Here is a 57,490-nt window from a genome sequence, read left to right on the forward strand (position 1 = left end):
CAAAATATGAAGGATAGGAGAAAAAATGCGTCAAATATGGGACATCCTCGCCACCATCTTTAAAATCAGTTGGAAGGCACTTAACTTTATTCGGGAATTCGTTTTCAACGCGATTTTCCTTGTGCTGTTCTTCATTGTGATTGGGTCTTTTGCCCTTTATCACTCAGAATCTGAGCCTGAAAAAAATTACTATGGTGCGTTGTATGTAGACTTACAAGGCGTGGTGGTTGACCAAGTCTCTGCACCTGACCCGTTCGGGCGTATGAGCCGCGAATTATTAGGCACCTCTAATAATCGGATGCAAGAAAACTCTTTATTCGATATTGTCGATACCATTCGCACTGCCGCCGATGACGACCGTATTACAGGTATGGTATTACGCCTTGATAACTTAGTCGGGGCAGATCAACCTTCCCTTGCTTATATTGGTAAAGCCATTGCACAATTTAAGCACAAAGGTAAGCAAGTTTACGCTGTAGGTAACCATTTTTCTCAACCACAATATTACCTTGCAAGCTTTGCAGACGATATCTATCTTACACCACAAGGCTCCGTTGGCTTATATGGTTTCGCTACAAACAGCATTTACTACAAGTCCTTGTTAGAAAAACTGAAAATTAGCAGCCATATTTTCCGTGTCGGAACGTATAAATCTGCGGTTGAACCCATGATGCGTGATGATATGTCCCCTGACGCGCGCCTTGCGAATCAGCAATGGTTAAATGCTTTATGGAACAATTATTTGGATGCTTTAGCGACTAACCGTAAAATGACCACTACGCAAATTTTCCCTGGAGCTGATACAGTCCTTAGCCAATTACGTGCAGTTAAAGGTGATAGCGCTCAGTATGCATTAAAACAAAAATTGGTTGATAAAGTGTATACCAATGAGCAAGTCGAAGAGCTCCTCAGCAAGCACTTTGGTTGGAATAAAGACGATAAGCAATTCAATAATATTAGTATCTATGATTACTCAGCTAAGATTGCCGATACCACCGCAAACCAAGGCGGCAACATTGCCGTCATCGTAGTGCAAGGCGCAATCATGGATGGCCCACAGACGCCTGGAATTGCTGGGGGGGATACCATAGCAGCACAAATCCGCGATGCCCGCCTTGATGACAATATCAAAGCCATTGTTCTACGTGTGAATAGCCCAGGGGGAAGCGTTAGTGCATCTGACCTTATTCGCAGCGAATTAGCGTCCGCCCATGCTGCAGGTAAACCTGTTGTTGTTTCTATGGGCGGTATGGCGGCATCAGGCGGTTACTGGGTTTCCACACCTGCGGATTATATTATTGCAAGCCCAAATACGCTAACGGGCTCAATTGGTATCTTTGGTGTAATTAATACCTTTGAAAAATCACTGGATTCTATTGGCGTATACACTGATGGGGTTTCCACTTCACCACTTGCCGATATCTCCATAACAAAAGGGATCAACCCACAATTTGCAGATATGATGCAAATCACCATTGAAAATGGTTATGACACCTTTATTAATCTTGTAGCAAAAGCGCGAAACAAAACCCCTGAGCAAATAGACAAAATTGCCCAAGGCCGTGTTTGGATTGGTCAAGATGCATTGAAAAATGGCCTTGTCGACCAACTGGGTGATTTTGATGACGCCGTGGATAAAGCCGCAGAATTGGCTAAACTGTCAGAAGTACAATTGGATTGGATGAAACCAGAATTGTCCTTTATGGACCAGCTGCTACTTGAATTAACCAGTAATGTTCAAGCAGCCATGCCTGATGTTCTGCACGTGTTTTTACCACCCGCTGTTGCAACAGATATCCGCCAACAAGCTCAATTTTTCTTAAAAATGAATGACCCACAAAACCGTTATGCATTTTGCTTAAATTGCGCTGAAATTAACTAATCGCCATCCCCTCTAGCTTACTGGAGGGGATTTCTCTCACTAGATACTCAGTTCACCTCATTTCAATCTACAAATTAGCAATTTAACGATAGTAATACACCAGTAATTACGTCAAAATTCGGATAATTATTTTCACTTCTCCATGCGCTAATAAATTAGGTAATCAAATGCAGAAGAAATCTATTTATGTCGTTTATACTGGCGGCACCATCGGCATGCGTCACTCACCACAAGGTTACATACCTGTCTCAGGTCATTTACAAGCGCAATTGGCTCAGATGCCTGAATTTCACCGTCCAGAAATGCCTGAATTCACAATTCGCGAACATCAGCCATTAATCGACTCATCCGATATCACCCCTGAAGATTGGCAAATCATTGCAGATGATATTTGCCAACACTATGAAAAATATGATGGATTTGTCATTTTACACGGCACGGATACCATGGCATTTACAGCATCCGCCCTTTCTTTTATGTTTGAAAACTTAAAGAAGCCCGTTATCGTGACAGGGTCTCAAATTCCATTGGAAGCATTACGTTCTGATGGTCAAACTAACTTATTGAATGCCTTGTATTTAGCAGCAAATTATCCCATTAATGAAGTAGGATTATTTTTCAACAATAAATTGTACCGTGGTAACCGTACAGTCAAAGCGCATGCAGATGGTTTCGATGCCTTTAGTTCCCCGAACTGCTCACCGTTGATGGAAGCAGGTATTCATATTCGTACTTTTAATGCTTGCCCCGCCCCCATTGGCGTCGGGGAATTCAAGACACACCGCATCACACCTCAACCGATTGGCGTTGTCACGCTCTACCCTGGTTTATCTATTGATATTGTTCGTAATATTCTTCAACAACCCGTCAAAGCATTAATCTTGCGCTCTTATGGGGTCGGGAATGCACCTCAGCAGCCTGAATTACTGCGCATTCTACGGGAAGCGACTAACCGTGGGATTATTGTGGTCAATCTAACACAGTGCATTTCAGGGCGTGTGAATATGGAAGGCTATGCCACAGGACATGCCCTCGCAGAATCAGGGGTAATTAGTGGTTATGACATGACTTTTGAAGCGGCATTGAGTAAATTACATTATTTACTGAGCCAAGATTACACACCTGCGCTGATCCGCGAATTAATGCAAAATAATTTACGCGGTGAATTGAGTTACGCTGATGAATAACTGAGGAAATGATGAAAACGGCCTTATTGTTAGTCGATTTACAAAATGATTTTTGCACAGGCGGCACTCTCGCTGTGAATGAAAGTGAACACGTTATAGACATAGCAAATAAAGCAATCACGATTTGCCAACAAAAAGGGATTGCCACCCTTGCAAGTCAAGATTGGCACCCTGTTAATCATTTAAGTTTTGCCGCAAACTCAGGCACACAAATTGGCGATATCGGTGAACTTAATGGGCTGGCGCAAGTATGGTGGCCTGTACATTGTGTCCAAGGCGAATATGGCTCAGAGTTCCACCCACAATTAAACACTCAAGCCATTCAAGAAACATTTACGAAAGGCGAAAACCCGCAAGTTGATAGCTATAGCGCTTTCTTTGATAACGATAAGGTAAGTCAAACTCGATTACACACATGGCTACAAGCTCAGAGGATCACCCATTTAATTATTATGGGGATTGCGACCGATTATTGCGTTAAATTTACAGTGCTCGATGCCTTGAATTTGGGCTACAGCGTTGATGTATTAGTTGACGGCTGTCGTGGGGTAAACTTAACCGCTAATGACAGCCAGATTGCATTAACCGAAATGGAACAGCAAGGCGCCAAACTTATCACACTAGACGATATTGCCTAACCCCTCATTTTCCTCAGCAATATTTTCCCTTGTACTGTATTCTTTGAGAAAATATTGCTGCTCAACCTTAATCGTTATTTTGCGGTTTGAGTGTTGCGAACATCTCCCCTTGGAACATCGCTTTCAGCTCTTGCTTGCTTTTCATGGTGATCTCACCATTGGTACCAACAGTCATATGTTCAGCATCATGGTTATGGCGTGATTGCCACAGCATCACCATCTGTAAGCTATGTTCTTTTTGCTCCGCCGTTAAAGGAACTCCATCTGGCCATTTCCCCAACTCAACGGCAGTAACGAGACGCTCATAAATCTCTGGGGTCATTACTGCAAGCAATTGTTCAATATGTTTTGGGTCGACTTCTACACTCATGGCACCGCTCCTTCGAAAAATTATACTGACGTTTAGTTAAATTGCTTTTTTATTTTTAGCTGAATCGTTATTGCTGAAGGTTGTTGATAATAACTTATAAACTTCAGCAGCCTTCAGCAGCCTAACCACGCGTCTTTTCACCCGATGACTCATCCAAAAAGCTTAAGGATGCTGAATTAATACAGTAACGTTGCCCTGTTGGCATAGGTCCATCAGGGAACACATGCCCTAAGTGGGCATTACAATTTTGGCAACGGACTTCAATACGATGCATACCATGAGAAAAATCTTCGATGTATTTGATGACATGATCATTCACTGGCTCATAGAAACTTGGCCACCCACAACCTGCATCAAATTTAGTCTCAGACATAAATAAAGGTGTACCACAACACAGGCATTCGTACACACCCTCTTTACGGTTATGCAATAATTGACCACTAAATGGCGGCTCAGTGCCCGCTTGCTGTGTAACATAACGCTGTATCTCATTTAAATCTGAAATATCAACGTGTTGTTTATCTTTCTGTGACATAACTTATCCACGTATTTAAGCAATTTGTTCTGTTGATGACTATCACACCGTAATTTTCAGCAACAAAAAATTAACAACAATTTTTATAAAACTATTCTAAACTAAGAAGCATCTTACTTTCCGTTTTGATTTGTGAAGCGTATCACATATATCACTGATAGATGGTTTCATTATGCCGTACAATCCCGATAATACGTGCGGCTGTGTTTGCCGCTGAAGTGGCTGACAAATAAGCAGTTAGTGGTATCAGAATTGATTTTTTTCAATAATTGACACGATTCCGCTTGACGGCTGGCAAGGTTTTGGTAACTTTAACTACAACTTAATTCACGAATAAATAGCTGGTGGAAATACTATGACTATCAAAGTAGGTATTAATGGTTTTGGTCGTATTGGCCGTATCGTTTTCCGTGCTGCACAAGAGCGTTCTGATATCGAAATCGTTGCTATCAACGACCTGCTCGATGCAGAATACATGGCTTACATGCTGAAATACGATTCAACTCACGGTCGTTTCAACGGTACTGTTGAAGTTAAAGATGGTCACCTGGTTGTAAACGGTAAAAAAATCCGTGTTACTGCAGAAAAAGATCCTGCAAACCTGAAATGGAACGAAGTTGGTGTTGATGTTGTTGCTGAAGCAACAGGTATCTTCCTGACTGATGAAACTGCGCGTAAACACATCCAAGCAGGTGCGAAAAAAGTTGTTCTGACTGGCCCTTCTAAAGATGACACTCCAATGTTCGTTATGGGCGTTAACCACAAAGCTTACGCAGGTCAAGAAATCGTTTCTAACGCATCTTGTACAACTAACTGCTTAGCGCCGCTGGCTAAAGTTATCAACGACAAATTCGGTATCGTTGAAGGTCTGATGACGACTGTTCACGCAACAACTGCAACGCAAAAAACAGTTGATGGCCCTTCTCACAAAGACTGGCGTGGTGGTCGTGGTGCTTCTCAAAACATCATCCCATCTTCAACTGGTGCTGCTAAAGCTGTAGGTAAAGTTATTCCTGAGCTGAACGGTAAACTGACTGGTATGTCTTTCCGTGTACCAACACCAAACGTTTCAGTTGTTGACTTAACTGCACGTTTAGAAAAACCAGCAACTTACGCGCAAATCTGTGAAGCTATCAAAGAAGCTGCAGCAGGCGAACTGAAAGGTGTTCTGGGCTACACTGAAGATGACGTTGTATCAACAGACTTCAACGGTGAAAAACTGACTTCTGTGTTTGATGCTAAAGCTGGTATCGCACTGAACGATAACTTTGTTAAATTAGTTTCTTGGTATGACAACGAAACAGGTTACTCAAACAAAGTATTAGACCTGATTGCTCACATCTCTAAATAAGTGTTGTTAAGTAATTAGCCTGACTGAGCCGCCAATTGGCGGCTCTTTTGTATCATATCGAATACTGCATTAATATTTTATCTCACTTCATTTATCTTTAATCCATTATTCGATACTGTATAAACCAACTTTCAATCAGATTTAAGATAAGTGCCATACATCGCACAAATCTGCCACACGCAAAACGTATAATGCGTATTAATGCTGTTTCTACTAACACAGGCCGATACCATGCACGAAAAAATTTTTGCTCTACCCGTTATTAAACAACTCTCTGCCTATATCACTCAACGCCAATTAGGTGACCTACCACTGATTGTGGTTTCTCACCCAAAAGTTCGTGGTGCAGTCAGTTTACAAGGCGCACATCTCATTGATTGGCAACCTGCGGGGCAAAAGCCGTGTCTTTGGCTAAGTTCTGAAAGTGCGTTTAAAAACGGCGTAGCAATCCGTGGAGGCATTCCTATCTGTTGGCCATGGTTTGGCCCTGTAGCGAGTCCGAGTCACGGCTTTGCGCGTATCTTGCCTTGGCAATTTACTGCCCATAATGAACATGATGATGGGGTAATTTTAACCTTTACGCTCACTGACACTGATTATACCCGTAAGCTATGGCCCCACGAGTTCACATTGATTTTACGAATGAAACTGGGTGAAACCTGTGAGCTTGAGCTCGAAAGCTATGGTGATTTTGAAACGACAGCAGCATTACACACTTACTTCAACATCAGTGATATTCACAAAGCGACTGTTTACGGCCTTGGCGGTCACTATTTTGATAAGGTCGCTGATAAAGAAGTGTATGCATCTGAACCATTAAAATTCAATAAACACACTGACCGCATCTATTCAGAACCTGAAGAGTACAGCTTACTGCGCGATGACGGCTGGAACCGCACGATTGAATTGCATCATTACCATAATAGTGATGTGGTGTGTTGGAATCCATGGGCTGAATTATCATGTAGTATGCAAGACATGCCAAATAATGGTTATAAACAGATGGTTTGTGTTGAAACGGCCTGTATTAATGTGCCCATGAAAAGCGATGCTCAGCACCCTGCTCGCCTGTCTTTAGTGATGGTAAGCCGCGATAATAAACCACAAAATTAATATTAAGACAAAATAAACCCCCAGTAGAGTCATCTTACTGAGGGTTTATGATTCTTTAACGACACATTAGAATGTATAGGTCACACCCGTCCACATAATGGCAGAAACAGATTTATTCACCATTGGGCTATCTTTTACTTCACTCGGTAGGCGGTCAACACGCCCCATCGCAAACACAGTCCAATTTTCGTCGAAACGGTAGTTACCTGTGACTTCCATATACGGCGTCCAGCTTGAACCTGGGTTATAACGTTTTAAACCGCTATGATTCGATTCTTTTGAAGAAACGCCATATTCATAACGATTTTGATTTTTGCTATCCCATTTAATACCTAAGCCTGGCGTGATAGACCATTTGTCGCCTTCAAAGCCATATAGGTAAGCAAACTCACCACGAATACCATTACTAATACCAAGGATATCCCCTGAAATATTCGTACGCAGTGTGCCCCAATCCGCTTTATGGCGGTAGGTAAAACCGGTCATAACCGTATCACGGCGACGATTTAGCTCACGCATTGCTTTGTCATCATTGTCTTTAGGTTTAAAAAATTGAGGATAATAGTACGCATCTAAAGACAGTTGATCTTGCGTGTCATTCCACAGATAGTAACCTGCAGCTAACGTATGAAAGTAAAAATTTTCACTGTCATAATTCACAATTGGTACTGGCGTAATATAATCACGAGACTTAATGCCTTTATATGGCGTAGATTGCGCCAGTACAGAGCCACCAACAGACCATGTTCCAGCTAAAGCTGCGCTAGATAACACGCTTAACGCCACAGCAAGTGTGGTTAACTTAATTGTTTTAGACATAGATTAAACCTAAAAATAATGAGAAATGGATCAAACTTATATGTTATATCAATATGCAAAGATCCCCAATCTTCATAATCTAAATCACATTTAAAGCTAAATATGTGAGTTAGCGATCGTATTGGTTAACAATTATTCTACGCTTTTTTCGTAACGAACAGGAACTCTTTTTGCAAGTGCACACATTAATTCATAGCCTATCGTGCCTGCCGCTTGTGCCACATCGTCCACAGGCAAATTTTGCCCCCACAATTCCACTGTGGTGCCTAATTTCACATCACTACAATGGGTGATATCAATGCTCAACATATCCATAGAAACTGCGCCTAATAGCGCACAACGTGTCCCATTGCACCAAACAGGTGTTCCATTGGGGGCATGACGTGGATAGCCATCAGCGTAACCACACGCAACCGTAGCGATACGCATCGGCTTAGATGCAGTGAATCGGCTCCCATAACCGATAGATTCCCCTGCAGCAATATCATGCATTGCTATCACCTCTGATTGTAACGTCATCGCAGCTTTTAGCGGATACTGTTGGATATCAGCTGACTTTCCACTTGGTGACGCACCATACAACAAGATCCCCGTCCGTACCCAATCATACTGAGTATCTTTGTGCCAAAGAGTTGCACCTGAATTGGCAATACAGGTTTGTAAAGACAAATAACTAAACTGTTTAATTTTCTCAAATGGCTCAATTACCCCAGTATGTGTATCTGAATTAGCAAAATGACTCATTAACGTGATGGAGCCGACATTCTCCATCTTCGCTAACTGTTCAATGACATTTTGATATCCTGATACAGGAAAACCTAAACGATTCATGCCACTATTGAGTTTGACATAAACTGAAATTGGCGTAGACAGTTGCGCATTTTCAATAGCATAAAGTTGCCATTCACTATGTACGCTAGTCGTTAAGTGATACTGGTCGATTACCCCTAAATCTTGTGGCTGAAAAAAACCTTCAAGCAACAAAATTGGCCCTTTCCAACCTTCTTCACGCAATAGAATAGCTTCTTGGAGGTCTAACACTGCAAAGCCGTCAGTGGCTTTCAGTGCGGGCCAAATGTGTTTGATACCATGACCATAACCATCCGCCTTCATGACTGACCAAATTTTTGCCTGCCCTGAATGCTGACGCACAACCGATAAATTATGTTGTAAATTGTCTAAATGAATAATGGCACTAATTGGGCGTGGCATCTTAAGTCCTTAAATACGTGTCTATTTTTATGTCAATACATCAGTTATATGGTACCAGCGAATTAACGTGCGGGGTTTAAATGCCCACCAGCCACTAATTTCGTATTAAATCCATCTAAATACCGTGATACTGACAAATCATCAGAAGCAATATCGGGTGTATTTCCTGAAATTAAATCTGACAGCAATTTCCCTGCTCCACATGCCATCGTCCAGCCCAGTGTGCCGTGGCCCGTATTCAAGTATAAATTGCTATACGCTGTTGGCCCTACAATTGGCGTACCATCTGGCGTCATTGGTCTGAGCCCTGTCCAAAATTGTGCTTGTGCGATATCGCCACCACCTTGGTACAAGTCTTGTACCACCATTTTCAGTGTTTCACAGCGTTTTTTCAGGATATTTAAATTAAAACCGACCACTTCTGCCATACCACCAACACGTATGCGTTCATCAAAACGAGTGACTGCAATTTTATAGGTTTCATCTAAAATGGTGGAAGTTGGCGCTCTTTGGGCGTCAATAATTGGCATCGTCAACGAGTAACCTTTAAGCGGATAGACTGGGATTTTAACCAGATTTTGGAGTATTGAGGTAGAATAAGACCCCATCGCAACCACATATCTATCGGCTTGCAGGATCTGACCATCAATACGCACACCACTCACACGTTGACCTTCTGTTATAATTTGCTCCACTTGCACGCCAAATTGGAATTTTACCCCTGCATCCTTCGCCATTTTAGCGAGCTTCTTGGTGAATTGCTGACAATCCCCTGTTTCATCATTTGGTAAACGCAATCCCCCCGTTAATTTGTGCTTCACAAATTCGAGTGCTGGCTCTGCTGTGATCAATTCATCAGAGGTTAATAGCTCATAAGGCACTCCCTCTTGTTGCAGCACGGCAATATCATTCGCGGCATTATCAAATTGCTTAGCCGTACGAAACAGTTGCAGTGTACCTCCTTGGCGTTCCTCATAGTGAATACCAATGTCATTTCTAAGCTCACGCATACAATCACGGCTATATTCAGCAATACGCACCATGCGGCTTTTGTTCATTGTGTAATGCTGAATATCACAGTTTTTGAGCATTTGCCACATCCAACGTAGTTGAAATAACGACCCATCTGGACGAATAGCCAGTGGTGCATGCTTTTCAAACATCCATTTTACCGCTTTCAATGGAATACCTGGAGCCCCCCATGGTGTAGCATATCCAGGTGAAACTTGCCCTGCATTACCTGCACTAGTTTCTTCAGCAACATCATGTTGCCTATCCACAACAATAACTTCATGGCCTTCTTGCGCCAAATACCATGCTGTTGTCACACCAATAACACCTGCACCTAACACTAGAATTTTCATAAGATCCTCAGCCGCAAAATGATGACTTACTCATTAGAATAATATTCTAGTATTCATTTGCCAATGTAGTGAATTAACACTTTTAACAATTCAGATAAAAAATTCAATTATTGTCACAATATATTTACAAAATAGATTTTTATTCTAACGCATAAAAAAGAGGCGATTCAATTAAATTTTAAATATCAACATCTTACTTAAAACAAGAAACAATTTTATAGCTGAAAGCAATATTTTTCAGTAGAATCTATCAAATAACCAGAACTTACTATTGCTTGCGCTCACTCCTAACAAACGCCAACCTTGAAACTTAATATATTTTAAATGGCAATTTTTGCAGCTTATTATATTAATTAACGCTTTGTAACAACTGTTATATCGCGCATTCTCTGTAAGAACGATAAAACCAGAGATTTAGGAATGACTCACAAAATAAAAAAGCCAGCATCCATCGTTGAATGCTGGCTTGAATCATAAAAATTTGATGATGCTTAACGGATATGAGCTAAGTCAGATGGCATATTACCTTGCATAGAATGCCAAATCAGGCCACTTTCCTTACCGTAATTACGCACACATTCCATGATACGGTCATAGGCTTGCTCACGACACAGATGGCTTAATTGCTGATAGAAACTCAACGCTAAGCGTCTCGCTTCAGGGTTAGAAAAATAATACCGACCAACACGGGTATATAACCCTCTTAACCCATTAATAATTAGCCCATAAATTGGGTTACCTGAAGCAAAAGCGAGACCACGGAAAATGTTATAATCCAAATCGCTAAAGGCATCTGAATTGTCTTCCACTTTTTCTCTGCCAGCTAATACCTCTAAGGACTTTTCAGGGTTGTTACGAAAAGCCGTACGAATAAAAATTGCAGCAATATTTGTCCGCACTGCCAGCAAATTATCAATCAGTTGTGGAACTCTATCGTGATCTAATCGAGCTAATGTTTCTAAAATATTTAAGCCAGAAGTCTCCCAATAGTTATTCACCTTAGTTGGCTTACCATGTTGGATGGTTAACCAACCATCACGAGCCAAGCGTTGTAACACCTCACGTAGAGTGGTGCGTGTCACACCAATTAACTCAGACAGTTCGCGCTCAGCGGGCAAGATTGAACCTGGTGGAAAACGGTTGTTCCATATACTTTCAATAATGTACTCTTCCGCAAAACCTGCCGGGCTTTGAGCTTTAATAACCATATTTTTATTATTCCAAACCTTTTAAACGGATATTGAGGAAATCATACCAGATTGTCGTCTTCTGATATAGTTAGACTCAAAATAAAGAGTGAAGCAAATCATAGAATTTCCATATAATTCATACATTATCAATTAGCAAATAGACTTAAAATCCTTAAAAGATAAGAGTAGTATGTTGTGGAACGAGACAAAACATCCAATAAGAGGATAACAAACCATAATGGATTTTAGTTTAAAAAGCGCATTTTTGAAAAACTTTCTGGGGAACTCACCTGATTGGTACAAACTTGCCATTATTATATTCCTGGTCATCAACCCAATTGTTTTCTATTTCGCCAGCCCATTCATCGCAGGATGGCTATTGGTCATTGAATTTATATTTACATTAGCAATGGCATTAAAATGCTATCCCTTACAACCTGGAGGCCTACTCGCTATCGAGGCTGTACTGATTGGCATGACCAGCCCTGCGCAGATTTCTCATGAAATCAGCAATAATCTTGAAGTCATTTTACTGTTGATCTTCATGGTGGCTGGTATCTACTTTATGAAGCAGCTGTTGTTATTTGTTTTCACCAAATTACTGATAAACGTCCGTTCTAAACGAATTCTGTCATTAGCTTTTTGCTTAGCAAGTGCGTTTTTATCTGCTTTTTTAGATGCGTTAACCGTTATTGCTGTCGTGATCAGCGTTTCAATTGGTTTCTATTCTATTTATCACCAATATGCATCTAATCAGCATAGTGATATTGACCTGCAAAATGATGGTTTTATTAATAGCAGTGAGCAAAAACAAACCTTAGAGCAATTTCGCGCTTTTTTACGTAGCTTAATGATGCATGCAGGGATTGGTACGGCGCTGGGTGGCGTGATGACCATGGTTGGTGAACCTCAAAACTTAATCATCGCAAAGCATGTTAACTGGGATTTCATTACCTTTTATATTCGTATGGCACCTGTCACTATCCCTGTTTTCCTCTGTGGGCTAATTGTTTGTTTTCTTGTAGAAAAGTTCAAACTATTTGGTTACGGTGCAGAACTTCCAGACAGTGTTCGCCAAATTTTAACCGATCATGATAAAAAAATGACGGCGAAACGGACGAAAAAGGAACAAGCCCAACTGTGGGTACAGGGGCTAATTGGGATATGGCTAATTGTTGCTTTGGCCTTCCATTTGGCAGAAGTTGGGTTAATCGGTTTATCCGTGATTGTGTTAGCGACTGCATTTTGTGGTATCACTGAAGAACACGCTCTAGGCAAAGCTTTCGAAGAAGCCCTTCCATTCACGGCACTATTAACCGTGTTTTTCAGTATTGTCGCCGTTATTATTGATCAACAACTCTTCACGCCATTCATTCAGTTTGTCTTACAGTCGTCCGAATCGTCCCAGTTATCGCTATTTTATCTGTTTAACGGCTTATTATCCGCAGTATCAGATAACGTCTTTGTGGGCACTGTGTATATCACTGAAGCAATGAAGGCTGCAAAAGAAGGACTCGTTTCACCTGAGCAATACCAGTTTTTAGCCGTGGCTATCAATACAGGGACAAACCTCCCCTCTGTAGCAACACCAAACGGGCAAGCGGCATTCTTGTTCTTACTAACTTCCGCACTCTCACCATTAATTCGTTTATCATATGGTCGAATGGTTTGGATGGCACTTCCTTATACTGTTGTCATGACCATTGTTGGCTTATTAGGTGTTGAATACTGGCTCGTACCGATAACGCATTGGATGGCGTCCATCGGTTTGATTACATTTGGATAGGGATTATACTCAACCTCAATCAGGCGCTTTTATCAGCGCATGATTGTAATGTTAGGTAAAACCTAACTCGAAATGGCATTTATTTTGCTTTAGGCGCTTTTTTTATCAGAAAGATAGGGGCAAAATGTGCGCATCACTCAATTAGGATATCTCAAGTATGTTCCGATTTTTTAACTACTGCTCACAAGGACGAGGCGCATGGCTATTGATGGCCTTTACAGCCTTTATGTTAGAGTGTGCGGCATTATATTTTCAACATGTTATGAAGCTTCAACCCTGCGTAATGTGTATTTATGAACGCGTTGCATTACTGGGCGTTATGTTTGCAGGTTTAATTGGTGCTATCGCACCGAGAAATATTGTCATTCGTTGGGTAGCCATCGCTGTGTGGATTTACGCCGCATGGCGCGGTTTAGACCTTGCATGGGAACATACCATGCTGCAACTTTACCCTTCGCCATTTGCTTCTTGTGATTTCTTTGTCAACTTCCCTGATTGGTTGCCACTGCAAGAGTGGGTTCCTGCGATGTTTGAAGCAACGGGTGACTGCGCGGTTAGACAGTGGGCATTTTTAGGCCTTGATATGCCGCAGTGGTTAATTGGTATTTTTGCCGCTTATATTTTAGTGGCTATTATTGTGTTAATTAGCCAATTTTTCCCCGCTAAAAAATCGGTTTAACCACAATAAATGAATTGAAAACGTAAAAAGCCCCTGATTAAAGGGGCTTTTCTTTTGTGAAGCCTAAAATAAATATTAAATACACGCACCACTTTGGATAACATTGGCAGCACAACGTTTGCCATTTGCAAATTGGCAAACCGCCGTTTCATCACCATTTAGTTCAAGTGTTAAGGCAGGTAATCCTCCTGCAGAAACGCAGGCTTCCTGGATCCCCGGCCCTAAATTAACCACTTGCTTTGCATACTGAGTTGCAGAGTTATCAACGGTTTTATTCACTTCTGAGCTTCCACAAGCCGATAACATCACTGACATTACAACTGCCACAACAACTGTCATCACAGGTTTTAATAACTGGCCGACCTTACGCCCCATGCTGTTTATCTCCCATCAAGCCGTTGTAACCCCTTGCCTTACACTAGTGTGTGCTACTTTTTGAAAATAAATTGATGACTAAAACACCAATAATAATTAATAGCATACCAATAATTGCAGGTAAATCGAGTTTTTGGTGATAAATAAAAATTGCAGCAACAGAAACTAACACAATCCCTAGCCCAGACCAGATAGCATAGGCAATCCCCAATGGCATCACTTTCACTACCTGCGATAAGCCCCAGAAAGATACCCCATAGCCAATAATCACAATTAAAGACGGCCAGAAACGGCTAAAACCCTCAGAAGCTTTTAATGTGGTCGTTGCAATCACTTCTGCAAGAATCGACATCAAGAGAAAACTTAGACCTTTCATTGATAAACCTTATTGTTGTATTAAAAAAAATAAATTATAGCGATAAACCAGAAAAAGCCCTGTATCCAATAAAGGTAATACAGAGCTTATTTAACTGTCTATTGTTGAGTGTGTTAATGTTGTTCAGCAGGTGCCAGCTTATCCGTTAATGTTTGGCTATAACGTTTAAACAAATAGAGGCACCAAATAAGCGACATGACACCAATTATAGCCCCCACATAACCAATTTGAGTCATCCCCATATGTACAATCACTTGATTACCCAGTAACGCCCCACCACCGATACCGATGTTAAAAATTCCAGAGAAGATAGCCATCGCTAAGTCTGTTGCATCTGGTGCTAAATCAATCACTTTAACCTGCATACCTAAGCTAATACACATCATCGCAATTCCCCAGAACACGGACAATATAATGAGTGACCAGACATTGCCTCCCATAGGCAACAGCAACAACAGACATAGCGTCATTAAGGCTATTGCTGAAGGTAAGAATATTAATGAAAGTTTTGTGCTATAACGGCTAAAGATGACGCTACCAATAATACCCGCAGCACCAAAAATCAGCAGCAAGACAGTGGCAAAATTTTGGCTCTGATGGGCTACATCGCGAACAAATGGCTCAATATAACTGTAAGCAGCGAAGTGTGCAGTCACCACTAATACCGTGAGCGCGAACATTCCGACTAATGCAGGTCGCTTGAATAAAACTGGAAGGCTTTTCAAAGAACCTGAATGTTCACTTGGCAAGCGTGGTAAGAAACGAATAAGTGCAATCATCGTAAATAATGCCACGACCCCGATACACAAAAATGTCACTCGCCAGCCTAAAAACTGCCCGATAACACGACCGATTGGTAAGCCTAAAACCGTCGCTAACGCAGTGCCTGTCGCTAATAAGCCTAATGCCTGCGCTTTTTTGCCCGCAGGAGCTACACGAATAGCTAAAGATGCCGTAATCGACCAAAACACTGCATGAGACAAAGCAACGCCAATGCGCCCCGCGATCAAAACATCAAAGTTCCACGCAAAACCTGAAACAAGATGACTGATAATAAAAATAACAAACAAGAATCCCAGTAGCTTACGCCGTTCTATTTTACTGGTTAATAACATTAACGGTAATGACATGAGTGCCACTACCCACGCATAAATGGTGATCATCAGCCCTGTATGCGCCACCGTCATGCCAAAACTCGCTGCAATGTCACTTAATAATGCAACAGGGACAAACTCCGTTGTATTAAAAACAAATGCAGCAACCGCCAGCGCTAAAACACGGATCCAAGCGGTTCTTCTTGATACTTGTGTCATTATTTATCTTGCCTTCGGTTTTCCATAAGCTAATTACACAAATCGGTTACCGACTTATGATGATGGCACATGGGAAATATATGTTTAGAACTAAACTGAACGATTAAACGGTGTTTTATTGCTCAAAATCACCGTATTTTTGTGAATTGTATCACAACTATTTAGCTATTTTAAAGCTTGCTATCAGTATTGGTAATCAATTTAAAATACATATTCCTGCAATTAGCCCTTCTTAAAAACCTAACTAGGCAAAATCAAACAAACACATCATTATTTGAGTGTTTTATCTTCGATTACATACATCTTATTTATCTGAAAGCACATATTATTTTTTCTATGCTACAATCCATCAAATTACTTTTTATCTTAAAGGATCGACTTAATGAAAACGCATTTTCCTACCGAACCAGATGTCCATGCACTTGCAGATGAAGTGACATGCCTAAAAAATTTGGTTACACATATGCTTAAAGCAATTGGCCAAGCAGATGCAGGTAAGATTTTGATCAAAATGCAGCGCGAAGTTGCTCAAATGGAAGACGAAAAACAGGCTGAAACCTATACAAACATCTTAGAACAAATTAAAACAGGTTATCGCCAATAGATTATTTAGCGATAAATGCGATTTAAAGCATAAACGTATTCAAGAATGGATTAACTGCACAAATAACTAAGTTTTTGTTATCAAAATCATCTATCTTTATTGACGAATTAAACCATTCTTTATTCATTTAGCTCCCCCTTCAAAACCCTATGAAGGGGGCTTTTTTTCCTCAATTATTGCCCTGCTTGTGTATATAAGTCATTACAATAATTAGCATATTCCTCTAATGTTGTATTCTCCGTTTGCTTACCCCAACTTTTTTGCTCTTCAAAAGCCCAAACTCGAAATACCTGTCCAAGGTTTGCACCAGACATCCCCACCTCTTTATATATCCGATGGTAAAACCCTTGATCTGCTTTATAAATTTCAAATTTAATGGGGACAAGCCGTGCAGGGTTAGATGCCGTTTGAAATGAATTACCAAAAAGTATTGTTTTAACCAGTATGTCCATGCTTAACTCCCATATGAAATTGAACATAGGTAAGATTACCCTATAACTAGAGTTAATATAGCTTATTATCGGGAATATATTGAAGACTCTTAGAAAATAAATGCCTATTTTTACGTAATTAAGAATAAATATCGAGTCAGTTTGGAGCGATGTTTTAGGCGTTTATATTCTAATTTGTTGGCATACAATGCAACTCAGTCTCCCAATCCTCATATGGCGGGTCAATAACATATGAATGGTCTACATACCAACGAATATAGTCTGTCGCACGCTTTTGCGCGTGTTTGAAATTAATTACATCACCCTTTTCATCAAGCTCCAATGTATTGATTAAAATAGCATACACTTGTTCAACTAAACTCGGTTCATCTACACACAATTCAACATAATCAACACCATTTAACATATAGTGGCTACCACTAGTCATAAAATAGGCGAACGTTCTCAAGGCGCCACTGACACTGTGTGAAAGTTTCATAACTGTCCCTATGAATATTATATAAAAAAGCCACTTCATTTGAAGTGGCTTCAAACTGCTGACAAACCGATTAGATTTGGCTGCAGGTTGGATTAGTTTTAAAAATAAACGAGAAAAATCAATTCATTAATTTTTGGCCGATAACACAAAGCAGGAAAACCACGCTTTTATCCTGCTTTGTCAACAACCTCAAGCCACTTCATTTGAAGTGGCTTTCCATACTATTTTAAATATTCGCCTGAGCGAAGTGCTTCAATTCGTTTATCTAACGGAGGGTGAGACAGGAATAATTCACTGAATGCTTTACCACGACCATTAATACAAAATGCCATCAAGCGCCCTTCTTCTTGCGGCTCATAACTGGTTTTCAGTCTTTGCAGTGCCGCAATCATTTTTTCACGTCCCACTAATTTTGCAGAGCCAGCATCAGCGTGGAATTCGCGATAACGAGAGAACCACATGGTGATAATGCTTGCTAAAATACCGAATACAATTTCCAGTACCATAGAAACCGCAAAATAGACCATTGGATTACCGTTGCTACTTTCACTTTCGTTATCATTGTTTGACATAAAACCTGCAGCTAATTGAGCAATGATACGGGATATAAAAATAACGAAAGTATTCACAACACCTTGTAACAAGGTCATTGTCACCATATCACCATTGGCGATATGACTGATTTCATGGGCAATAACCGCTTCCGCTTCGTCGCGACTCATGTTTTCAAGTAGCCCTGTGCTCACTGCAACCAATGAAGCATCACGACGTGCCCCTGTTGCAAAAGCATTGATATCTGGCGCATGGTAAATAGCCACTTGTGGCATTTGAATCCCCACTTGCTGGGCTTGGCGCTGAACCGTTGTCATTAACCACTGTTCAGTTTGGTTACGTGGGTTTTCAATAACTTCACCACCTACCGATTTCAGAGCCATCCACTTAGACATCAGCAATGAAATAAAAGCGCCACCAAAACCAAATAAGCCCGCCATAATCAACAAGCCTTGAACGCTACTTCCGCGAATGCCTGTTAAACTCAATATTATTCCAAACACAAACATAACCGCTAAGTTTGTGAGCAAGAATAAAGCAATTCTCATCATTTTTTGTATTCCTTGGTAAAAACTAAGATCACGTAGAATTTACTTTATAAATAAGGTTTTTTCACACTATTTCAAGTCAATTAACACGAAAACAGTAAAAAATAACATAACTTTACACAGCGAGACTAAAAAAAGGGCAAGCGCTCTACCTACCTCTCTGTTTATTAAGAGTTCAAATTTTAACTATTTGTTTTAAAAGGGTCAATTCATAGCCATTTCAATTTAAACTTATTTTTAGTTGAATCGAGGAAGCTAATTTTTGAGGGATATGAATCTTAATAATGTATTTATCGGCTCTTTTGATGAATTTCTTAGCCTGATAAACAATAGTTAAGGTTTCGCTTACGAAAAAATAATGCCACGCAGCGTGGCATTATTATCACAATATAATGATAGGTTAACAGCAAAAAACTCGTGCCTTAATTCGCTTTCTCTTTAGCAACTTTTGCCGCTTTTTCTTTTGCTGCTTTAGCGGCCTTAGCAGGCTCTTTATCAGTAGCCTTAGTCGCTTTTTCTTTTACTACTTTTGATTTTTCTTTATCCGCAGCTTTACTTGCTTTTTCTTTTGTTTCTTTTACTGCATCTTTTTTATCTGTCGCTTTTGACGCTTTTTCTTTTGTCTCTTTCACTACGTCTTTATCGGCTACTTTTGATGCTTTTTCTTTCACCACTTTTGCAGACTCTTTATCAACCGCCTTGGAGGCTTTTTCTTTTGTTTCCTTCACCACCTCTTTGTCAGCCGTTTTTGAGGCTTTCTCTTTCACCGTTTTCGCTACATCAGTGGCTTTATCCGAAGCTTTTGTTGCTTTTTCACTGGCTGTTTTGCTTGTTTTATCCCCTGTTGATTTGATTGAATCAGACACAGAAGGTTTGCTGGATTGTTTTGCGACTCCTGCTCCAATTACACCACCAGCAATACCCGCCTTGCTGTTAATGTCGTTTTTTAATTCAATGGTACACACTTGCTCTGAGCGACTTGTTGAACCATCATTACAAATAAACTTACCATCTTCGCAGCGATCTATCCCGCCTTTACTGCCCGAGCAAGGGTAATTTCTTGCATTCGCGGTATTGACCACAGAAACCATCATGACACTAACAGCCATTAATCCTAAAAGTAATTTACGCATGGTATTGCCTCATGTTTAAAAGAGCTACAACAAAAGTTTAGGATAAATTAAGCAAAGGTAAAGAATTCTATCGTTAGAGCATTAAGTTAACTTCAAAAATATTTTCGTTGTGACGTAAAATGAATAATGATAAGTCTGAGATTATCAATTTTAGTATAAAAAAAGCCAGCTTACGCTGGCTTCAGACTGCTGACAAACCGATTAGGTTTGACTTCAGGTTGGATAGGTTTTGAATATATTTCGAACTACTGATTACCTGATAGCATTTTGGTGTTTTGTTTTGACAAATCAACCGCCATCTTCACTGTTTCGTCCAAGTATGGGTCTGGCGCTTCGTAATCTTTTGGTAGGTCTTCCAATTTCTTCAGTAATGGCTTACCTTCTTTAGTATTACGCTCATTTATTCGTTTTAGTTTCGTCGCCTCAATTTCATCATCTTCTTTCTTACGCTCTGCATAATTCAATGAAATCAGATTCTTACTTTCTTTACTTACTTTATAGCGAGCGATATCTTCATCGATATAATTGAATTCACGATCCTGACTAATTCTATCGAGGTGCTTAGTTTTAATGGCTGATAAATCAGGTGAAATATCCCCTACTTTGCTATAGTTCGCAGCAGGAATGCTATCCCATGGCAGCGCATTATCTTCAAAGCTTTCCCCCGTTTCAGCAGGATCTTGCCCCGTTGGCATCACAACATCAGGGGTAACGCCCTCACGTTGCGTACTACCACCATTAACACGATAAAATTTTTGAATAGTATATTGAACAGAACCTAATGATGGCCATTCAGGTTTTAGCATTTGGTCATAAACACGGCTTAAGCTACGGTGTTGCTGAACAGTACCTTTACCAAAAGTTGGTTCGCCCACAATTAAAGCACGACCATAATCCTGCATCGCAGCTGCAAAAATTTCAGACGCTGATGCACTAAACCGATCAACTAAAACAACCAAAGGACCTTTATAATAGATGACATCATCGTCATCAACATCTTGGCGCACTTGGCCATTGTTATCGCGTACTTGAACAATTGGCCCTTTTGGAATAAATAAACCCGATAATGAAACCGCTTCGGTTAATGCTCCACCACCATTACCACGAAGGTCAATAATTAGTGCAGAAACATTATCTTTCGCCATGTTTTGCAGTTGGGTTTTTACATCATTGGTTAAGCCCACGTAAAAACCAGGAATATCCAGAACAGCAACTTTATCTTTACCTTGCTGTTTAATCGTCAGTTTTACTGCACGATCCTCCAGTCGGATCTGCTCCCTCACTATAGTAACGATATGTGGCTTCGCCCCTTTAGTATCAGAAACGACTTCCAAACGAACCTGACTTCCTTTTGGCCCTTTGATCAATGCAACAACATCATCAAGACGCCAACCAACAACATCGACAATCGGTTTACCTGTTTGACCAACGCCGATGATTTTATCACCAACTTTCAACTCTTTACTTTTAGCTGCAGGGCCGCCTGCAACCAGTGAGTTGATAACCGTGTTTTCGTCATCTTGCTGTAAAACTGCACCAATTCCTTCTAATGATAAGCTCATTTCAGAATTAAATTGCTCAGTATTACGAGGCGAAAGATAACTGGTGTGCGGATCGATTTCACGCGCAAATGAGTTCACTATCAATTGAAAAACATCTTCACTTTGCGCTTGAGTTAAACGGCGTAACGCAAAATTATAACGCTTAGTGAGTTTCTCTTTGATTTCTTTGTCATCTTTGCCTGAAAGCTTTAGGTTTAACCAATCATAACGTACTTTTTGATCCCAAAGACGGTCAAGCTCTTGCTTGTCTTTAGGCCAAGGTGATTTTGAACGGTCAACTTCAATCGAATCTGTCGCATTTAAATCAATTGGTTGTTCTAAACGTGCTAATGCATATTTAAAACGTTCGAAACGTCTTTCCTGAGACAGGTTATACAGGTCATAAAACGCATCTAATTTGCCATCTTCAAGCCATTGCCCCACTTTCCCTTTATCTTTGGCATATCGGTCAACATCGGATTGAAGTAAAACATTGTGACCGAAATCTAACATATTGAGATAACGGTCAAATATTTTCCCAGAAAACGCATTGTCTAAATCAAATTGGCGGTAATGTGAACGTGTAAACCGTGAGGTTACTCTTTCACTGACGGTGCCATGCTGTGCGCTCTGTTTTAAGACAGGTAACTGAGCAGCAGTGACAGGAGCCACTGCTTGTGTATTAGCAATTGCACTGCCGAAAGTCGCCAGACTAACGACAAGTGCAACTTTAAGAAGTTTGTTCATGACCTGATTGACCTCCGTATCAGAACTTTAAATGTTCCGCGCGTACAATCATTGCCAGTCCAGTAGGCAATTGAACTCTCACACCGTCTTTTGCAATTTCCAGAACAGAAGCGTCCATCAAGCTGCTACCAACTTTCACTTTCAAGGTTTGGCCTATTTTAAGTGCATTGATATCAGTGACTGACTTCAGGTTTTGTTCAGGAGCTGGATTGTTACGACGGGGTGTTTTTTCTGATGTATTTTGCGGACGTTCTTTATTGTCTGATGGGCGACGACGTGGTGCTTTGTCTTTAGTAGCTTCTGGATTACGTGCTGGTTTTTCACCCGCTTTTTTCGCTACAGGACGTTTTTGCGCTTTTTGTTCAGCACGTTGTGCTTGAACGCGTGCTTTCGCCTCAGTTAATTGTTGGCGAGCATGAGCGATGTGCTCTGCATCTAGCTCACCACAATCTTCGCCATTTAGGTCAACGCGCTTTGCGCCTTCTTTAACACCGTAAAGGTAGCGCCAGCTAGAAGTATACATGCGTAATGCTGAACGCAATTGCGTTTTGCTAATACCATCTTCTTCCGTCAAGCACCCTACGATATCTTGAAAAATTCCGACTTTTAACGGACGTGCTTCGCCTTCAGCGATAAAACAGCGTGGAAAACGCTCTGCTAAAAATGCGATAACTTCTTTACTACTATTCAACTTAGGTTGATTTTCCATGAAATTTCCTGATAACAACGATTTTGCCAACCTCACGGGCATGAACAAGCCGACATTATAATCGTGTTGCTGACAATTGCCACGTTACTATTAATTTTACAGCCCAATATTTAGTAATATTTTGGCATAGAACACATTGCCAGATGCTGACACAACTGGTTTACAAGGTGTTGTAACCCTTTTTCATCTTCTTGGTCGAATTGGCTAATATTTGGGCTATCAATATCTAAAACCCCGATATTTTGTCCATTTACTACCAGCGGAAAGACAATTTCAGCATTACTTGCCGCGTCACAAGCGATATGACCAGGAAAAGCATGAACATCTTCAACACGCTGAACTTGGTTTTCACTAAATGCCGTACCACAGACCCCTTTACCAAATGGAATTCGAACACATGCGACTTTTCCTTGGAATGGGCCTAAAACAAGCTCTTGCCCATTGCTCAAGTAAAAGCCAGCCCAGTTCACACCATCTAAACGTTCATATAATAACGCACTGGTATTTGCCAAGGTCGCAATTAAATCATATTCTCCCGCCAATAATGCAGAGAGATTATCTGAAAGTTCGAGATAATACTTCTTTTTATCCATAATTATTTCTAGTAATAATCAAGTAATTAAAATACACATACGCAAGAGTAATGCTAAGGTTACCAAGTTGTCACTTTGAGGTAAATTTTTTTACACTAGATTACATCTAGGCGAAACCCTAAAATGAGCAAATATGAATCACATTAATCATACTGACTTGATTTTGCAACGTTGTCGTCACTGCAATCAAAAAATTCATACGCCGCCATTTAGCCCGCGGCAGGTTATTATTTGCCCACGATGCGCCTCTCAACTCAATGACGGCCGTTCATGGTCATTAAATCGACTGTCTATCCTTGCCATCACGCTGCTAATGCTTGCACCCATTGCATTTTGGCAACCACTAATATCAATTCATCTATTGGGCAGCCAAATCAACGCCAATGTTATAGAAGGAATTCGCTTAATTAACCAGCAAGGTGACCCCATTACTGCCAGTATAGTGGCTTTTTGTGCAATTGCCGCCCCTTTGCTACTTCCCATTTTAATTTTATCGTTACAGGTTGGTCGAAAAATCGGCTTAAACCTCAGGCCTATTTTATTGGTCTTGGGCCATATAAAAGAATGGGTCATGCTTGATGTTTACTTAATTGCACTGGGTATCGCTGCGATCAAAATGCAAGATTATGCTAGTGTATTTATCGGCCACGGGCTGATTGCCTTTATCACAATGTCTATTTTGAGCTTGCTGATCCTCATCCACATGAACCTTGACCTGCTATGGAAAAACGTTTATCCCATCGAAGAAAAAGACTCGCAAGCCGACGCAATGACCTGTACAGCCTGCCATTACACAGGCCCACCCAATAAACACGGTAGGTGCCAGCGCTGCCATTGTCCGGTGCAATATCGAGATCCTCATAGCTTACAAAAAACGTGGGCCGCACTGATTGCTGCCATGGTGTTATTGTTTCCTGCTAACCTAATGCCGATTTCCATTTTTTATTTAAATGGTCAACGACTCGAGGATACCATTTACTCAGGTGTCGTTTCGCTAATCGATTCGGGTAACTGGCCAATTGCAATTATTGTTTTCATTGCCAGTATCTTAGTCCCGTTTATTAAAATTATTATTATGATTTTGTTGCTATTTTCGATTCATTTTAATAGCAAAACTGACCCCGTCTTACGCATGAAGCTCCTGAAGTTTGTTTCATGGATTGGCCGTTGGTCAATGTTAGATTTATTTGTCATCGCACTGATGATGACGCTCGTTAACCGAGAACAATTAATGTCCTTTACTATGGGGCCTGCCGCTCTCTATTTTGGCACCGCCGTGATTCTAACGATTTTAGCCGTTGAATGGTTAGACAGCCGTTTAATTTGGGATTCTTATGGAAAAACAAAACCCGCAAAATGAGCCTTCTGATGATGTTGCAGAAGCGATACAACGCCGACGTGTGCATATTTCGCCTTTTTGGCTGCTCCCCTTAGTCGCCATCTTTATCGCTGGATGGTTATTATTTCAACAGTGGGTTGAGCGCGGCACAGATATTACCATTGAATTCACCTCGGCTCCTGGTGTCGTCGCGAATCGTACCCCTATTCGTTACCAAGGTGTTGAAGTGGGTTTAGTGCAATCTGTGGCGATTAGCAAAGATATGAAAAACATCATTGTCACGGCCAGTATAAACAAAGATATGCGCTCAGCCTTGAATTCAGGTACTAAATTTTGGCTAGTCACCCCAAAAGCGTCCCTTGCAGGTGTCTCAGGGCTCGATGCCCTTGTTGGTGGGAACTATATTGGTATGCTACCAAGTACGGGATCTGAGCAATTTTCTTTTATCGCACAAGACACGCCCCCTCAGCAAAATATTGACCAAGGCGAGCTGCTCATCCACCTTTCAGCTCCCGATTTAGGTTCATTAAATGAAAACTCGCCTATTTATTACCGCAAAGTGCCTGTTGGTCATATTTCAGATTATACCGTTTTGCCAGATAACCAAGGTGTATCCATCTCCGCTATCGTGCAAAAACGCTATGCCAATTTAGTGCGCAAAGACAGTCAATTTTGGAATGTTTCAGGCTTGCAAGGCCATTTTGACCTAAAGTCTGGCGCAAGTGTCAAAATGGAAAGTCTTTCTGCAGTCATTAATGGTGCCATTGCATTTGACTCTCCAGAAGGCAGTCCACAAGCTGAAGAAGGTCAATCGTTTGTCTTACAAAGTAATGCTGAGGTGGCAAATGCAGCGAAGCAAAACGCAAAATCACCTCTGAATTTAACCTTATGGGCTCATGACACTTTTGGCGTCAATCAAGGGCAGCCCGTTGTTTACCGAGGTATTCAAATTGGCGAAGTGTTACAACGTCACTTAAGTGCTGATAAAGTTGACTTTAATATTGCAATTTATGATGAATATCGCCACCTAGTAAGAGCAGACAGTAAGTTTGTCGCCAATAGCCGTGTTGATGTTCAATTGGGGCTAAATGGATTGCAATTTCAAGGCGCTACGCCGCAAGAATGGCTCGAAGGCGGGCTTCATTTAATTGTCGGAAACAGCCAAGAAAAACTCCCTGATACTTTCCCTCTCTATCGCAGTGACGAAAATGCCAAAGCGGGTATTCTGGGAGTTTCACCACCCACAACTATTACACTTAACGCGACCACTTTACCCGATATCCAAACAGGCTCAGTTGTGCTTTACCGTCAATTTGCTGTTGGGAAAATTATTGCCATTAAACCAACAAAGTTAGGGTTTGCCATCGACGTCAATATTTCCAGTGAATACCGCCATCTACTTACCGAGAACAGTATCTTTTGGGCTGAAGGTGGTGCGAAAGTCGAACTTAACAGCAATGGATTAACCGTCCAAGCAGCGCCTCTCAGCCGTGCAATTAGCGGAGCAATTAGCTTTGATAACGTTGATAGCTCCACCGTAAATAAAGTCCGTCAACATACATTATATCCCAATGAGACCTCCGCAAAAGCCATTGGTAGCGTTGTCACATTAACGACTTTTGACGCATCTAAACTTTCTGAAGGGATGCCAATTCGCTATTTAGGGATTAATATCGGCCAGATTGAGTCCTTAAAACTCTCTGCAGATAAACGCGAAGTTCAAGCAAAGGCAATCCTCTACCCTGATTACGTGAGTACATTTACCAAATTAGGTAGCCGCTTTGCTGTTGTCACACCAGAACTGTCACCTGCTGGCTTAAATAATTTAGACAGTTTACTTCAACCTTATATTAGTGCAGAGCCAGGCCGAAGTAATAAAAATCGTTACCAATTTGAATTACAAGCCGCCAATATTACTGATTCACGCTATCTTGATGGCTTAACCGTCTATCTTGATGCCACTGATGTAGGCTCAGTCCAAGTGGGTACGCCAATTCTCTTTAGGGGCTTAGAAGTCGGCGTTGTGACGGGATTATATTTGGGAGAGCTTTCCGATCGTGTTTATGTTGCGACTCGTATTGGTAAAGAATACCAATATTTGGTTCGTGACAATACCCAATTTTGGCTATCTTCTGGCTTCAACCTTTCCTTTGGTTTAACGGGAGGTGTCGTCAAAAGTGGAACATTTAAACAATTTGTTCGAGGAGGCATTGTGTTTGCAACCCCACCAACAGTGCCGCTCTCCCCTAACGCTAAGCCTGAACAGCACTTCATTCTAAAATTAGAGCCACCAAGCGATTATTTGGAATGGGGAACCTCCATTCCAAAAAAATAACGACTACAAAGGTGCTTGTTACCCCAACAATGCACCTTTTCCTTTTTAAGGATTAAAAAAATATTTTGGAAATAGATTCCATTTATACTATGCTTAATCTCGTTGGGCTGAATTTATACAGCTAAAATCAATCAGTGAGGTGTAATTATGTGTATAGTTAAATTGAAAATATCTTCCTATGAAATCAATGATGCCGTTATGGAGACCCATAAAAGCGATACAGTGAGTATCCCTTGTGATTCTGATACGGATTTTTGTATGCAATTAGACGGTTGGGATGAACACACGAGTATTCCAGCAACGATTGATGAAAAACCCGTGCTGTTATATCGCCACCGTTATGACAAAGAAAATCATCATTGGGTTATGAAGGTTGCTTAGTCGCTTATTGGGCAATAAGGCGATTAATCCAAAGATGATTGGCTTATTATTGATGGGTCAATATGTGGGAAAGCAAACCAATAGGCAAAAAAAGAGGCCTGGTAGATTCCGATTACCGGGCCTTGGGAAATGGCTCTGGCAGAGCCGTGCGCTAAAATTGCCATTGAGACGTAACAAAGTACACCTTAATACTAGCTTTCAATGTACGTTCTTACCACATTAATTATCAATTATTTTACATATTATTAACACAATTTATTGTTTAATATTCTAATATTGAACAATTTGTTTAATAGGTTATGCCTATGTAATTAATCAATAAAACCTTTCAATCAATTACTTCATTGATATATAAGATAAATTTCAACAAGCAACTATTTTAGCTTCCCACTCTTTTCAATGATAAAAACAACTTAAATATACCTACTTACTACCACACAATTTCGCAGCAGCTTCCTTTAACGGTAAAACACGTTCTTCAACACTTTTCGTAGTCTCAATCGGCTTGAGTAATACATCGATTGGTTGGCCTTTAATTTCTTTATTATTCATTTGTGTTGCAGCGATATCATTTAATGGATATTGCATTAATGTGGCTGGATTGATCACCACCAGCGCACCATTAGTGCGGCATTCCAACATCACCTCTTCACGTGTAAAGGGCCAATCATCACCAAATTGTTTTTTACTAACTGATGTTAAGGGAGCAGCAACAGCAGTACTAATTGTTCCACCAACTAATAAGAAGCAAATAATGAGTTTAGATTTCATTGAGATGACCTTGTTAAACGAGTGCGATAATAATTCGCTATTATCAAATAAATAAAATGGTTTTGCTACACGGGTTGATACGTGGCAAAAATGGCTACTGCTAAAATCGCCATTGTCCCTAACAATAATTCGACCCAGCTATTAATGATCAAATAATTAACTTGCCCTTTTTGCTTGATCCTTGGCACGATGTAATAACGGTTAATAGATGCAAGCATTATCATTCCCACGACCAATATAATCTTAAACCAAAGTAGTGATTGATATTCAGAGCCTGAATACTCCATTGGCCATTGCGGCAAAATGCTTATCGCACTTATGACGCCAGTGATAACTACTAAAACAACCGCAACGTGCCCATAACAGGAGAATCGCTTCATTGTCTTAATAATTTGCGCATCCATTCCAGCCACAAGTTCACGTTTATTCCGCAAAAATTGAATACAGATTAAAAATGGCCATAAGCCACCAAACCAATAGGCTGAACTAATAAGATGAATAAATTGATTAAAGCGATGAAGCCCGCCAACGATACCATCTTGCATCGCGGCATGCCCAACGAAGGCATGTAAGCCAAGAGTAAGAATAGAAAGAAGTAAAACAAGGTGTAATCGTAACTTAATAGACTTAATAAATAAAACTACCAACAAAATTACAGATAATAATAATTCCCAGCGCCAAATTTGACCGAATGATGTCCCCAGCACGCCCTGCCAGATATCCCAATCTGTTGCATCCTCCCAGCCATCCCCCATTAAGCCCGCTTGTGCTAACATCCAGCCCCAAATGGTTACAACAGTAACGACTGCACAAAAGTTGATCCCTTTATTCAAATAACGGCTAATGAGATAACTAAATTGCCCACAACTCAGCAACGCTGCAAATATTGACATTCCACACATCAATATTGCAGCAATAAAATGAATAAAACGGATTAAGGTATAAAACGCGTCCAGTGACATATTATTTCACTGTAAAGCTATAAGTCCCTTTGGTTTTGTGGCCATCAACTGAAACAACACTCCAGTTAACATCGTATTTCCCTGAAGTCAGTTTACCTTCAACAGGCACGATGACTTTGGTGTCATTACTTGGGTCTAATGTCGCTTTTCCTGTTTTAACGATATTTTTTTCAGGTCCGATGATAGACACTTTCGTAAAGTTAGCTTCAATACCTTCAGAGAAATTTAACGTGATTGATTCAGGCGTTTGCTCAATTGCGGCACCTTCTGCTGGAAGTTGGTCTTTTAAATGTGCGTGGGCAAAAGCTTGTTGGAAAGACATCCCTAAAAATAAGACAGCGATTGCACTTAATTTGCGCCATGAAGATTTAATATGGGTAATTGGCATAGTAACCTCTTAATTTGCAGGTAAATTTAGAATAATTGCCAATCATTATACGGAAAAAAACAGTTTGTGCCGCTTAAAAACGGGATTTAAGCGTCCATCCTGTGAGTATTCACACAAAATGAAAAGAAAAAGGCTTATGAACATTGAAATTAATCACTTTTATCCATAAGCCTACTAAGGTCTTTATACATCAGATAGGTTGAATTTTAGCCATAACCTATTCGTAACACAAAATTAGATGTGTGTAGCTGCTGACATATTTTTCAAATCTTTATCCAATAAGAATAGTGCTTTACCAGACTCACCCACCATATCCAGTTTATCCAGCACCGATTTAAATAATTTCTCTTCTTCGTGCTGTTCTGCGACATACCATTGCAGGAAGTTAAATGTTGAATAATCTTGTGTAGTCATTGCTAGGTGCGCTAACTTATTAATTTCACGAGTAATTAATTGTTCGTGTTCATAAGTTTGATTGAACACATCAGAAATAGATTTAAAATCAACAGGTGGTGCCGCAATTTGACCTAATAATGGCAGTGCGCCAGTATCGCTAAGGTAATCAAACAAACGCTGCATATGTTCCATTTCTTCTTGAGAATGTGCCTTTAAAAAAGCAGCTGCGCCTTCGTAGCCTTTATCACTACACCAAGCGCTCATTTGCAAATAAAGATTTGCAGAGTAAAACTCAAGGTTTAATTGTTCGTTTAATTTTTTGACCATATCAGTAGTTAACATATTTTTACCTTAATGTTTAAATATTCCTGAGGCTATTATGCACAGTATTACAATAATTAAAACCCTAAAACATTCTGAAAACAAAAAAATCCAATTTACTGATTATTAATAACTTTTGCTAAAAACAATAATAATCAATCTCATTATCTTTCTCTGTTTTTAAAGTCATTACTTAAATATAAAACTATATTAGTTTGATTATATTTTCACGTTCTTTTCGATAAGAATTGAGACTTCTTCTCATTTAATCGCTACAATATTCCTAAATCCCATTAAGTGATAGAGAATTAAAATGAGCCATAATCTTGCTTTATTGCCCAAAGATGAAATGGATAAGGTTAACGTTGACTTATTGGCATCAGGCGTTGCATTCAAAGAACGCTATAATATTGCCATTCTTGCCGACGCTGTGGAGCGGGAACAACCCGAGCATTTAAGGGAATATTTTAGAGAAAGGCTGGCCTATTACCGCCAATTATCACAAAATTTCTCGCGGTTACCATACGAACCCAGAAATCGTTAAGAAAAAAGAGGGGCATCTCCCTCTTTTTCATTATCAGATATTCAATTGCAAATATTTGAAATTGAATAAAACCAAATTATTTGGATGTGTTATAAGTCACTGTATTGTTTTGGCAATCCACTGAAACAGAATAATGGAGGTCAGATTTTGCCCCTCTTACCACTAAGGGAACTGTGTAGCCTGTATCTGTTTTAGTTACTTCATTATCATTAACCCAAGCAACGGCTTTTTTACCTAGTGCGGCTTTTTCTTCCGTCCAGCGTGGTAGACGATTATGCATAAAATCACTTTTAACCTGAGCCGCAATTTGTGACTCTGTTAGTGCGCCACAGCTCACAAATGGTGCAGCCTTACCTTCTTCCTTATTAACACTTAACGCAAATGAACTAAAAACAAGAGCGCACGTTCCTAAAGCAATCGCTATTTTTTTATTCGCTTCCATACTCTCCTCCGACACCTAATTATTAGGTGAATATTTTTGATTAGTTTAGCTGCTCATTTAAGCCTATAAGAAGGTATTAAATTTGCGCGTTGTCTGTGAATTATTTTCTAACGACATTAATAAACAGAATGACTTAACTAATATTAATTTATCAGATTCATGTATGGATGTTAATAGTATGTTTACTTATTATTAATTTTCATCATCAAAACGTACATGCACTTGCTCTTTACCTTGATGTTTCTCACGAATTTCTTGTGCAACGAGTGCGATTGCTTCTCCACTACTCATACCATCGGCCATTAATTGGTGAATTTTTTCCACCGCTTCTTGCTGTTCTTCATGATTAAGTGCAGGGATCCCTGATAACATGGTTTAAACCTCATTCATAAAAGACTAAAATTAATCTTTAAGATTTTAACATCTCTTCGATTATTAAGATAAGAATATCTGTTAGTCTGGTTAGATTCACTTGCGAAAAAATAAACTTATCACCATGATTATTAATAAAATTCAGTTACCATATAGCCCAACAGCGGCAATCGATTATTTTACGCCACTCGCTCACCAACCTTGGGCGATGCTATTGCACTCGGGCAATGCGAAACACTCACACAATCGTTTTGATATTATTGTCGCTGATCCAATAGCAACACTCACAACCTATCAAACACAAACAACAATTACCGAACAGAATCAAGAACCTATTATTTCTGGAGCATCGCCATTCGCCTTGCTTCAAACGCAACTTGATAAGCACCATGCAAACCAAATATTGGATAATACATTGCCATTTAATGGCGGGGCATTGGGTATCTGGAGCTACGACCTTGGCCGCCGTATTGAAAAAATCCCAGAAATTGCGAAAACTGAATTAACATTTCCCGATATGGCAGTCGGCATCTATTTATGGGCGCTGATTGTTGATCACCAAGATAAAACCGTCACATTAATTAGTCATCAAGATGCTGAAGCTCGCCTAACTTGGTTGCAAAACCAAAAAGCACCCCGCAAAAATAAATTTAAGCTCAATACCCCCTGGCAATCCAATATGACCGAGGATGAGTATCAGCAAAATATTGCTCGCATTCATGAATATTTGCGTAGTGGTGATTGTTATCAAATCAATTTAGCACAGCGATTTAAAGCAAAATATAAAGGAGATGAATGGAACGCTTTCCTAGCCTTGCTTGAAACGAATGGCGCCCCATTCTCTTCCTTTATACGTCTACCAGAAAATGCCGTCATTAGCATTTCCCCTGAGCGCTTTATTTTATTGAAAGATGGCGATATCCAAACCCGCCCGATTAAAGGCACACTTCCGCGTTTAGACGATGAACAAGACGACTTGGCTCAAGCGCAAAAGCTGGCTAACTCACCTAAAGATCGCGCTGAGAACTTAATGATTGTTGATTTATTACGTAATGATATCGGACGCGTAGCGAAACCAGGTACCGTTAAAGTGCCTGAATTGTTTATGGTTGAACCCTTCCCTGCCGTTCATCATCTCGTGAGCACAATTACGGCAAGATTAGATAATCCATATCGAGCCACCGACCTACTACAAGCTTGTTTTCCTGGCGGTTCCATTACAGGCGCACCAAAAATTCGAGCAATGGAAATTATTGAAGAATTAGAACCTCATCGACGGCATGGATATTGTGGCGCAATAGGCTATATTAGTTTCTGTGGCAATATGGACACCAATATCACTATCCGAACCTTACTAACCTATAAAAAGCAGATTTACTGCTGGGCAGGCGGTGGTATTGTGGCAGACAGCCAAGCTGACAAAGAATATCAAGAAACTTTTGATAAATTGAGCCTTATTCTACCTCTATTAGGAGCGTTAAATTCGGATGACCGAGCTGAATAACTTTATCAACCGTTTTCAGTTTACTTTACCGACAACCCGTCAGGCACAGCGCCAGACGGGTAAGTCGGCTGCGGTTTTATTACCTATTATTAATAAACCTAATCCAACCCTGCTACTGACCCAGCGCTCACCATTTTTACGTTCTCATGCAGGGCAAGTAGCCTTTCCAGGTGGCGCAAAAGATCCTGAAGATGGCTCATTAATTCATACTGCGCTGCGCGAAACTTTTGAAGAAGTCGCCATCCCACCGGAAAAAGTGAAGGTACTGGGGCAATTAGCACCGTTGCAAAGTTATGGTGGTTATGAGGTCACCCCCATTGTTGGCTTGCTGCCTGCCAATATTCAATATCAAGCAAACCCTAGTGAAGTCGCCTCTATCTTTGAAGTTCCACTTTTTGATGCACTGTCATTGCGACAACATAAATATGTGGATATCAAACGCTCAGGCCGTGAAAATCGAATTTTTTTCTATTGGTATAACGGCCATCTCGTTTGGGGTTTAACTGCATCCATTCTTCATCAATTAGCATTGCAACTAGATTAACCCTTGCAATATAAACCACTGAATAAAATTAATTTTTCAAACAAAAATTTTACATTGACTTTTATCTGCTCTCTATCATTCCTAATTTTTTTAATGTGGCTGTATAAATTTAAAGCAAAACACAAGCAGATTGTGCTATTTACAATCAATTATTCCTAAGCAACTACCTTATTTCAAAAAATACTTTAAACTTACTGGTTAACACTACTAAATAACAGTAAAGTAGCGCCTTTTAAAATAAAGCACTCTATTTTCAACTTTTTTTAAGGAGTCCTGCGTGATAAGCGTTTTCGACATGTTTAAAGTGGGCATTGGCCCGTCAAGCTCTCATACCGTTGGTCCAATGAAAGCTGGTAAAGAATTTGTCGATGATTTAGTGAGCAAGAATCTATTACCTAACGTCACCCGTATCTCTGTTGACGTCTATGGGTCATTATCGCTTACTGGTAAAGGGCACCATACTGATATCGCCATTATTATGGGGCTGGCAGGTAACTTACCTGCCACCGTTGACATTGAATCTATCCCAACTTTTATCAAAACGGTAGAAGACACCGAAAAACTGCCTTTAGCGAATGGAGCTCAATCAGTTGATTTTCCACGTGAAGGTGGCATGAATTTCCGTCAGGATAACCTAGAGCTACACGAAAATGGCATGACTATTCATGCATTTGCAGGAAATGACGAAATTTATACTAAAACCTATTATTCAATTGGTGGCGGATTTATCGTTGATGAAGAACACTTCGGTGAATCAACGGTTGATAGCAAGCCAGTATCTTATCCATTTAATTCAGCAAATGAATTGTTGCTAAATTGCAAAAAATCAGGTTTATCAATTTCCAGCCTGATGATGAAAAATGAACTCGACCTTCACTCAAAAGAAGAGATTGACGACTATTTCGCAGATGTATGGCATACCATGCAAGCATGTATTGAACGGGGCTTAAATACAGAAGGTGTGTTACCTGGCCCATTACGCGTACCGCGTCGTGCGCCTGCATTAAACCGTGTGGTCACATCATCAAGCAAGTTATCGAATGACCCAATGAATGTCATTGACCTCATTAATATGTATGCCCTCGCAGTAAATGAGGAAAATGCGGCGGGTGGACGTGTCGTTACTGCCCCAACTAACGGAGCATGTGGGATTGTTCCTGCTGTTTTGGCTTACTACAACCACTGTATTGAGCCAGTTACACCTGAACTTTATCTACGTTATTTCTTAGCGTCTGGCGCTATTGGTATTCTCTATAAAATGAATGCGTCTATTTCAGGTGCAGAAGTGGGTTGCCAAGGTGAAGTTGGTGTTGCTTGTTCGATGGCCGCTGCTGGCCTAGCAGAATTACTCGGCGGTAGCCCAGAGCAAGTGTGTATCGCCGCTGAAATAGGCATGGAACACAACTTAGGTCTTACTTGTGATCCTGTTGCAGGTCAAGTTCAAGTCCCTTGCATCGAACGCAATGCAATAGCCTCCGTTAAAGCAGTCAATGCAGCAAGAATGGCTATCCGTAGAACCAGTGAGCCTCGAGTCTCATTGGATAAAGTGATTGAAACCATGTATGAAACAGGCAAAGACATGAACGCAAAATACCGTGAAACCTCTCGCGGTGGTTTAGCTATCAAAGTGCAATGTGACTGATTAAGCCTGTTTATTCCTACAAAGCGCCCTTTTTTTCATTCGAAGGGCGTTTTTTCTTCCTCTCCCATACAATATTATTCACTTTTATTCACTAAGCCCCCGCATTACCAACAAATTTTTTTAATCAATTCACCATACTAGCCCAACGATTTTCACCTTATTCCATTCAATTTCGACTATGTGTTCAATCTCAAATCAAGACTATTTTATTCTAAAAACCAATTTTGTTAGTTCTCTCTGATTAATATTTATCATACAAAACAGTCTATTTTTTACTCAAAAAATCAATACCAAACACTTTTATATTCGATTTTTGTTACCGATAACAATAATTTACTCTGGAAAATAATTATTTATCACGACATTAGCTCAATAAAAATCAAATAAAAAGATAATAATTGCAAATTATTAAGTGATTTTAGGTATATTCTTATTTTTCTGACGCGAAACAAGTTTTTAGGTTAAAACAAAATGATATGCTACAAATGTACTTCATACTAATAATTCAAATAGCTGACTCGTGACCGCCATAAGTAAATTGTCATTATTCAGCTAATATTATGATACAGGGGAAATTGATAAAAAGGAGTCTAACTTTAGTGTCCAATTTATCTACAGATAATATTTCGTTTTATCTATCAATGAGGGAAAAATAGTGAGTATAGCTATTATGATTGGTACCCACGGAGTCGCCGCTGAGCAGCTTCTCCGAACCACCGAAATGTTAATTGGCGAGCAAGACAATGTCTCGTTTATTGACTTTATCCCTGGGGAAAACGCAGACACCCTGTTTGAAAAATACACTCAAAAGTTAACGGATTTAGATACCTCAAAAGGGGTGCTATTCCTTGTCGATACTTGGGGAGGTAGCCCATTCAACGCTGCTAGCCGTATTGTGAATGAAGATGATAATTACGATATTATCACTGGTGTGAATGTCCCAATGCTGGTTGAAACCTTCATGTGCCGCGATGATGACCCATCTTTGGATGAGCTTATCACTGTTGCATTAGAAACGGGTCGTGGCGGAATTCGTCCATTCAAATTTAAAGAAGTTGAAGCACAACCTGCACCTGCTGCTGCAAGTACCCCACCTCCAGCTCCTGCCAGAAAAGCGGGACCTGGCGAACATATGGTGATCGCCCTTGCTCGCGTCGATGACCGTTTAATTCATGGCCAAGTTGCAACGCGCTGGACAAAAGAGACCCAAGTCAAACGTATTATCGTCGTTAGTGATGAAGTCGCCAAAGACCAAGTCCGTTCAACACTGTTAAAACAAGTTGCGCCTCCAGGTGTCACTGCTCACGTTGTTGACGTTGCAAAATGTGTCCGCGTCTATAACAACCCGAAATATGCGGGTGAGCGTGTAATGTTATTATTTACTAACCCGACTGACGTAAAACGTATTGTTGAGGAAGGCGTAGAAGTTAAATCCGTCAATATTGGTGGTATGGCCTATCATGAAGGTAAAACCATGGTAACCAATGCCGTTTCTATCAACCAAACTGACATTGATGCCTTTAATTATTTGAATGACAAAAATATTGAGTTAGAAGTTCGTAAAGTTTCATCTGACAGTAAAGTCTTCATGATGGACTTAATCAATAAGCTCAAAAAATAATGTGTTATCAAACTTTTAATTTTGCTTTTTAAACCATTACTCAAACAGATTTTAAAACTTGTTGGTTACAGGAGATTAAACAATGGAACTTACCGTTGTTCAAATAGTACTGGTTTTCATCGTAGCATGTATCGCTGGTATGGGGTCAATTCTCGATGAATTCCAGTTTCACCGCCCTCTCGTTGCCTGTACGCTTATCGGTATCGTTCTGGGAGACATGAAAACGGGTATCATCATCGGTGGTACGCTAGAGATGATCGCGTTAGGTTGGATGAATATCGGTGCGGCTGTTGCCCCTGATGCGGCTTTAGCCTCCATCATCTCAACTATCTTAGTTATCGCAGGTGGTCAAAGCATTGGTGCAGGTATTGCCTTAGCAATTCCACTGGCCGCTGCGGGACAAGTATTAACTATCATCGTTCGTACTATCACCGTTGCTTTCCAGCACGCGGCTGACCGCGCTGCAATCAGTGGCAACCTAACATCACTAAGCATTATCCACGTCAGCGCATTAGTGCTGCAAGCGATGCGTGTTGCAATCCCTGCGCTGATTGTTGCTGTTTCCGTTGGTACGTCTGAGGTTCAACACTTATTAAGCTCCATTCCTGAAGTTGTGACCAGCGGTTTGAACATTGCAGGTGGTATGATCGTCGTGGTCGGTTATGCAATGGTTATCAATATGATGCGTGCTGGCTACTTAATGCCATTCTTCTATTTAGGCTTTGTCACTGCCGCATTTACAAACTTCAACCTTGTTGCCCTTGGGGTTATCGGTGTGGTTATGGCTGTCCTGTATATCCAGCTCAGTCCAAAATACAACAAATCGCAAGTTGTTGTCACACAAGGCAATAGCAACAATAACCTTGATAACGAATTAGACTAGGAGGAGCACAAACATGGTTGATACAACTCAGTCTACAGAGAAGAAACTGACACAGAGCGATATTCGCGGCGTGTTCCTGCGTTCCAACTTATTCCAAGGTTCTTGGAACTTTGAACGGATGCAAGCCCTTGGTTTTTGTTTCTCAATGGTGCCTGTTATCCGTCGTCTTTATCCAGAAAATAATGACGATAGAAAACAAGCGATTAAACGTCACCTTGAGTTCTTTAATACCCACCCATATGTTGCGGCTCCTGTTCTTGGTGTGACCATGGCGATGGAAGAGCAACGTGCCAATGGTGCTGATATTGATGATGGTGCAATAAACGGTATCAAAGTTGGTTTGATGGGGCCTTTAGCGGGTGTTGGTGACCCTATATTCTGGGGAACTGTTCGCCCTGTATTCGCAGCATTAGGTGCGGGTATCGCGATGACAGGTAGCTTACTTGGCCCTGTCCTATTCTTCGTTTTGTTTAACCTAGTTCGTTTATTAACTCGTTACTATGGTGTTGCATACGGATATAAGAAAGGGATTGATATTGTTCAAGATATGGGTGGTGGCTTCCTGCAAAAACTGACGGAGGGAGCATCGATACTCGGTTTATTCGTTATGGGGGCCCTTGTGAACAAATGGACCCATGTGAATATCCCGCTCGAGGTTTCGCGCATTAAAAACCAAACCACGGGTGTTGAAGATATTACAACCGTCCAGATGATCCTTGACCAATTAATGCCAGGCTTAGTCCCTCTTCTGCTTACATTTGGGTGTATGTGGTTATTACGCCGTAAAGTCAATGCGCTGTGGATTATTATTGGCTTCTTCGGTTTGGGTATTTTAGGTGCTTGGCTGAAATTCTTGGCGCCATAATTTTCTCATAATATTTTACTCGGGAGGTTGCGGCCTCCCTTTTTTAATTTTAAGCTTTGCCATATGTTTACTTAGTCAAGGGCGCACCAATGACTTTAAATGATGTTATTCTCGCCATTATCATTTTGATCATGCTTGTATATGCTATTTATGATGAATTTATTCAGCATTTGCTAAAAGGGAAAACGCTATTAAAAATTAACTTAAAACGAAAACATCGCGTTGATGCCATTATTTTTATTGTCTTAATCTGTATTGTAATTTATACAAATATTGTTCGACATGGTAATTTATTAACCACTTATTTATTAATGATTACTATATTTATGTCAGTCTACTTGGCGTTTATTAGAACACCTAAGCTATTCTTTAAACAAACTGGTTTTTATTTTGCCAATACCTTTATTTCCTACGATAGAATAAAAGCAATGAACTTATCTGAAGATGGTATTCTTATAATAGGTTTAGAGCAGAAGAAAGTTCATATTCAAGTTTCACATCTTGATGATTTACAAAGAATTTATGAGTTCCTTATAAATCATAAGTAATCATTATATATATTCATAAGAATACTAAGGTTAATTAAAAATATAATTAACCTTTTTTTTCTTATTAACTCAATTGAGAACAATTCTCACTACCGTTTAATATCCACAATTAATTAAGTGTTGCCTTTAAAATAAAATGTGGTATCTTTCTTTCCACGTCATTGGGGAGTAGCCTGTTCTGGATATATATATATTCCAGAAAGTCCGTATCAACATACTCGTTTGATTTCAAACGTGGTGCGGACACCATAATCTGGTTGGCAAGACCATAGACACATAAATACACCTTAGGTTGGGGGTAGTTTATGTGTATATGGAAACACCCAACCGAGGTTATGTTATGAGTTTTTACGCTACCCTTGTCTTAGCCCTCGCGCTATCAATGGACGCATTTGCAGTTGCTATTTGCAAAGGTGCCGTCCTGCATAAACCCCGTTTTAGAGAGATCCTCCGTACTGGTTTCATTTTTGGCTTCATAGAAGCTATCACTCCTATCATTGGTTGGGGAATTGGTATTCTTGCTAGCCAGTACGTTATCCGCTGGGATCACTGGATTGCATTCGCGTTATTATTTGTTTTAGGTGCTCGCATGATTTGGCAGAGTCTTAAAACAAAAGATGAAGAATGCTGTTCAAAACCTTCAAGCCACAGCTCTACTAGCCTTATTTTTTCAGCGATTGCAACGAGCTTAGATGCCATGGCAATCGGCTTAGGCTTAGCTTTCTTGCAGGTAGATATTGTCCACACTGCGATGACCATTGGCTTAATGACCATGATTATGGCAACTATCGGTATGATGATTGGCCGTTATGTAGGTCCATTATTAGGAAAAAAAGCAGAGATTATCGGCGGGTTAGTGTTAATTGGGATCGGGTTCAATATCTTATTTGAACACCTCGAATTATTTATGTACGCACCATAATAATTTATTGCCCCCTACACTTCTCTTAGGGGGCTTTACCAACATTAGTCCGCTTGGTATTGATACACTCGAATTAAAAAGTCTGCTGTATAATCTTTCACTTTCGCTTGCTTCAGATGTTGCTTCACTTCTTCAGATGCTCGCCACGCAAACGGTGTCATCGCTAACAGCTCATAAGCTTCGCTGCCAGTCAGCACCATTTTATAATTTAATTGGCTCTCATCCAGTAATTTAAAATTCGGCAAATTTTCGTCTTTAGCGGGGTGCAATTTAACTTCATCGTAGATAAGGGCTTTTAATTCTTGCAGATGTTCCGCTGCTGGCGTGACAGTGACTAAAATACCATTATCGATTAATACTCGGCTTAATTCTTCCGCTTTACAAGGCGCATAAATACGGACAACCGCTCCTAAGCTTGACTCAGGAAAAGGTAAACGGTGGCTAGTGCCTACACAGAAATTAACTAATTTATAGCGTTTGGCCGCATAACGAATTGCTACCTTTGATACATCCAACCCAAAAACTTGGGTGCTCCCAAATTTATTTTGCAGTATTTGCCCAAAATAGTCAGTGTAATACCCTTCACCACAGCCGATATCCAATACCGATAAATGGCTTGAAGGTAAATATTTGACCAATTTTTTAGCCACTTGATCTCGCATTGGCTGATAATGCCCTGCATCAAGGAATTGACGCCGCGCTTGCATCATTTCTGCGCTATCACCTGGATCTTTCGAGCGCTTATGTTGCACAGGTAGTAAATTAACATACCCTTCTTTAGCACAATCAAATTGGTGATTGGCTTCGCAACGATAACTATTGTGAGTTTGTAAGAGAGGCGTAAAACAAAGTGGGCATTGATAATTCATAAAGGTCACTGATCGCAAAATAATAGCCAGTATACCATATAAGCAACGATGCAGCGCCATGGAAAATATCCCATGGCACCGTGACGTTAGCGAATTTTATAACTGATTATTTCGCTGATTTGCTTTTTTCAGCACGCTTTTCTTTAACAACTTGCTTCTCAGCTTTCGCGTTCAAATGAGACGATTTAGCCACTTGATGTGATTGCGCAATAGGTGAAACAGGCTCAGATTTGACGGTTGTGTTTGCTAATGCTGCACCAGAAATAGCAAATGATAATCCAGTTGCGATTGCGACTAATTTTTTCATTTTTTCTACCTTTAAATTTGATCTAGGACTTACGTTAAAATACAAAGATATTTGTCACAGCTTATTGGTTCTATATTGCTTTGCTGGTTTCTTCAGTTTTACTTTTATCCACTTTTTTCTCGGCTTTTAATTTATTAGCATGGTGGGTTTTCGCAGTATGCTGAACTTTAGCAGCATGAGTAACAGGCTCAGTTTTTGCTGCCGTATTCGTATTCGCCAGTGCGGCACCAGAAACAGCAATAGACATAACCGTTGCAATTGCTAATAACGTTTTCATTTTTGTACCTTAGAATTTTAAAGCAAGGATGTTCTTGCAACACTAATAAATCACAAATGAATATTCCCCCACAATAGGACAAATTTAAAGATTTATAAATTTTTTATAGGTTATTTTAGTAAATAAATATTTTCAGTTTGTTGATTGTTTATTTACTTTATTTTTAGCTGATTACCATTATTTAAAATAAAAAAATACAAATAAAAACAATCAATTAACAAAACCTTCTTATTTGATTTCGATTTTTTTATTTAAATTATCCATTTAAAATCAATTAATTTGTTGTCCTCTTTTTTTATTTTTTAGCTTAATTTTAACTTTTAATACTTTATAACTTGCTTTCCCCCTTTGTTTTTGGTTTTAATCAAATGATGTGTAATGACATTATTTAGGTAAAAAAATGCAAATTCGATTAGCAACACCAAAAGAAGCCAAACGGTTATGGTTTATTCGTAATCAAGCCATTCGCCATGGCTGTAAAACAAGCTATGAAACACAAACGATTTACAATTGGACACCTGATGAAATGCCACTAAGCTACATAAAAATGGTTGAGAACAATCCCTTTTTTGTTGCTGTAAATGAACACGATGACGCTATATCAACTGGCTTTTTAAATTTAGAATCAAATAGTATTGATGCGATATTCACGCTGCCAGAGTATATGGGATATGGTGCAGCAGGCTTAATATTGGATGCAATAAAGGCCGAAGCGAAAAAACGAAAAATAAAAACCCTAACCTTAGACTCATCACCGAATGCAGAGCGTTTTTACCAAAAACACGGTTTTACGTCTATTTGCCATGATAATTATTATTCTGCACTCGCTCAGGTTAATTTAGCCTGTATACGAATGAAAATAGAGTTATAAGATAAAAGAAAAAGCCGTTAGCGTGTTAACGGCTTTATTCATTGCAAGTTATCTGATTAGTTCACTAAAAATCTGCAAATTCAGGGATTGGCTTACGTCCATGGGATTCAAGAAAATCCAACACTCGACGGGGAGTCACATTTAAAATTTGTGATTGAGGGAAATCAATCGATTCCAACATTTCCACTACGCGATCAAAACGCCCTAAATAGCCTGCAAAATGGGAATCAGAACCCAACGCAACCCACCCCCCTGCTTCTTTCACTGCTTTTGCAATCTCGAGACAATTTTGTTGGCTGCCCGCTCTCGAGTGCAAAAAAGATGAATTATTCATTTCTAGCGCAACATTACACTCTTTAGCTGCTTGGGCAACGGCTTTGATATCAATAGGATATTTGGGATTACCAGGATGTGTAATAATGTGTACTTTTCCACTGCGAATAGTGGCAATCATTGCTTCGGTATTATCTGCAAGACTTTGTGGTTCAAGAACAGGTTCATGAAAACCTGCTAAAATAATGTCTAAGTGGCGAGCAATTTTTTCATTACAGTCTGTTTCACCTAGCTTATTTTTAATATTGGCCTCAATGCCATACAGTAAGCCAACGCCATCAACAATCCGCGGTAAAATGGGCATATTACCAAAATGCCATTCGTGCGGTGCATCCTGCATTTCAGGGCCATGATCGGTGATTGCAAATAGCTTTACACCACGGCTCGCCGCCTCAGCAAAATATTCATTAACGGTACTGTATGCGTGGGTGCTGGCAATGGTATGGGCGTGTAAATCAACTTGATACATAAATAATATCCTTCTCATTCTACTATTCGCCTTCTGAGTCTATCCGCTCAGAAAAGGTTCAACCAAGCTAACATATCAACGTAAAGGTTTCGATAGTCATTCACTTAAACAGCACTTTATCAACACATTGTAATATATTGCATATAATCCGAAATTATTTTTAGGATAAAAAACCCGCAATCAATGCGGGTTAAAATATGTTGAATAAAAAATTAATTTAATCCACTAAGACGCGTTTATTGGTAGCCCCCCAAAGGATGGACATTTCTGTAAATAGTGCACCGCTGATGTCTTCAACTTCTTCAGCCGTAACTTCTTCATTACCTTGTTTACCAAAGAAAACCACTTCATCACCTGGGCGGACTTGTTTTATATCAGTCACATCTACCATCACAGTATTCATTGAAGTTTTTCCTAATACGGGTACTTTCTGGCCATTGATAAGCACATGCCCTGTATTACTAAATACACGACGATAACCATCAGCATAACCAACAGGAATATTCGCTAAAACAGAATCACGTTTCAGTGTAAAGGTACGGTCATATCCAACCGTATTGCCTTTCGGATAATGATTTACTGAAGCAATGTTTGATTTCAATGTCATCACACGTTTGTAGTCGTTGGTTGCAACGGTATCACCATAAAAAATACCACCAACACGCACCATATCTAACCATGATTCAGGCACAGTAATTGTTGCATAAGTATTCGCAACATGCAGTGTGACATCTTCGCGTTTTAACCCCGTTATATTCAATACTTGCTGAGATTCTTTATTAAATTTAGCGAGATCTTTACGAATTTGTGCCTCATCTTCTTCTGGGTAATGGGACATAATGCCGACAATTTTTAAATTTGGTAATTGTGAAATTAGCTTCGCTTCATTAAGGCCCGAGGGCGTACTTACCTCTAACCCGTTACGCGACATACCTGCAGAGTTTAACGCAAGATGGATGGGGATGACTTTATTTTGCTGTTTCGCAATAGCATTTAAGCGCTGCGCCATTTCTAAATTACCGACCAACTCTTCCGTTTGATACTGTGTTGCTTGCTCCATTTCTTTTTCAGTTGCGCTTCTAACGCGCATTAAACGGCCTTTGAAACCAAGGTCTCTCACGGTTTTTAATTCTTGGTTATTAGTCACGCCAATGCATTGCACATTATTGGCAATCATCACTGGCGTCACTAATGATAAATCATGGCCATAAGCATCCCCTTTGAGAACGGCGCACATGGCGGATTTATCCCCTAATAACGCTTGAACTTTTTTGATATTAAAATCCAATGCACTTTGTGAAATTTCAATCCATGAATTATTTACAACAACAGGCTGCACATGCGCAGCTGGCATTGCAATAGACGTGTTATTTGGATTAGTAGGCTGCTGACAAGCGGTTGCTGCAACAAAAAGAGGGAGTAATGCCAGATATTTTAAACGAAATGCCACAAGATTTTCCTTAACTGTTGTCATGTTACCCCAACTCATTATTTTGATGATTGTGGGATATAAAAATATACATGAAATGTATAACTTCTTTGGATGATAGCAACTTAAGGAAATTGAACAAGTAATAATTCACTTTAATTGCATAAAAAACCAAACTATCTTGCGGGATCATTTCGTATTGATAATATAAAGGCATCCATTAAATATCAGATGCCTAAACACTGTTATTCCCTGATTAATCCCTATTTAGGCATTAATCCCCTTCATACCCTCAACAGAATATCGGGATCCCACTGGTTGAAAATGCTCAAGGGCTTGTTTAATTTGATGTAAATCCTCTGAGGTTAAACAAATATCAACTGCGCCAAAGTTGTCTTCAAGATGTTTTACTTTATTAGTCCCCGGTATTGGCACAATGTTATCTCCTTGAGCCAGTAACCACGCCAGTGAAATCTGTGCAGGAGAACATGATTTTTGCTCCGCCATCTGAATAATAAAATCAGATAATGTGCTGTTAGCTTTGAGGTTTTCAGATGTAAAACGTGGTAATCCCTTTCGAAAATCGCCACTTTCAAACGAACTCTGATCATTAAAACGACCCGTTAAGAAACCACGCCCTAAAGGGGAATACGGCACAAAGCCAATACCCAGTTCTTTGCAAGTTGGCAAAATTTCAGCTTCAACATCACGCGTCCAAAGGGAATATTCTGTTTGGACTGCGCTAACGGGAAACACAGCATGAGCCTGTTTAAGCGTAGCCGCGCTCACTTCTGATAACCCTATATGGGCTATTTTCCCCTCAGCAACCAATTCAGCCAATGTTTCCATTGTCGTTTCTATTGATGCCTTTGGATCTAAGCGATGAATATAATACAAATCAATACAATCGACACCTAATCGGCGTAGTGAACTTTCACAAGCACTGCGAATATATTGGGCACTATTATCGATTCTACGCTCATATTCCCCTGAGCGGCGTACGATGCCACACTTTGTTGCAACCTTGATATCTACATCCGTCTGTTTAAGAAAATCCCCAATCAATTCTTCGTTATGAAAATTGCCATATGTATCGGCAGTATCTAGCATTGTGCACCCAAGTTCAGCCGCCTTATGTAGTACATCCATCGCCGCTTGGTCATCTTGAGGTCCATAGAACTCACTCATTCCCATGCAACCTAGCCCAATTGCCGAAACTTCGAGCCCATTTCCTAAAATACGTTTATTCATCATCTGCCCCTTGGTTTATTTAGCGTATTTCAGTATATTTTCCTAAAATAACGATTCATATGAGCAATATTAACAATCAATTTTCCAAAAATGGAAAATGGATGAGAAAAAATAGATGAACTGGGATGATGCCAAAATATTTTTAGCTATTGCACGAGAAGGCACACTAAGTGCTGCATCCAAGGTATTAAAACTGGGTATTGCAACGACATCACGGCGCTTAGAACGACTCGAAGAAGCATTAGGCGTTCGATTATTCACCCGCGATCAGCTTGGTTATAAGCTTACGGATGAAGGAAGTGCGTTAATTTCACAGGCAGAGGCTTTAGAGCAAGCAGGCTTCGCGTTTAGCTATGCTGCGCACAAAAAGAGTGAAAGCGTTATGGGGCATGTTTGCTTAGCAACCGCACAAGGCTTAGCTGACCACCTTATTATCCCTGCTCTACCATCGCTAACTGACGTTAACCCTAATCTAACCCTCGAAATTGTCACAAGCGTTTCAACCGTTAATTTGCATAGACGAGATGCCGATATTGCTCTACGTATGGTTAGACCTGAGAGTGGAAATTTGAGGATCCGCAAATTAGGTATCCTTGGCTTCGGTCTTTATGCCTCAGAAAGCTATTTACAACGCAGGCAAAACCCAGATAGGCCTAACACCTTAGAACATGATGATTTTATAGGTTGGTCTGAAACACAACAGCACCTTAATTCCGCGCAGTGGCTAGAAAGAACGCTCAGAGGAAGACCTTGCCGGTTGACTACGACCACAATGTCAGCTCAATTTAGTGCTGTAAAAACTGGTCTCGGACTTGCGGTTTTACCGCATTTTATTGCAAGAAAAATGGGTTTAATTTGCCTACAGAATGATATTGGCTGCGACCAATCAATTTGGTTAGCCATTCATTCTGACCTCGCCCATTCACGACGAGTACGTGTTGTCGCCGATTTTTTGACTGCATTAGTTTCTGATAATCAAGAAAAATTGATGTCATAAAAAAGCCCACTTTTACATGGGCTTAAGTCGTTATTTTGCTAGTCAGTGCCAGCGAGTTCTTATTGGGGGATTATTCCCACTCGATTATCAATAAAAAGTCAAACATCTCTTAAAACAATTAATTACAAATACGATTTATCGTAACACCATAAAAAATACCATACTCAGTTAACAACTACTTTACTTAAACCACCAGTTCGACCATTCTCGAAGCTACACTAATGACCATATAATAACTTCAGTAACGGATGTATTGACCTTCTTATTCAAAGGAAATCACGTGACAAAGAGCAATAGTTCAGCCCTACTCATTCCGCCATTATTTTTTCCCATTTATACTGACAGTAACTACATTTACCTGCATTATATTGCTCCTCTAAACTCAATGGCTCTTCGCACATTTCGCAATAGGTGTATTCCATTTCATAACCACATGCAACACACACACCTTCTTCATGAATGAAAGTGCTTTTCCCACACTCATGGCATGCATCATAAGGAGAGTTACCGCCATCCATTGCGTTTCTCATTACCTCTCCAGCCAAAGAATCATCAATGCATTGTTCAATCACCTCATCAAAACAGAAGTCATGCCCACATGACTTACAATGCAAATTGATCATTGGATAACAATCATCAAGATACAGTGCTTGTATCAGCGAAGAATAGCATTGGTTACAGCGAAGATTTTTGAGCGCCATTTCGACAGAATGATATTTCCAGTCAATCGCATTAATAGTCGCTTGACAGGCTTTATCTTCTGCTGAGTAAACATCACTCACTTCAAGCAAAGCTGCCCAGCAGTCGTTACCGAGACTTTCTTGAGGATCTTGGTCTAAGTGGTCTGATAGAAAATCTCGAATCAGTAAAAATGATTTAGCTACAATTTCACGTACAGCATCCGGAGACTCAGATGTATAATAATGCTCTAAATCATTTCTTAGTTTGTTAATTTCATCGAAGCGACCCCAGTCTACCGTAACATTCAAACTACGGAATCTTTCTTTTATGGACTGAACATCAACCGTCTTGTGGCCTTTTCCTTCAAAAACTATTTCGTCTTTTTCATTTTTTACAGGTCTAATATTTTGCTTAATTAAAAGTTCTCTATTATTATCTGGAGAGAGCTGACAGAGTTTCTCTTTGTAAAGCAATAAGATTCCAGCTGCAATATTTCTTACAGCAGAAATACTGCGTCTATCGTCATCACTTTGAAAGTCTTCAACCCCAATTTGAATTGAGTCAATAGCATTTTTAATAATACTCATTATCTATCCTGTGAACTAACGTTTACTTAATGACAGGATTTATTCAATCCCAACTAACGGGGCTAGAGCCTAACCCAATTGCTATTTTTTATAACAACACTTTACGTACTTGGAAACTGACTATTGCTTCATTATCGTTCAGATGGGAAGTAACATCAAGGCTGCCATTGCCACCTCTATTTACATTCAGTATTTTATCCTTCTTAGAACTTTATTCCTGCTTTATTAAAAGAACTCATCAAAGAGGCTATCATAAAATGGCCTTATCCATTTGATTATATCAGCATAAATCACTGAAGATTTAATAAACAAGGTAGTTGTCAGCCTTTGTTAATTCTAGCTGCCTATTCCCCTCATTTCGGATTCAGAGTGGTCATCTCTTTCCGCCGTCAACTCCAAGTATAGCAGGCATTGCTTTTTCCAACCGCGTAGCTCATCATGCAAAGACTAAACATATCACTCCTCATGTTTTTTTGGGGTGCTTAATAATAACTCCATGGAAGCATTTTGTGGACACCCTTAAATTATAACAAATTGATTAACATATGATTTCTAAAGATAATTGGCAAGACCACTACTGGAATTATTTAGCTCATCTAGAAATGAAGGCGATTGATCATAGTTTTGTAGACTTAAAACCTTGGGATTCCCTAGCCAAAGATTGTATGAATCTAGCGATTAAAGCTCCGTTTCTTAAAGGCAAAAATTCAAATACTAAACCAATTAAGCTTTCGGCTACATTTCTGAAACGCTCCATGAGTGATTTTAGAGGTGCATGGTTATTAATAAACTGGGGTTATCCATACCAAGCGGCATGTGTAGCTGCTTCACTTTACGAAAATGCTCTTGTTGTTAATTGTCTGGTCGAACGCCAAGATCTAGCTGATGAAGTTCTGAATAATAAGAATGCGGATGTTCCTTGGGGAGCCCAAAAGCTCTGCAAAATGGCTGCACATAAAGATTTATACGGAAACATACCAGATGAATTTCCAAATAATGAAGAATTTAACTTGGCATGGAAACTTTGTTATCACAACTATAAGCTGCTATGTAAAATGAAACACCCAACATTACAACAAGTCACAGATGAAGCAAGCTCAACCTTAAATATTAATAATGAATTTGTTGTAATTCCATTACCTGATACTCGTAGAGAAAGTCTTGCTTTGAAACATATGTTGATGATTATTTGTATATCTAAATTGTTTTCTGCGACAAAGTGTTTTGCAAAGGCTATTGAATGTGCTGATGATGATCCAGACCATACACAGTTTTACAAGGAAGCACTAGAAGTATACTCAAATCTAAAAAGCAGAATCAGCGAAAGTAAAATCAAAGATATTTCAATCAAAGCTTATGGATTCTCACTCACATAAAATTGTTCATGCAAATATATTCTGTTGATTGTTTAATTTTGAATAACAATGAACGTCAATACTCACGTTCCAGCACATAGGATGACGAGGTCATCTCAGGAAGAAAGAAATGTTAATATTGATAGATACCAATATATTTTATAATAACTGGAAAATGTCTAGCGCCATGTTTCAAGTTCTATCTAATTTCATTAAAAACACATCAGAAAATCAGCTTATCATACCCTTCGTTGTAATCAAAGAAACCCAAAAAAAATACAACGATGAAATTGAAAAACTACAAAAAGACATACATCAAGTAAAAAGAAAAATTAATTCACTCTCCGATAATAATTTTTCTATAGATGATTTGAGTGATGATATTAAAAATTTCAGCTTTCAAAATGAATTATTAAAAGTGTTTCCAGATACATATATTATATCATCATCAAACATTAACAACGATATGTTGTTAGATAAAGCCATTTTTTCCAAGCGGCCATTTAGAGATAATGAGAAAGGTTATAGGGACGCTCTTATCTGGAATGCGTTAATACAATATTTATCCAAGGAAAAAATAAAAGATGATATCATTTTCATTACAAATAACTCACATGACTTCATGTCTTCAAATAAAGAAAATAATGAATTTCATGCTGACTTAAGAGAAGATTTGGTTAATCTTAATTTAGAAAATAATTTTTTTCTCTATAATTCATTAAGTGAGTTCATAACTAACAATATAGATCAAAAATTACATAGTTTTACACATGAGGATATCGATGAAATACATGAAAGATACATGGAGAACATTGAGGATGAGTTTGAAATATTCACATGTTTTCATATGGAAAATTTAAGCTTGGATGAGATTGCATATTTGTATGAGTCTTCTGGATTTAATGGGGAGATAATAAGGATGTGCAAAGATGTCCACTTTGACGTTATAGAAGGAACTGAAGACCCCTCTATATTTTCCGGCTATAAACTCCCTAATGAAAAATATGCATTTGAATACTCATATAACTTTAGAATATGTAGTTTTGAGTTTCTAATTGATACTGGAATTTACCATAGAAATAAAGATACTATAAGCCGTGAGTTTATGAATTTTGAAATAGGTGAAACTATTACAAAATTTTACTCTTACCCTAGAATTTATTTTTATGGTAATGGAATCATTAATTTAGTTAACAGTGATATTGAGAAGATAAATATTGATGATTCAGTCATAAAACTTTAATATTTATAGAGCTATTCTAGATAACTAAGACAATCGAAAATAGCTTTATAAGAAAAAAATCAATATAAATGATAATGACTACTGTAATTGAGGTCAATTATATACATTATTACGTTATTATGATTGAGTTGTTAAAATCATAATACACAAAACTATTTACAGGCCTTACAGGACTCAAAGGCGGCTAATTACCACCTTTGAATCGACAAATCATAACGTTAATAACACTTCCTTAAGCTTAGCCTGTGCTTCCTGAAAATCCTGTTTTGTTGCATCTCCGGTTTCTGCTTGGTAATAAAGCACCGTAAACATATTGGCAACCGCTTCGGCAACTTGTGAGATCTCTCGTGCAGCATCTTGATTTATAAACTCTAACGCGGCCAGTTCGCTTGCTACGTGATGAATTGTTCTTTGAACTTCTGTATTATGTGGAGCTGTCATATATCACCTCATATCCAGGTGGTCTGTGAAAATGCAGGTCAGTGCACCATCACTGGCCTGCGTGCTTTAAAAACACTAGCTAGTAAGCCCCGCAGCTATTGAAAATGGACTATCTTCCGATTTCTCCTCAAACACATTACTGGCTAGTTCACTACAAAATCCCTCATTTTTAACTTCAATTTCACTCTTTTTAATGAAATTAGTTATTTCTTCTGTCGCATCTACTTTTTCTTCCGCGAGCACAACATCAATCGGCTCATAGGCAACTTTTGCATTTAAATCCGCATTCTGGTCAAGTAAATCAAATGCTACCAAGAAGCTACTTTGTTTCATGTTCAATGCCTCTTATTTATCTGATTTGTTACGATTAACAAAGTCATTAACCTCATCATTATCAGGATCCATACTGTGCTTATCCCCGCCTGTCAAAGCATTATCGGAAAACTCGGCCCTATCAGCACTTGTCTCTGCCATATCATCACGAATAGACGAGTCTGCATCCTTAGTGCGGTTTTGGGGGCTTACAGAAGATCTATCCGTGCTATCGAAACCAGCGGCTTTGCTGAAAGGTGAATCGCCTGAATCAGTACTAGACCCACCACTTCTATTTTGTGTTGTCTCACTACCTCCACTTGGCATGGCTCCATCAGCCATGCTGCTTTGTGCTTGTTCAAAAGCCGCCTTTATCGCACTGATACCACTAGTCGCATTAGCAGCCCCGCTTGCTATCGCACCACCTGCTATTTTCATCCCCGCAGCCCCCATACTTGCCGCTGTCATCACTGTCCCCATCGCGGCTCCTGCACCGAATGAACCAATCCCCATCGTTCCGATATTACCGCCAGAAACTAAACCTGAAATCATCGGTGGAACCTTGTTCACTAAAAACAGTAAGCAAAGAGAAATAACTAACATCACGGCTAATTCCTGGCTTGCCATGTTCTCACTGATTTTATTGTGATAATCCAACAAGAATTGCTTACCAATAGCGACGATAAGCACCATAGACAGTAGCTGTGCAGCAATACCAAGAATGGATTTGTAATAGTTGATCGCCATGTCAGAAGTCCATCTGGAGCCGCCAAAACCAAGGAAAAACACGCCTGCGTATAGTAAAATCCAACTGGCAGCTAACAGTAATAATAAATTTACTGAGATAATGGCTAATACAACCAGTACTGCCAATGCCATTAGTTCCATCATTAAAGCTGTGGCAAACTCCTTCCAGCTTAATTCTGACGTTGCCTCAACAGTTCTGTCATATAATTCAAAGCCCATGTCAAGAATGCTGGAAGGGCCTAATTTACTACTGCCAAGCCCTCCCGCCTCAGCTCCCAACTGTTGCAATGAATCCACTATTGAACCTGCTATATTCATTCCGTGTGTTGCATTCGAGAGTAGCCACCAATAGAAACCAGTGAAAATAGTAAAACGAACCAGTTCAGCAAAGAACTCACCAATATCCGCTTTACGTAGCGCCATCATGCCAAACGTCCACACCATAGAAATGGTTACTAATGTCCAAAATAACCGACTGGCAGCACCTTCTATTGTTGGAGCCCAGGTTGAGGCTGCGCTATGAAAACGATTGAGAACATCATTCATCACGCCACTACTACTTAATTCTTGTGCCAACGCGATATCAGGAAATAACCCTAATATAATTAAGAAACAACATGAGATAGTGATTTTCATAATTTATTCCCTTAAAAGTTGTCTTCTGGACTTGATTTAAATTTCCACTCTCTCATTTCCTTTGATTTTCTTATGGAGTTACATTCACCAATAAATATTCCCTGTGAACTCTTGTCTTTAATTTCCGATAAAGACTTTTCATAATTATCCTCATGACACGTTATTTTATTAGCCTCTATTATTGTCCTTTCACACCCAGTTAAAAAAATACAAAATAAAGTCAACACGATAAAAAATAAATTATTCATATTTATTACCTCAATAATTATCGGTTGGGCTTGGTTGATAATTCCATGTCCGTAATTGCTTTTCTCTTGCTGCACCGCGAGCCTCATCATCCAGTTCAGAGGATAGTCTAGCCGCAGCGGCATTCTGCTGAGTAATTAATAAACTACGAATTTGTAATAACTGGTTTGCCTGATTACTCGCCAGTTGGTTTGCATAACCAATTGCCGCTAATTGTCCATTCGCTCCTTGGGCCGCTTGTTGTAAACGTTGTAATTGCCTTGCATCTGCTTGTATATTTTTTTGCTGCTGATCTAATCCACGAAATAGCGCATCATTCGCAGATTTCTGCGATTCAAAAGCCAATATGCGATTTTCTTCCATTGCTTTTTTTTCTGATGGCGTACATCCGCCTGTACCATTAAAGCAAGGAGATCCCCGATAATATGAAACATCCTGGAATTTACTCAGGTATGCATCTAAGCTTCCTAATTGATTCTGATAGTGCTGAAGTGTATCTGTTGCTTGTAATAAATTATCAATCGTAGTTTGAGCTTGATCCCAGATATAAGCCGCAGGTGCTAATGTGTTTTGTAATTGATTTTCATATTGTTGTAGTTGAGTTTGATACTGTTCAATTTGCTTCGCTGTTTGGGCTACAGCTTCCATAGCAGACATAATGTTCTGGCTTAAATTCGTACCATCAAGTACGGGAATGCCTGCTGACATAGCAATTGGAGACTGTATGTAAGTCACAGTTGTAATTGAAGCGACAAACATAATTTTAGCCGCTAAAATTTTTATTTTTTGCATAGGTATACCTTTTTATAAAAGATAATTAACATTAAGATGCTGCTTTTAATTACTGGATATTTATTTTTTAGGTCTGAAGTAAATTTTAGCCGCTAAAATTTACTATTATTTTCGCATTACAATATCTTTCATTATTCTTCCTATTTCATTTTGATTAGATTCTATTTTGTTTAATACTGCTCTTATGGTTACACTGCTAATGTTTTTTGTTTTGATATTATTTGTTAGCCATAATTTTAATAGCCCTCCTAACCGACCTAAATCACCATTTATTTTTGCTAGCTCTCTGACACATTCATAATCAACTATTCCTGTTATATGATAACCTTGTCCTACTTCCCGTAGATATTTAGCAACACTCAAGCCTGCTTTTTTAGCCTGAGATTCAATATTTTCTTTTTCACTTCGCAAACAATAAACTTTTATTGGTGTGCTATTTTTTCGTGTTTCTTTTAATTCTTTATTCATCATTACTCCGTTAATAGCGGTAGCTTATAACCCCGTAGAGCAGGATTTATTGTTGAGCACCAAAGTGCGAATAAAATCGAGTGAAGAGTGACTAACAACTTGTTGGTAGTCCTACTTCACCTATCCTGCCCTAACTTCAGAGTTCATTACTTCACTTCATACTCATACAATAAATCGCTATTTTTTCGCTATACTTAAGTTAACTGCTTTATATCGCCACATTCTTACCATCATTTAATAATTTAGTGATAAAACAGCGATTAAATAGTGTCGTAATAGTGCTCAAATAGCGTTTCAATAGCGTTTGAGTTGTGTTCTGGTAGTGTTAAAACATCATTTTATTGATTCGCCCTTTGGGCGAACCAAACGCCAGGAAAGAAGCTTTATTTCACAGACAGAGCTTTGTTCCTTTCTTGGCGTTCAAACCATCGGCGTAAGCCGATTGAATTTAGGTGTTATGTCCGCATAAAGCGGACAAGACACCTTTTGTATATTCTGAATAATTCTAAAGATCCTGCCAAAATCCCAAATTATCGGGCCGCTGTGAGTTTTATTCGGGCCCCTGTGAGTTTTATCGGGCCGCTGTGAGTTACTTTCAGGCCCCTGTGAGTCGTTTTACCCGATTTTCTGAATTGATATGAACGCCTATAACACGCAAACTTTCTATATCATCTTTAATTCTGGTTCGATAATTACGCATTGTCTTTGCACTAATATCATTACCACTAACTGCGAGGAACAACGTATCAAGATGCCACCCCCCAGAAGGATTATTACTATGTGTCAGTACATGGCGAGCCACAGCCTGACTAATGCCATGTTTCAGCCTTACGATTAATGCAGGCTGGTGATATAAATACAAATCACGCTCCAGTAGCATAACAAGTGCGATGCCTAGCCTAACTTTCCAAAGCCTACGAACTCCGCCCGTAAGAGGGTTGTATCTAGTCATTGGTGACGGGATAACATGATCAATTAGGCCACCAATAATTCGTCCCCCATCCCCATTTTCCTCCAGCTGAGGTGCCACAATTTCGACAGTTGCTGCCTTTAACTCCAGAAGTAATTTATTTAATCTTCCTCCACTATATTGATTGTCTGATAACACTTTCCTCAGTTTTGCAGGATCGACCAACAACTCAATTCCGCCATCATCTATATCACGCTTACGCTCAGCCACAAAAAACATACTTTCAACAATGTCAGCGTGACGTTGACCAAGTCTTCCTGTCACTCTACACTTGCCAAACGAAGTATAAATCCACTGACCTTTACGCTCTAATGGCTTTTTACTCGGCTGATAAATAACCACTCTCGCCTGAAAAGCCGTGCTTGTTGGAACAACCACATTACCAGTTATCGTCATCGTCCATTACCACCGCTTTATTTCTAATCATTTTCTGGCGTTTCTTTTTTGTCAGAGTAACTGGTAATAACACACCGCCCTCATGACGTTGAAACCAGCGTTCAGTAAAAGGCTCACCATAATTTGCTTTACTGATACCAAATCGAACAAAATAGTTCCTTTGGCTAGGCTCTATGTCCCACTCAACCGCCTCTTCAGACGTCATTGCTGATAGATATGATTGCCAACGGATATTATCGACTAATACAGAAGAACCTCGGCTGGCTTGTTGCTGGTCTCCTGTACGCATCATGGCAGCTCCTTTGCTTGAATGGTGCAGGAAGATGATTGAGCAATTTGTCTCGGTTGCTATCGCTTCCATTTTGGCAATTACCTGTGCCATTGGGCCACTGGCATTTTCTTCCTCAATATGAAAGCGCCTTAAAGTATCTAAAATTAATAAACGCCTATTTTTTGCAATATTGCGTAAATCATTAAACCATTCAGAAGACATAACATTTGGGGATTTGCCAATTAAAGGTTCAATCATGAGTGCATTTGCCACGGATTGCTGTTGCTTATAAGTAAGACTTGCACCTAAAGCATATAGTCTGTGATATATCGCTATTGTTGGATCTTCAGCAGGTAAATACGCTACATTACCTGTCATTAGCTCCCCCATTCCTAATAAATCAGGCCCACCGGCTATCTGAACAGCTAATTGCAAAGCCAGCATAGACTTTCCTACACCTCCTGGGGCAACTATTGCCCCTACAGTCCCAGCGACCATATTGGGTAAAACATAGTCAAATAAAGGTGGTTCATTTGTGAATGCAGACATTATTTCAATCGCCATGATAACTCCCTGCATAAATCTCCTGGTCTAGCCGCTTTTAACAATGATCTGCGCCTTTCTTCTATCCAGTTTTCAACTTCAGTCAAATCCCAGGCAACGCTCCGACTTGTCAACACAATACGACGAGGAAACTCCCCTCGTTGTTCCAGGTTGTAGATGGTTCGGTCTGATAATGGGATCATTTTCAACAATGTCTTACGGTTGATCAGCGTTTTATTTTTCACTGATATGCTCATTACTTACTCCTCCTAAACATTATTTGCTAGATAATGTCAGGCTTTGCTAGTACATTAATCATATCTATTGGACAAAAAAGTTGAATTTATTAAATGAAACTGGAATTTGATATCCAAAAACGATTAGGTAAGTTCTATATTCCAATATGGGCTGGCTGTGATAAATCCGTAGCAGCTGCCATTACGATGTTTAGGGAACAATGGCATTCATATTCTCAAGTTTCCAAAAGCCATAATATAGTCAGACTAATCAAAGAATTAGTTGACCCAGCTGTATCTGAATACTTGAATAGTCTTCCTGCCAACTATCTGCGATATAGTCCAATAGCGCCAGCTAAGCTAACTTACAGCGATTTAATCAAAATGAGAGGTTTTCATTACTGCTCTGATTGTATTGGCGATTATCTTAGGCCTT

General features: G+C 39.6%; 63 protein-coding genes and 1 riboswitch (1 of these 64 cut by a window edge). Of the genes, 25 read left to right on the top strand and 38 right to left on the bottom strand.

What is annotated here, in order from left to right:
* The first annotated feature begins 25 nt into the window (after window positions 1-25).
* From sppA to pncA, 3 genes are all read left to right on the top strand, one after another.
* Entirely contained in the window at window positions 26-1,882 is a 1,857-nt protein-coding gene (gene sppA / locus PSF27_RS09835) for a signal peptide peptidase SppA (protein WP_206086145.1), read from the top strand.
* Between the two features lie 167 nt (window positions 1,883-2,049).
* Window positions 2,050-3,069, top strand: a complete 1,020-nt coding sequence (gene ansA / locus PSF27_RS09840) for an asparaginase (protein ID WP_272539380.1) — start codon at window positions 2,050-2,052, stop codon at window positions 3,067-3,069.
* 11 nt (window positions 3,070-3,080) lie between these two features.
* Complete coding sequence (gene pncA, locus PSF27_RS09845) at window positions 3,081-3,707, top strand: bifunctional nicotinamidase/pyrazinamidase (RefSeq protein ID WP_272681436.1); 627 nt, start codon at window positions 3,081-3,083, stop codon at window positions 3,705-3,707.
* Between the two features lie 67 nt (window positions 3,708-3,774).
* On the opposite strand, the gene PSF27_RS09850 is transcribed toward pncA, so the two are convergent.
* Both PSF27_RS09850 and msrB read right to left on the bottom strand, forming a co-directional pair.
* Entirely contained in the window at window positions 3,775-4,077 is a 303-nt protein-coding gene (locus PSF27_RS09850; RefSeq protein ID WP_206086148.1) for a YeaC family protein, read from the bottom strand.
* 121 nt (window positions 4,078-4,198) lie between these two features.
* A complete protein-coding gene (gene msrB / locus PSF27_RS09855) occupies window positions 4,199-4,612 on the bottom strand; it encodes a peptide-methionine (R)-S-oxide reductase MsrB (protein ID WP_206086149.1) in 414 nt (137 codons plus the stop codon).
* Between the two features lie 355 nt (window positions 4,613-4,967).
* Between msrB and gapA the strand changes: the two genes are divergently transcribed.
* Both gapA and PSF27_RS09865 read left to right on the top strand, forming a co-directional pair.
* Window positions 4,968-5,963 (top strand): glyceraldehyde-3-phosphate dehydrogenase, encoded by a 996-nt coding sequence (gene gapA, locus PSF27_RS09860; RefSeq protein ID WP_206086150.1) that lies wholly within the window; start codon window positions 4,968-4,970, stop codon window positions 5,961-5,963.
* A gap of 231 nt (window positions 5,964-6,194) precedes the next feature.
* Entirely contained in the window at window positions 6,195-7,076 is an 882-nt protein-coding gene (locus PSF27_RS09865) for a D-hexose-6-phosphate mutarotase (protein WP_206086151.1), read from the top strand.
* A gap of 66 nt (window positions 7,077-7,142) precedes the next feature.
* Here the strand turns inward: PSF27_RS09865 and PSF27_RS09870 are convergent, their stop codons facing one another.
* From PSF27_RS09870 to fadR, 4 genes are all read right to left on the bottom strand, one after another.
* Window positions 7,143-7,895, bottom strand: a complete 753-nt coding sequence (locus tag PSF27_RS09870) for a MipA/OmpV family protein (protein ID WP_206086152.1) — start codon at window positions 7,893-7,895, stop codon at window positions 7,143-7,145.
* 132 nt (window positions 7,896-8,027) lie between these two features.
* The gene (alr, locus tag PSF27_RS09875; RefSeq protein WP_272681382.1) at window positions 8,028-9,107 is read right to left on the bottom strand and encodes an alanine racemase; all 1,080 of its coding nucleotides are present in this window, start codon (window positions 9,105-9,107) and stop codon (window positions 8,028-8,030) included.
* A gap of 62 nt (window positions 9,108-9,169) precedes the next feature.
* Window positions 9,170-10,471 carry a D-amino acid dehydrogenase gene (locus PSF27_RS09880; RefSeq protein WP_206086154.1) on the bottom strand — a complete coding sequence of 434 codons (1,302 nt, stop codon included), beginning with the start codon at window positions 10,469-10,471 and terminating at the stop codon, window positions 9,170-9,172.
* Window positions 10,472-10,962: 491 nt separating this feature from the next.
* A complete protein-coding gene (gene fadR, locus PSF27_RS09885) occupies window positions 10,963-11,679 on the bottom strand; it encodes a fatty acid metabolism transcriptional regulator FadR (protein ID WP_047756875.1) in 717 nt (238 codons plus the stop codon).
* Between the two features lie 220 nt (window positions 11,680-11,899).
* Here fadR and nhaB point away from each other — a divergent pair, with 220 nt between their 5' ends.
* Window positions 11,900-13,447 (top strand): sodium/proton antiporter NhaB, encoded by a 1,548-nt coding sequence (nhaB, locus tag PSF27_RS09890; RefSeq protein ID WP_272539382.1) that lies wholly within the window; start codon window positions 11,900-11,902, stop codon window positions 13,445-13,447.
* A gap of 157 nt (window positions 13,448-13,604) precedes the next feature.
* The gene (gene dsbB / locus PSF27_RS09895) at window positions 13,605-14,126 is read left to right on the top strand and encodes a disulfide bond formation protein DsbB (RefSeq protein WP_206086156.1); all 522 of its coding nucleotides are present in this window, start codon (window positions 13,605-13,607) and stop codon (window positions 14,124-14,126) included.
* 75 nt (window positions 14,127-14,201) lie between these two features.
* Here the strand turns inward: dsbB and PSF27_RS09900 are convergent, their stop codons facing one another.
* The 3 genes from PSF27_RS09900 to PSF27_RS09910 all read right to left on the bottom strand — a co-directional run bounded on the left by PSF27_RS09900 (window position 14,202) and on the right by PSF27_RS09910 (window position 16,190).
* Window positions 14,202-14,501 (bottom strand): DUF333 domain-containing protein, encoded by a 300-nt coding sequence (locus PSF27_RS09900; RefSeq protein ID WP_272573179.1) that lies wholly within the window; start codon window positions 14,499-14,501, stop codon window positions 14,202-14,204.
* A gap of 43 nt (window positions 14,502-14,544) precedes the next feature.
* Complete coding sequence (locus PSF27_RS09905) at window positions 14,545-14,877, bottom strand: DMT family transporter (protein WP_206086158.1); 333 nt, start codon at window positions 14,875-14,877, stop codon at window positions 14,545-14,547.
* 113 nt (window positions 14,878-14,990) lie between these two features.
* On the bottom strand, window positions 14,991-16,190 hold the full coding sequence (locus PSF27_RS09910) for a sugar transporter (RefSeq protein WP_272681383.1): 1,200 nt from the start codon (window positions 16,188-16,190) through the stop codon (window positions 14,991-14,993).
* A 382-nt stretch (window positions 16,191-16,572) separates the two neighbouring features.
* Here PSF27_RS09910 and PSF27_RS09915 point away from each other — a divergent pair, with 382 nt between their 5' ends.
* Window positions 16,573-16,794, top strand: coding sequence for a DUF2594 family protein (locus PSF27_RS09915; protein WP_206086160.1), 222 nt, complete (start codon window positions 16,573-16,575; stop codon window positions 16,792-16,794).
* A gap of 173 nt (window positions 16,795-16,967) precedes the next feature.
* On the opposite strand, the gene PSF27_RS09920 is transcribed toward PSF27_RS09915, so the two are convergent.
* The 7 genes from PSF27_RS09920 to PSF27_RS09950 all read right to left on the bottom strand — a co-directional run bounded on the left by PSF27_RS09920 (window position 16,968) and on the right by PSF27_RS09950 (window position 23,547).
* Window positions 16,968-17,246: a hypothetical protein gene (locus PSF27_RS09920; RefSeq protein ID WP_206086161.1), complete on the bottom strand. Its 279-nt coding sequence runs from the start codon at window positions 17,244-17,246 to the stop codon at window positions 16,968-16,970.
* A 169-nt stretch (window positions 17,247-17,415) separates the two neighbouring features.
* Window positions 17,416-17,724 carry a DUF7677 family protein gene (locus PSF27_RS09925; RefSeq protein WP_206086162.1) on the bottom strand — a complete coding sequence of 103 codons (309 nt, stop codon included), beginning with the start codon at window positions 17,722-17,724 and terminating at the stop codon, window positions 17,416-17,418.
* 221 nt (window positions 17,725-17,945) lie between these two features.
* Window positions 17,946-18,827 carry a protease HtpX gene (htpX, locus tag PSF27_RS09930; RefSeq protein ID WP_206086163.1) on the bottom strand — a complete coding sequence of 294 codons (882 nt, stop codon included), beginning with the start codon at window positions 18,825-18,827 and terminating at the stop codon, window positions 17,946-17,948.
* A gap of 419 nt (window positions 18,828-19,246) precedes the next feature.
* Entirely contained in the window at window positions 19,247-19,957 is a 711-nt protein-coding gene (locus tag PSF27_RS09935; protein ID WP_272681384.1) for a cell envelope biogenesis protein TolA, read from the bottom strand.
* A 245-nt stretch (window positions 19,958-20,202) separates the two neighbouring features.
* Window positions 20,203-22,245: a carboxy terminal-processing peptidase gene (gene prc, locus PSF27_RS09940; protein ID WP_272681385.1), complete on the bottom strand. Its 2,043-nt coding sequence runs from the start codon at window positions 22,243-22,245 to the stop codon at window positions 20,203-20,205.
* Between the two features lie 19 nt (window positions 22,246-22,264).
* Window positions 22,265-22,954 (bottom strand): RNA chaperone ProQ, encoded by a 690-nt coding sequence (gene proQ, locus PSF27_RS09945; protein WP_206086166.1) that lies wholly within the window; start codon window positions 22,952-22,954, stop codon window positions 22,265-22,267.
* A gap of 110 nt (window positions 22,955-23,064) precedes the next feature.
* Window positions 23,065-23,547 carry a GAF domain-containing protein gene (locus PSF27_RS09950; protein WP_206086167.1) on the bottom strand — a complete coding sequence of 161 codons (483 nt, stop codon included), beginning with the start codon at window positions 23,545-23,547 and terminating at the stop codon, window positions 23,065-23,067.
* A gap of 133 nt (window positions 23,548-23,680) precedes the next feature.
* Here PSF27_RS09950 and yebS point away from each other — a divergent pair, with 133 nt between their 5' ends.
* The 3 genes from yebS (at window position 23,681) to PSF27_RS09965 (ending at window position 27,602) form a co-directional block, all read left to right on the top strand.
* Window positions 23,681-24,907 carry a membrane integrity lipid transport subunit YebS gene (gene yebS, locus PSF27_RS09955; RefSeq protein ID WP_272681386.1) on the top strand — a complete coding sequence of 409 codons (1,227 nt, stop codon included), beginning with the start codon at window positions 23,681-23,683 and terminating at the stop codon, window positions 24,905-24,907.
* Window positions 24,882-27,221, top strand: coding sequence for a PqiB family protein (locus tag PSF27_RS09960; protein WP_272681387.1), 2,340 nt, complete (start codon window positions 24,882-24,884; stop codon window positions 27,219-27,221). Before yebS ends, PSF27_RS09960 begins: the two co-directional genes overlap by 26 nt.
* A gap of 147 nt (window positions 27,222-27,368) precedes the next feature.
* Window positions 27,369-27,602 carry a DUF1480 family protein gene (locus PSF27_RS09965; RefSeq protein ID WP_206086170.1) on the top strand — a complete coding sequence of 78 codons (234 nt, stop codon included), beginning with the start codon at window positions 27,369-27,371 and terminating at the stop codon, window positions 27,600-27,602.
* 423 nt (window positions 27,603-28,025) lie between these two features.
* Here the strand turns inward: PSF27_RS09965 and PSF27_RS09970 are convergent, their stop codons facing one another.
* The 4 genes from PSF27_RS09970 to ftnA form a co-directional block, all read right to left on the bottom strand.
* The gene (locus PSF27_RS09970) at window positions 28,026-28,373 is read right to left on the bottom strand and encodes a DUF2511 domain-containing protein (protein ID WP_206086171.1); all 348 of its coding nucleotides are present in this window, start codon (window positions 28,371-28,373) and stop codon (window positions 28,026-28,028) included.
* A 65-nt stretch (window positions 28,374-28,438) separates the two neighbouring features.
* Window positions 28,439-29,335 carry a copper homeostasis membrane protein CopD gene (copD, locus tag PSF27_RS09975; protein WP_206086172.1) on the bottom strand — a complete coding sequence of 299 codons (897 nt, stop codon included), beginning with the start codon at window positions 29,333-29,335 and terminating at the stop codon, window positions 28,439-28,441.
* A 1-nt stretch (window position 29,336) separates the two neighbouring features.
* Entirely contained in the window at window positions 29,337-29,723 is a 387-nt protein-coding gene (gene copC, locus PSF27_RS09980) for a copper homeostasis periplasmic binding protein CopC (protein ID WP_272539386.1), read from the bottom strand.
* A gap of 234 nt (window positions 29,724-29,957) precedes the next feature.
* A complete protein-coding gene (gene ftnA / locus PSF27_RS09985; RefSeq protein WP_206086174.1) occupies window positions 29,958-30,461 on the bottom strand; it encodes a non-heme ferritin in 504 nt (167 codons plus the stop codon).
* Window positions 30,462-30,753: 292 nt separating this feature from the next.
* On the opposite strand from ftnA, the gene PSF27_RS09990 reads away from it, so the two are divergent.
* Entirely contained in the window at window positions 30,754-30,984 is a 231-nt protein-coding gene (locus PSF27_RS09990) for a DNA polymerase III subunit theta (protein ID WP_272681388.1), read from the top strand.
* Window positions 30,985-31,060: 76 nt separating this feature from the next.
* Here PSF27_RS09990 and yebF read toward each other — a convergent pair whose 3' ends face one another.
* Together yebF and PSF27_RS10000 are read right to left on the bottom strand one after the other, a co-directional pair.
* Window positions 31,061-31,426: a protein YebF gene (gene yebF, locus PSF27_RS09995; protein WP_206086176.1), complete on the bottom strand. Its 366-nt coding sequence runs from the start codon at window positions 31,424-31,426 to the stop codon at window positions 31,061-31,063.
* 192 nt (window positions 31,427-31,618) lie between these two features.
* A complete protein-coding gene (locus PSF27_RS10000; RefSeq protein WP_206086177.1) occupies window positions 31,619-31,798 on the bottom strand; it encodes a YoaH family protein in 180 nt (59 codons plus the stop codon).
* 124 nt (window positions 31,799-31,922) lie between these two features.
* Here PSF27_RS10000 and pabB point away from each other — a divergent pair, with 124 nt between their 5' ends.
* From pabB to mntP, 8 genes are all read left to right on the top strand, one after another.
* On the top strand, window positions 31,923-33,302 hold the full coding sequence (pabB, locus tag PSF27_RS10005; RefSeq protein WP_206086204.1) for an aminodeoxychorismate synthase component 1: 1,380 nt from the start codon (window positions 31,923-31,925) through the stop codon (window positions 33,300-33,302).
* Window positions 33,286-33,846 carry a CoA pyrophosphatase gene (locus tag PSF27_RS10010; protein ID WP_206086178.1) on the top strand — a complete coding sequence of 187 codons (561 nt, stop codon included), beginning with the start codon at window positions 33,286-33,288 and terminating at the stop codon, window positions 33,844-33,846. The genes pabB and PSF27_RS10010 overlap by 17 nt, the downstream gene beginning before the upstream one ends.
* A 277-nt stretch (window positions 33,847-34,123) precedes the next feature.
* Window positions 34,124-35,488, top strand: coding sequence for an L-serine ammonia-lyase (locus tag PSF27_RS10015; RefSeq protein ID WP_272681389.1), 1,365 nt, complete (start codon window positions 34,124-34,126; stop codon window positions 35,486-35,488).
* 655 nt (window positions 35,489-36,143) lie between these two features.
* Complete coding sequence (manX, locus tag PSF27_RS10020) at window positions 36,144-37,109, top strand: PTS mannose transporter subunit IIAB (protein ID WP_272681390.1); 966 nt, start codon at window positions 36,144-36,146, stop codon at window positions 37,107-37,109.
* A gap of 82 nt (window positions 37,110-37,191) precedes the next feature.
* Window positions 37,192-37,992 carry a PTS mannose/fructose/sorbose transporter subunit IIC gene (locus PSF27_RS10025; RefSeq protein ID WP_206086181.1) on the top strand — a complete coding sequence of 267 codons (801 nt, stop codon included), beginning with the start codon at window positions 37,192-37,194 and terminating at the stop codon, window positions 37,990-37,992.
* Window positions 37,993-38,005: 13 nt separating this feature from the next.
* Window positions 38,006-38,857, top strand: a complete 852-nt coding sequence (locus PSF27_RS10030; RefSeq protein ID WP_206086182.1) for a PTS mannose transporter subunit IID — start codon at window positions 38,006-38,008, stop codon at window positions 38,855-38,857.
* An 89-nt stretch (window positions 38,858-38,946) separates the two neighbouring features.
* On the top strand, window positions 38,947-39,405 hold the full coding sequence (locus PSF27_RS10035; RefSeq protein WP_272681391.1) for a DUF986 family protein: 459 nt from the start codon (window positions 38,947-38,949) through the stop codon (window positions 39,403-39,405).
* Window positions 39,406-39,556: 151 nt separating this feature from the next.
* Window positions 39,557-39,745, top strand: a riboswitch (yybP-ykoY riboswitch).
* Complete coding sequence (mntP, locus tag PSF27_RS10040; RefSeq protein WP_206086184.1) at window positions 39,746-40,327, top strand: manganese efflux pump MntP; 582 nt, start codon at window positions 39,746-39,748, stop codon at window positions 40,325-40,327. It abuts the riboswitch before it with no gap.
* A gap of 44 nt (window positions 40,328-40,371) precedes the next feature.
* Here the strand turns inward: mntP and rlmA are convergent, their stop codons facing one another.
* The 3 genes from rlmA to PSF27_RS10055 all read right to left on the bottom strand — a co-directional run bounded on the left by rlmA (window position 40,372) and on the right by PSF27_RS10055 (window position 41,780).
* Complete coding sequence (rlmA, locus tag PSF27_RS10045; RefSeq protein WP_272681437.1) at window positions 40,372-41,196, bottom strand: 23S rRNA (guanine(745)-N(1))-methyltransferase; 825 nt, start codon at window positions 41,194-41,196, stop codon at window positions 40,372-40,374.
* 106 nt (window positions 41,197-41,302) lie between these two features.
* Entirely contained in the window at window positions 41,303-41,503 is a 201-nt protein-coding gene (locus PSF27_RS10050; protein ID WP_206086185.1) for an acid-shock protein, read from the bottom strand.
* Window positions 41,504-41,573: 70 nt separating this feature from the next.
* Window positions 41,574-41,780, bottom strand: a complete 207-nt coding sequence (locus PSF27_RS10055) for an acid-shock protein (RefSeq protein WP_272681392.1) — start codon at window positions 41,778-41,780, stop codon at window positions 41,574-41,576.
* A 400-nt stretch (window positions 41,781-42,180) separates the two neighbouring features.
* Here PSF27_RS10055 and PSF27_RS10060 point away from each other — a divergent pair, with 400 nt between their 5' ends.
* A complete protein-coding gene (locus PSF27_RS10060; protein WP_272681393.1) occupies window positions 42,181-42,651 on the top strand; it encodes a GNAT family N-acetyltransferase in 471 nt (156 codons plus the stop codon).
* A 64-nt stretch (window positions 42,652-42,715) separates the two neighbouring features.
* Here PSF27_RS10060 and PSF27_RS10065 read toward each other — a convergent pair whose 3' ends face one another.
* From PSF27_RS10065 to PSF27_RS10075, 3 genes are all read right to left on the bottom strand, one after another.
* Window positions 42,716-43,453, bottom strand: a complete 738-nt coding sequence (locus PSF27_RS10065; RefSeq protein ID WP_272539394.1) for a phosphatase — start codon at window positions 43,451-43,453, stop codon at window positions 42,716-42,718.
* A 217-nt stretch (window positions 43,454-43,670) separates the two neighbouring features.
* Entirely contained in the window at window positions 43,671-44,927 is a 1,257-nt protein-coding gene (gene alr / locus PSF27_RS10070) for an alanine racemase (protein WP_306803749.1), read from the bottom strand.
* Window positions 44,928-45,149: 222 nt separating this feature from the next.
* Window positions 45,150-46,133, bottom strand: a complete 984-nt coding sequence (locus tag PSF27_RS10075) for an aldo/keto reductase (RefSeq protein WP_272681438.1) — start codon at window positions 46,131-46,133, stop codon at window positions 45,150-45,152.
* A 115-nt stretch (window positions 46,134-46,248) separates the two neighbouring features.
* Here PSF27_RS10075 and PSF27_RS10080 point away from each other — a divergent pair, with 115 nt between their 5' ends.
* Window positions 46,249-47,130 (top strand): LysR family transcriptional regulator, encoded by an 882-nt coding sequence (locus PSF27_RS10080; RefSeq protein ID WP_272681394.1) that lies wholly within the window; start codon window positions 46,249-46,251, stop codon window positions 47,128-47,130.
* Window positions 47,131-47,438: 308 nt separating this feature from the next.
* On the opposite strand, the gene PSF27_RS10085 is transcribed toward PSF27_RS10080, so the two are convergent.
* Entirely contained in the window at window positions 47,439-48,398 is a 960-nt protein-coding gene (locus PSF27_RS10085; RefSeq protein WP_124725520.1) for a hypothetical protein, read from the bottom strand.
* 545 nt (window positions 48,399-48,943) lie between these two features.
* Here PSF27_RS10085 and PSF27_RS10090 point away from each other — a divergent pair.
* A complete protein-coding gene (locus PSF27_RS10090) occupies window positions 48,944-49,774 on the top strand; it encodes a hypothetical protein (RefSeq protein ID WP_272681395.1) in 831 nt (276 codons plus the stop codon).
* Between the two features lie 109 nt (window positions 49,775-49,883).
* On the top strand, window positions 49,884-50,996 hold the full coding sequence (locus PSF27_RS10095) for a PIN domain-containing protein (RefSeq protein ID WP_124725522.1): 1,113 nt from the start codon (window positions 49,884-49,886) through the stop codon (window positions 50,994-50,996).
* Between the two features lie 210 nt (window positions 50,997-51,206).
* Here PSF27_RS10095 and PSF27_RS10100 read toward each other — a convergent pair whose 3' ends face one another.
* The 9 genes from PSF27_RS10100 to PSF27_RS10140 form a co-directional block, all read right to left on the bottom strand.
* The gene (locus tag PSF27_RS10100) at window positions 51,207-51,437 is read right to left on the bottom strand and encodes a type I toxin-antitoxin system ptaRNA1 family toxin (RefSeq protein ID WP_124725523.1); all 231 of its coding nucleotides are present in this window, start codon (window positions 51,435-51,437) and stop codon (window positions 51,207-51,209) included.
* 75 nt (window positions 51,438-51,512) lie between these two features.
* Window positions 51,513-51,770 carry a hypothetical protein gene (locus tag PSF27_RS10105; protein ID WP_240105184.1) on the bottom strand — a complete coding sequence of 86 codons (258 nt, stop codon included), beginning with the start codon at window positions 51,768-51,770 and terminating at the stop codon, window positions 51,513-51,515.
* A gap of 12 nt (window positions 51,771-51,782) precedes the next feature.
* The gene (trbL, locus tag PSF27_RS10110; RefSeq protein WP_198800613.1) at window positions 51,783-53,132 is read right to left on the bottom strand and encodes a P-type conjugative transfer protein TrbL; all 1,350 of its coding nucleotides are present in this window, start codon (window positions 53,130-53,132) and stop codon (window positions 51,783-51,785) included.
* 11 nt (window positions 53,133-53,143) lie between these two features.
* Window positions 53,144-53,380 (bottom strand): entry exclusion lipoprotein TrbK, encoded by a 237-nt coding sequence (trbK, locus tag PSF27_RS21055; protein WP_163885499.1) that lies wholly within the window; start codon window positions 53,378-53,380, stop codon window positions 53,144-53,146.
* A gap of 10 nt (window positions 53,381-53,390) precedes the next feature.
* Window positions 53,391-54,170 carry a P-type conjugative transfer protein TrbJ gene (gene trbJ / locus PSF27_RS10120; protein ID WP_124725527.1) on the bottom strand — a complete coding sequence of 260 codons (780 nt, stop codon included), beginning with the start codon at window positions 54,168-54,170 and terminating at the stop codon, window positions 53,391-53,393.
* 105 nt (window positions 54,171-54,275) lie between these two features.
* Entirely contained in the window at window positions 54,276-54,638 is a 363-nt protein-coding gene (traJ, locus tag PSF27_RS10125; RefSeq protein WP_198800612.1) for a conjugal transfer transcriptional regulator TraJ, read from the bottom strand.
* 595 nt (window positions 54,639-55,233) lie between these two features.
* Window positions 55,234-56,004, bottom strand: a complete 771-nt coding sequence (locus PSF27_RS10130; protein ID WP_264997426.1) for an ABC transporter ATPase — start codon at window positions 56,002-56,004, stop codon at window positions 55,234-55,236.
* Window positions 55,988-56,839 carry a helicase RepA family protein gene (locus tag PSF27_RS10135; RefSeq protein ID WP_198800610.1) on the bottom strand — a complete coding sequence of 284 codons (852 nt, stop codon included), beginning with the start codon at window positions 56,837-56,839 and terminating at the stop codon, window positions 55,988-55,990. Before PSF27_RS10135 ends, PSF27_RS10130 begins: the two co-directional genes overlap by 17 nt.
* Complete coding sequence (locus PSF27_RS10140; RefSeq protein WP_233063623.1) at window positions 56,824-57,075, bottom strand: helix-turn-helix transcriptional regulator; 252 nt, start codon at window positions 57,073-57,075, stop codon at window positions 56,824-56,826. The genes PSF27_RS10135 and PSF27_RS10140 overlap by 16 nt, the downstream gene beginning before the upstream one ends.
* A 93-nt stretch (window positions 57,076-57,168) precedes the next feature.
* Between PSF27_RS10140 and PSF27_RS10145 the strand changes: the two genes are divergently transcribed.
* Window positions 57,169-57,490 carry the beginning of a transcriptional regulator gene (locus tag PSF27_RS10145; protein ID WP_264997425.1) on the top strand. 857 nt of this gene lie beyond the right edge of the window, so only the first 322 of its 1,179 coding nucleotides appear in the window; the start codon lies at window positions 57,169-57,171; its stop codon lies beyond the right edge, outside the window.

Origin of the sequence: Providencia sp. PROV129 (assembly GCF_028482245.1) — a bacterium.
Classification (GTDB): domain Bacteria; phylum Pseudomonadota; class Gammaproteobacteria; order Enterobacterales; family Enterobacteriaceae; genus Providencia; species Providencia vermicola.

Coding starts and splice junctions, on each gene's coding strand:
- trbJ (WP_124725527.1), bottom strand. CDS start 54,170: ATGCAAAAAATAAAAATTTTAGCGGCTAAAATTATGTTTGTCGCTTCA.
- msrB (WP_206086149.1), bottom strand. CDS start 4,612: ATGTCACAGAAAGATAAACAACACGTTGATATTTCAGATTTAAATGAG.
- copD (WP_206086172.1), bottom strand. CDS start 29,335: ATGTCACTGGACGCGTTTTATACCTTAATCCGTTTTATTCATTTTATT.
- PSF27_RS10030 (WP_206086182.1), top strand. CDS start 38,006: ATGGTTGATACAACTCAGTCTACAGAGAAGAAACTGACACAGAGCGAT.
- fadR (WP_047756875.1), bottom strand. CDS start 11,679: ATGGTTATTAAAGCTCAAAGCCCGGCAGGTTTTGCGGAAGAGTACATT.
- PSF27_RS09925 (WP_206086162.1), bottom strand. CDS start 17,724: ATGAAACTTTCACACAGTGTCAGTGGCGCCTTGAGAACGTTCGCCTAT.
- dsbB (WP_206086156.1), top strand. CDS start 13,605: ATGTTCCGATTTTTTAACTACTGCTCACAAGGACGAGGCGCATGGCTA.
- prc (WP_272681385.1), bottom strand. CDS start 22,245: ATGAACAAACTTCTTAAAGTTGCACTTGTCGTTAGTCTGGCGACTTTC.
- nhaB (WP_272539382.1), top strand. CDS start 11,900: ATGGATTTTAGTTTAAAAAGCGCATTTTTGAAAAACTTTCTGGGGAAC.
- mntP (WP_206086184.1), top strand. CDS start 39,746: ATGAGTTTTTACGCTACCCTTGTCTTAGCCCTCGCGCTATCAATGGAC.
- PSF27_RS10135 (WP_198800610.1), bottom strand. CDS start 56,839: ATGGCGATTGAAATAATGTCTGCATTCACAAATGAACCACCTTTATTT.
- PSF27_RS09920 (WP_206086161.1), bottom strand. CDS start 17,246: ATGGACATACTGGTTAAAACAATACTTTTTGGTAATTCATTTCAAACG.
- PSF27_RS10075 (WP_272681438.1), bottom strand. CDS start 46,133: ATGAATAAACGTATTTTAGGAAATGGGCTCGAAGTTTCGGCAATTGGG.
- PSF27_RS09970 (WP_206086171.1), bottom strand. CDS start 28,373: ATGAAATCTAAACTCATTATTTGCTTCTTATTAGTTGGTGGAACAATT.
- PSF27_RS10060 (WP_272681393.1), top strand. CDS start 42,181: ATGCAAATTCGATTAGCAACACCAAAAGAAGCCAAACGGTTATGGTTT.
- copC (WP_272539386.1), bottom strand. CDS start 29,723: ATGCCAATTACCCATATTAAATCTTCATGGCGCAAATTAAGTGCAATC.
- PSF27_RS09870 (WP_206086152.1), bottom strand. CDS start 7,895: ATGTCTAAAACAATTAAGTTAACCACACTTGCTGTGGCGTTAAGCGTG.
- trbL (WP_198800613.1), bottom strand. CDS start 53,132: ATGAAAATCACTATCTCATGTTGTTTCTTAATTATATTAGGGTTATTT.
- PSF27_RS10025 (WP_206086181.1), top strand. CDS start 37,192: ATGGAACTTACCGTTGTTCAAATAGTACTGGTTTTCATCGTAGCATGT.
- PSF27_RS09900 (WP_272573179.1), bottom strand. CDS start 14,501: ATGGGGCGTAAGGTCGGCCAGTTATTAAAACCTGTGATGACAGTTGTT.
- PSF27_RS09990 (WP_272681388.1), top strand. CDS start 30,754: ATGAGCCATAATCTTGCTTTATTGCCCAAAGATGAAATGGATAAGGTT.
- rlmA (WP_272681437.1), bottom strand. CDS start 41,196: ATGAATTATCAATGCCCACTTTGTTTTACGCCTCTCTTACAAACTCAC.
- PSF27_RS09950 (WP_206086167.1), bottom strand. CDS start 23,547: ATGGATAAAAAGAAGTATTATCTCGAACTTTCAGATAATCTCTCTGCA.
- PSF27_RS10095 (WP_124725522.1), top strand. CDS start 49,884: ATGTTAATATTGATAGATACCAATATATTTTATAATAACTGGAAAATG.
- PSF27_RS10100 (WP_124725523.1), bottom strand. CDS start 51,437: ATGACAGCTCCACATAATACAGAAGTTCAAAGAACAATTCATCACGTA.
- gapA (WP_206086150.1), top strand. CDS start 4,968: ATGACTATCAAAGTAGGTATTAATGGTTTTGGTCGTATTGGCCGTATC.
- yebF (WP_206086176.1), bottom strand. CDS start 31,426: ATGGAAGCGAATAAAAAAATAGCGATTGCTTTAGGAACGTGCGCTCTT.
- PSF27_RS09910 (WP_272681383.1), bottom strand. CDS start 16,190: ATGACACAAGTATCAAGAAGAACCGCTTGGATCCGTGTTTTAGCGCTG.
- PSF27_RS09850 (WP_206086148.1), bottom strand. CDS start 4,077: ATGAGTGTAGAAGTCGACCCAAAACATATTGAACAATTGCTTGCAGTA.
- PSF27_RS09935 (WP_272681384.1), bottom strand. CDS start 19,957: ATGCGTAAATTACTTTTAGGATTAATGGCTGTTAGTGTCATGATGGTT.
- htpX (WP_206086163.1), bottom strand. CDS start 18,827: ATGATGAGAATTGCTTTATTCTTGCTCACAAACTTAGCGGTTATGTTT.
- sppA (WP_206086145.1), top strand. CDS start 26: ATGCGTCAAATATGGGACATCCTCGCCACCATCTTTAAAATCAGTTGG.
- proQ (WP_206086166.1), bottom strand. CDS start 22,954: ATGGAAAATCAACCTAAGTTGAATAGTAGTAAAGAAGTTATCGCATTT.
- PSF27_RS10055 (WP_272681392.1), bottom strand. CDS start 41,780: ATGAAAACGTTATTAGCAATTGCAACGGTTATGTCTATTGCTGTTTCT.
- PSF27_RS10065 (WP_272539394.1), bottom strand. CDS start 43,453: ATGTATCAAGTTGATTTACACGCCCATACCATTGCCAGCACCCACGCA.
- PSF27_RS10035 (WP_272681391.1), top strand. CDS start 38,947: ATGACTTTAAATGATGTTATTCTCGCCATTATCATTTTGATCATGCTT.
- ansA (WP_272539380.1), top strand. CDS start 2,050: ATGCAGAAGAAATCTATTTATGTCGTTTATACTGGCGGCACCATCGGC.
- yebS (WP_272681386.1), top strand. CDS start 23,681: ATGAATCACATTAATCATACTGACTTGATTTTGCAACGTTGTCGTCAC.
- PSF27_RS09905 (WP_206086158.1), bottom strand. CDS start 14,877: ATGAAAGGTCTAAGTTTTCTCTTGATGTCGATTCTTGCAGAAGTGATT.
- pabB (WP_206086204.1), top strand. CDS start 31,923: ATGATTATTAATAAAATTCAGTTACCATATAGCCCAACAGCGGCAATC.
- PSF27_RS10130 (WP_264997426.1), bottom strand. CDS start 56,004: ATGACGATAACTGGTAATGTGGTTGTTCCAACAAGCACGGCTTTTCAG.
- PSF27_RS10105 (WP_240105184.1), bottom strand. CDS start 51,770: ATGAAACAAAGTAGCTTCTTGGTAGCATTTGATTTACTTGACCAGAAT.
- PSF27_RS10140 (WP_233063623.1), bottom strand. CDS start 57,075: ATGAGCATATCAGTGAAAAATAAAACGCTGATCAACCGTAAGACATTG.
- PSF27_RS10000 (WP_206086177.1), bottom strand. CDS start 31,798: ATGTTATCAGGGATCCCTGCACTTAATCATGAAGAACAGCAAGAAGCG.
- PSF27_RS10085 (WP_124725520.1), bottom strand. CDS start 48,398: ATGAGTATTATTAAAAATGCTATTGACTCAATTCAAATTGGGGTTGAA.
- PSF27_RS10080 (WP_272681394.1), top strand. CDS start 46,249: ATGAACTGGGATGATGCCAAAATATTTTTAGCTATTGCACGAGAAGGC.
- PSF27_RS09880 (WP_206086154.1), bottom strand. CDS start 10,471: ATGAAAATTCTAGTGTTAGGTGCAGGTGTTATTGGTGTGACAACAGCA.
- PSF27_RS09915 (WP_206086160.1), top strand. CDS start 16,573: ATGAAAACGCATTTTCCTACCGAACCAGATGTCCATGCACTTGCAGAT.
- pncA (WP_272681436.1), top strand. CDS start 3,081: ATGAAAACGGCCTTATTGTTAGTCGATTTACAAAATGATTTTTGCACA.
- trbK (WP_163885499.1), bottom strand. CDS start 53,380: ATGAATAATTTATTTTTTATCGTGTTGACTTTATTTTGTATTTTTTTA.
- PSF27_RS09960 (WP_272681387.1), top strand. CDS start 24,882: ATGGAAAAACAAAACCCGCAAAATGAGCCTTCTGATGATGTTGCAGAA.
- PSF27_RS10010 (WP_206086178.1), top strand. CDS start 33,286: ATGACCGAGCTGAATAACTTTATCAACCGTTTTCAGTTTACTTTACCG.
- PSF27_RS09865 (WP_206086151.1), top strand. CDS start 6,195: ATGCACGAAAAAATTTTTGCTCTACCCGTTATTAAACAACTCTCTGCC.
- alr (WP_306803749.1), bottom strand. CDS start 44,927: ATGACAACAGTTAAGGAAAATCTTGTGGCATTTCGTTTAAAATATCTG.
- alr (WP_272681382.1), bottom strand. CDS start 9,107: ATGCCACGCCCAATTAGTGCCATTATTCATTTAGACAATTTACAACAT.
- traJ (WP_198800612.1), bottom strand. CDS start 54,638: ATGAATAAAGAATTAAAAGAAACACGAAAAAATAGCACACCAATAAAA.
- ftnA (WP_206086174.1), bottom strand. CDS start 30,461: ATGTTAACTACTGATATGGTCAAAAAATTAAACGAACAATTAAACCTT.
- PSF27_RS10090 (WP_272681395.1), top strand. CDS start 48,944: ATGATTTCTAAAGATAATTGGCAAGACCACTACTGGAATTATTTAGCT.
- PSF27_RS09965 (WP_206086170.1), top strand. CDS start 27,369: ATGTGTATAGTTAAATTGAAAATATCTTCCTATGAAATCAATGATGCC.
- PSF27_RS10050 (WP_206086185.1), bottom strand. CDS start 41,503: ATGAAAAAATTAGTCGCAATCGCAACTGGATTATCATTTGCTATTTCT.